General features: G+C 57.4%; 57 protein-coding genes and 5 pseudogenes (1 of these 62 cut by a window edge). 24 read left to right on the top strand and 38 right to left on the bottom strand.

Going from position 1 to position 55755, the window contains the following annotated elements:
* Positions 1–294: the 5' portion of a hypothetical protein gene (locus ACYZT6_RS10930; protein WP_462026895.1), read on the bottom strand. 645 nt of this gene lie to the left of the window's left edge; the window shows 294 of its 939 coding nt (coding positions 1–294); its start codon is at positions 292–294; its stop codon lies off the left edge, out of view.
* Positions 295–527: 233 nt separating this feature from the next.
* On the opposite strand from ACYZT6_RS10930, the gene ACYZT6_RS10925 reads away from it, so the two are divergent.
* From ACYZT6_RS10925 to ACYZT6_RS10915, 3 genes are read left to right on the top strand one after another with little or no spacing between them, the layout of a single operon-like run.
* Entirely contained in the window at positions 528–1367 is an 840-nt protein-coding gene (locus ACYZT6_RS10925) for a zinc metalloprotease (RefSeq protein WP_462026894.1), read from the top strand.
* A gap of 6 nt (positions 1368–1373) precedes the next feature.
* Positions 1374–3515 (top strand): S8/S53 family peptidase, encoded by a 2142-nt coding sequence (locus ACYZT6_RS10920; protein ID WP_462026893.1) that lies wholly within the window; start codon positions 1374–1376, stop codon positions 3513–3515.
* Positions 3502–4725 (top strand): trypsin-like serine peptidase, encoded by a 1224-nt coding sequence (locus ACYZT6_RS10915; RefSeq protein WP_462026892.1) that lies wholly within the window; start codon positions 3502–3504, stop codon positions 4723–4725. The genes ACYZT6_RS10920 and ACYZT6_RS10915 overlap by 14 nt, the downstream gene beginning before the upstream one ends.
* A 658-nt stretch (positions 4726–5383) precedes the next feature.
* Here ACYZT6_RS10915 and ACYZT6_RS10910 read toward each other — a convergent pair.
* From ACYZT6_RS10910 to ACYZT6_RS10890, 5 genes are all read right to left on the bottom strand, one after another.
* Positions 5384–6814, bottom strand: a complete 1431-nt coding sequence (locus tag ACYZT6_RS10910) for an IS1182 family transposase (protein WP_462026891.1) — start codon at positions 6812–6814, stop codon at positions 5384–5386.
* Between the two features lie 606 nt (positions 6815–7420).
* The gene (locus ACYZT6_RS10905) at positions 7421–8242 is read right to left on the bottom strand and encodes a hypothetical protein (RefSeq protein WP_462026890.1); all 822 of its coding nucleotides are present in this window, start codon (positions 8240–8242) and stop codon (positions 7421–7423) included.
* A gap of 335 nt (positions 8243–8577) precedes the next feature.
* On the bottom strand, positions 8578–8709 hold the full coding sequence (locus ACYZT6_RS10900) for a hypothetical protein (RefSeq protein ID WP_258035322.1): 132 nt from the start codon (positions 8707–8709) through the stop codon (positions 8578–8580).
* Positions 8710–8771: 62 nt separating this feature from the next.
* A complete protein-coding gene (locus tag ACYZT6_RS10895; RefSeq protein ID WP_462026889.1) occupies positions 8772–9254 on the bottom strand; it encodes a toll/interleukin-1 receptor domain-containing protein in 483 nt (160 codons plus the stop codon).
* Positions 9255–9998: 744 nt separating this feature from the next.
* Positions 9999–11384 carry an IS4 family transposase gene (locus ACYZT6_RS10890; protein WP_462026673.1) on the bottom strand — a complete coding sequence of 462 codons (1386 nt, stop codon included), beginning with the start codon at positions 11382–11384 and terminating at the stop codon, positions 9999–10001.
* A 162-nt stretch (positions 11385–11546) separates the two neighbouring features.
* Between ACYZT6_RS10890 and ACYZT6_RS10885 the strand changes: the two are divergent.
* Positions 11547–11801 (top strand): annotated as a pseudogene (locus ACYZT6_RS10885) (DUF6124 family protein); the annotation flags it as partial.
* Positions 11802–12272: 471 nt separating this feature from the next.
* On the opposite strand, the gene ACYZT6_RS10880 reads toward ACYZT6_RS10885, so the two are convergent.
* From ACYZT6_RS10880 to ACYZT6_RS10850, 7 genes and pseudogenes are all read right to left on the bottom strand, one after another.
* Entirely contained in the window at positions 12273–13211 is a 939-nt protein-coding gene (locus ACYZT6_RS10880; protein ID WP_462026888.1) for a hypothetical protein, read from the bottom strand.
* 824 nt (positions 13212–14035) lie between these two features.
* Positions 14036–14728, bottom strand: coding sequence for a nucleotidyltransferase domain-containing protein (locus tag ACYZT6_RS10875; RefSeq protein WP_462026887.1), 693 nt, complete (start codon positions 14726–14728; stop codon positions 14036–14038).
* An 8-nt stretch (positions 14729–14736) separates the two neighbouring features.
* Positions 14737–15573, bottom strand: a complete 837-nt coding sequence (locus ACYZT6_RS10870) for a pentapeptide repeat-containing protein (RefSeq protein WP_462026886.1) — start codon at positions 15571–15573, stop codon at positions 14737–14739.
* Positions 15574–16510: 937 nt separating this feature from the next.
* Positions 16511–16918: a hypothetical protein gene (locus ACYZT6_RS10865; RefSeq protein WP_462026885.1), complete on the bottom strand. Its 408-nt coding sequence runs from the start codon at positions 16916–16918 to the stop codon at positions 16511–16513.
* Between the two features lie 121 nt (positions 16919–17039).
* On the bottom strand, positions 17040–17375 hold the full coding sequence (locus ACYZT6_RS10860) for a hypothetical protein (RefSeq protein WP_462029930.1): 336 nt from the start codon (positions 17373–17375) through the stop codon (positions 17040–17042).
* Positions 17376–17585: 210 nt separating this feature from the next.
* Positions 17586–17733, bottom strand: a pseudogene (locus ACYZT6_RS10855) (acyl-CoA dehydrogenase); the annotation flags it as partial.
* On the bottom strand, positions 17730–18590 hold the full coding sequence (locus ACYZT6_RS10850) for an acyl-CoA dehydrogenase family protein (RefSeq protein WP_462026884.1): 861 nt from the start codon (positions 18588–18590) through the stop codon (positions 17730–17732). The pseudogene ACYZT6_RS10855 and the gene ACYZT6_RS10850, both read right to left, overlap by 4 nt.
* Before the next feature lie 496 nt (positions 18591–19086).
* On the opposite strand from ACYZT6_RS10850, the gene ACYZT6_RS10845 reads away from it, so the two are divergent.
* The 3 genes from ACYZT6_RS10845 (at position 19087) to ACYZT6_RS10835 (ending at position 22093) form a co-directional block, all read left to right on the top strand.
* On the top strand, positions 19087–21027 hold the full coding sequence (locus ACYZT6_RS10845; protein ID WP_462026883.1) for an acyltransferase family protein: 1941 nt from the start codon (positions 19087–19089) through the stop codon (positions 21025–21027).
* Positions 21028–21194: 167 nt separating this feature from the next.
* Positions 21195–21383, top strand: coding sequence for a hypothetical protein (locus ACYZT6_RS10840; RefSeq protein WP_462026882.1), 189 nt, complete (start codon positions 21195–21197; stop codon positions 21381–21383).
* 479 nt (positions 21384–21862) lie between these two features.
* Positions 21863–22093 carry a DUF6555 family protein gene (locus ACYZT6_RS10835; RefSeq protein WP_462026881.1) on the top strand — a complete coding sequence of 77 codons (231 nt, stop codon included), beginning with the start codon at positions 21863–21865 and terminating at the stop codon, positions 22091–22093.
* A gap of 17 nt (positions 22094–22110) precedes the next feature.
* Here the strand turns inward: ACYZT6_RS10835 and ACYZT6_RS10830 are convergent, their stop codons facing one another.
* From ACYZT6_RS10830 to ACYZT6_RS10820, 3 genes are all read right to left on the bottom strand, one after another.
* On the bottom strand, positions 22111–22332 hold the full coding sequence (locus tag ACYZT6_RS10830) for a hypothetical protein (protein WP_462026880.1): 222 nt from the start codon (positions 22330–22332) through the stop codon (positions 22111–22113).
* 105 nt (positions 22333–22437) lie between these two features.
* Positions 22438–22773: a hypothetical protein gene (locus tag ACYZT6_RS10825; RefSeq protein WP_462026879.1), complete on the bottom strand. Its 336-nt coding sequence runs from the start codon at positions 22771–22773 to the stop codon at positions 22438–22440.
* A 72-nt stretch (positions 22774–22845) separates the two neighbouring features.
* Positions 22846–23064: a hypothetical protein gene (locus ACYZT6_RS10820; protein WP_462026878.1), complete on the bottom strand. Its 219-nt coding sequence runs from the start codon at positions 23062–23064 to the stop codon at positions 22846–22848.
* 177 nt (positions 23065–23241) lie between these two features.
* On the opposite strand from ACYZT6_RS10820, the gene ACYZT6_RS10815 reads away from it, so the two are divergent.
* Together ACYZT6_RS10815 and osmE are read left to right on the top strand one after the other, a co-directional pair.
* Positions 23242–23481 carry a hypothetical protein gene (locus ACYZT6_RS10815; RefSeq protein WP_462026877.1) on the top strand — a complete coding sequence of 80 codons (240 nt, stop codon included), beginning with the start codon at positions 23242–23244 and terminating at the stop codon, positions 23479–23481.
* Between the two features lie 13 nt (positions 23482–23494).
* Entirely contained in the window at positions 23495–23848 is a 354-nt protein-coding gene (gene osmE, locus ACYZT6_RS10810; protein WP_462026876.1) for an osmotically-inducible lipoprotein OsmE, read from the top strand.
* A 101-nt stretch (positions 23849–23949) separates the two neighbouring features.
* Here osmE and ACYZT6_RS10805 read toward each other — a convergent pair whose 3' ends face one another.
* Positions 23950–24138: a DUF2188 domain-containing protein gene (locus tag ACYZT6_RS10805; protein WP_462026875.1), complete on the bottom strand. Its 189-nt coding sequence runs from the start codon at positions 24136–24138 to the stop codon at positions 23950–23952.
* 211 nt (positions 24139–24349) lie between these two features.
* On the opposite strand from ACYZT6_RS10805, the gene ACYZT6_RS10800 reads away from it, so the two are divergent.
* Entirely contained in the window at positions 24350–24712 is a 363-nt protein-coding gene (locus ACYZT6_RS10800; RefSeq protein ID WP_462026874.1) for an NUDIX hydrolase, read from the top strand.
* A 7-nt stretch (positions 24713–24719) separates the two neighbouring features.
* Here the strand turns inward: ACYZT6_RS10800 and ACYZT6_RS10795 are convergent, their stop codons facing one another.
* The 8 genes from ACYZT6_RS10795 to ACYZT6_RS10760 form a co-directional block, all read right to left on the bottom strand.
* Positions 24720–25493 carry a 1,6-dihydroxycyclohexa-2,4-diene-1-carboxylate dehydrogenase gene (locus ACYZT6_RS10795; protein WP_462026873.1) on the bottom strand — a complete coding sequence of 258 codons (774 nt, stop codon included), beginning with the start codon at positions 25491–25493 and terminating at the stop codon, positions 24720–24722.
* 227 nt (positions 25494–25720) lie between these two features.
* Positions 25721–26734: a benzoate 1,2-dioxygenase electron transfer component BenC gene (gene benC / locus ACYZT6_RS10790; RefSeq protein ID WP_462026872.1), complete on the bottom strand. Its 1014-nt coding sequence runs from the start codon at positions 26732–26734 to the stop codon at positions 25721–25723.
* Between the two features lie 10 nt (positions 26735–26744).
* Complete coding sequence (benB, locus tag ACYZT6_RS10785) at positions 26745–27233, bottom strand: benzoate 1,2-dioxygenase small subunit (RefSeq protein WP_462026871.1); 489 nt, start codon at positions 27231–27233, stop codon at positions 26745–26747.
* Positions 27230–28594, bottom strand: coding sequence for a benzoate 1,2-dioxygenase large subunit (gene benA / locus ACYZT6_RS10780; RefSeq protein ID WP_462026870.1), 1365 nt, complete (start codon positions 28592–28594; stop codon positions 27230–27232). The genes benB and benA overlap by 4 nt, the downstream gene beginning before the upstream one ends.
* Before the next feature lie 277 nt (positions 28595–28871).
* Complete coding sequence (locus tag ACYZT6_RS10775) at positions 28872–29831, bottom strand: AraC family transcriptional regulator (protein WP_462026869.1); 960 nt, start codon at positions 29829–29831, stop codon at positions 28872–28874.
* A 268-nt stretch (positions 29832–30099) separates the two neighbouring features.
* Positions 30100–31029, bottom strand: coding sequence for a catechol 1,2-dioxygenase (catA, locus tag ACYZT6_RS10770; protein ID WP_462026868.1), 930 nt, complete (start codon positions 31027–31029; stop codon positions 30100–30102).
* Positions 31030–31084: 55 nt separating this feature from the next.
* Positions 31085–31375 (bottom strand): muconolactone Delta-isomerase, encoded by a 291-nt coding sequence (gene catC / locus ACYZT6_RS10765; protein ID WP_462026867.1) that lies wholly within the window; start codon positions 31373–31375, stop codon positions 31085–31087.
* Between the two features lie 10 nt (positions 31376–31385).
* Positions 31386–32534, bottom strand: coding sequence for a muconate cycloisomerase family protein (locus tag ACYZT6_RS10760; RefSeq protein ID WP_462029929.1), 1149 nt, complete (start codon positions 32532–32534; stop codon positions 31386–31388).
* A gap of 127 nt (positions 32535–32661) precedes the next feature.
* On the opposite strand from ACYZT6_RS10760, the gene ACYZT6_RS10755 reads away from it, so the two are divergent.
* Positions 32662–33552 (top strand): LysR family transcriptional regulator, encoded by an 891-nt coding sequence (locus ACYZT6_RS10755; RefSeq protein ID WP_462026866.1) that lies wholly within the window; start codon positions 32662–32664, stop codon positions 33550–33552.
* 248 nt (positions 33553–33800) lie between these two features.
* Here ACYZT6_RS10755 and ACYZT6_RS10750 read toward each other — a convergent pair whose 3' ends face one another.
* Complete coding sequence (locus tag ACYZT6_RS10750; protein WP_462026865.1) at positions 33801–34700, bottom strand: polysaccharide deacetylase family protein; 900 nt, start codon at positions 34698–34700, stop codon at positions 33801–33803.
* Between the two features lie 145 nt (positions 34701–34845).
* Entirely contained in the window at positions 34846–35793 is a 948-nt protein-coding gene (locus ACYZT6_RS10745) for an ABC transporter substrate-binding protein (RefSeq protein ID WP_462026864.1), read from the bottom strand.
* Positions 35794–36090: 297 nt separating this feature from the next.
* On the opposite strand from ACYZT6_RS10745, the gene ACYZT6_RS10740 reads away from it, so the two are divergent.
* The 5 genes from ACYZT6_RS10740 (at position 36091) to ACYZT6_RS10720 (ending at position 40049) form a co-directional block, all read left to right on the top strand.
* The gene (locus tag ACYZT6_RS10740; protein ID WP_462026863.1) at positions 36091–37077 is read left to right on the top strand and encodes an aliphatic sulfonate ABC transporter substrate-binding protein; all 987 of its coding nucleotides are present in this window, start codon (positions 36091–36093) and stop codon (positions 37075–37077) included.
* A 143-nt stretch (positions 37078–37220) separates the two neighbouring features.
* Positions 37221–38057 (top strand): ABC transporter permease, encoded by an 837-nt coding sequence (locus tag ACYZT6_RS10735; protein ID WP_462026862.1) that lies wholly within the window; start codon positions 37221–37223, stop codon positions 38055–38057.
* A 3-nt stretch (positions 38058–38060) separates the two neighbouring features.
* The gene (locus tag ACYZT6_RS10730; protein WP_462026860.1) at positions 38061–38774 is read left to right on the top strand and encodes an ABC transporter ATP-binding protein; all 714 of its coding nucleotides are present in this window, start codon (positions 38061–38063) and stop codon (positions 38772–38774) included.
* A gap of 70 nt (positions 38775–38844) precedes the next feature.
* Entirely contained in the window at positions 38845–39525 is a 681-nt protein-coding gene (locus ACYZT6_RS10725; RefSeq protein WP_462026859.1) for an SOS response-associated peptidase, read from the top strand.
* 251 nt (positions 39526–39776) lie between these two features.
* Entirely contained in the window at positions 39777–40049 is a 273-nt protein-coding gene (locus tag ACYZT6_RS10720; protein WP_462026858.1) for a hypothetical protein, read from the top strand.
* A gap of 486 nt (positions 40050–40535) precedes the next feature.
* On the opposite strand, the gene ACYZT6_RS10715 is transcribed toward ACYZT6_RS10720, so the two are convergent.
* Entirely contained in the window at positions 40536–40847 is a 312-nt protein-coding gene (locus tag ACYZT6_RS10715) for an AzlD domain-containing protein (protein WP_462029928.1), read from the bottom strand.
* A complete protein-coding gene (locus tag ACYZT6_RS10710) occupies positions 40847–41545 on the bottom strand; it encodes an AzlC family ABC transporter permease (RefSeq protein ID WP_462026857.1) in 699 nt (232 codons plus the stop codon). Before ACYZT6_RS10710 ends, ACYZT6_RS10715 begins: the two co-directional genes overlap by 1 nt.
* Before the next feature lie 168 nt (positions 41546–41713).
* Here ACYZT6_RS10710 and ACYZT6_RS10705 point away from each other — a divergent pair, with 168 nt between their 5' ends.
* Both ACYZT6_RS10705 and ACYZT6_RS10700 read left to right on the top strand, forming a co-directional pair.
* The gene (locus ACYZT6_RS10705) at positions 41714–42088 is read left to right on the top strand and encodes a DUF2784 domain-containing protein (protein WP_462026856.1); all 375 of its coding nucleotides are present in this window, start codon (positions 41714–41716) and stop codon (positions 42086–42088) included.
* Positions 42089–42109: 21 nt separating this feature from the next.
* On the top strand, positions 42110–43027 hold the full coding sequence (locus ACYZT6_RS10700) for a LysR family transcriptional regulator (protein WP_462026855.1): 918 nt from the start codon (positions 42110–42112) through the stop codon (positions 43025–43027).
* 2 nt (positions 43028–43029) lie between these two features.
* Here the strand turns inward: ACYZT6_RS10700 and ACYZT6_RS10695 are convergent, their stop codons facing one another.
* Together ACYZT6_RS10695 and ACYZT6_RS10690 are read right to left on the bottom strand one after the other, a co-directional pair.
* Positions 43030–44607 carry a sensor domain-containing diguanylate cyclase gene (locus ACYZT6_RS10695; RefSeq protein WP_462026854.1) on the bottom strand — a complete coding sequence of 526 codons (1578 nt, stop codon included), beginning with the start codon at positions 44605–44607 and terminating at the stop codon, positions 43030–43032.
* Positions 44608–44774: 167 nt separating this feature from the next.
* Positions 44775–45302 carry a DUF3087 domain-containing protein gene (locus tag ACYZT6_RS10690; RefSeq protein ID WP_462026853.1) on the bottom strand — a complete coding sequence of 176 codons (528 nt, stop codon included), beginning with the start codon at positions 45300–45302 and terminating at the stop codon, positions 44775–44777.
* 226 nt (positions 45303–45528) lie between these two features.
* On the opposite strand from ACYZT6_RS10690, the gene ppnN reads away from it, so the two are divergent.
* The gene (ppnN, locus tag ACYZT6_RS10685; protein ID WP_462026852.1) at positions 45529–46902 is read left to right on the top strand and encodes a nucleotide 5'-monophosphate nucleosidase PpnN; all 1374 of its coding nucleotides are present in this window, start codon (positions 45529–45531) and stop codon (positions 46900–46902) included.
* A gap of 244 nt (positions 46903–47146) precedes the next feature.
* Here the strand turns inward: ppnN and ACYZT6_RS10680 are convergent, their stop codons facing one another.
* Complete coding sequence (locus ACYZT6_RS10680; protein ID WP_462026851.1) at positions 47147–47392, bottom strand: DUF2790 domain-containing protein; 246 nt, start codon at positions 47390–47392, stop codon at positions 47147–47149.
* Positions 47393–47686: 294 nt separating this feature from the next.
* Here ACYZT6_RS10680 and ACYZT6_RS10675 point away from each other — a divergent pair, with 294 nt between their 5' ends.
* The 5 genes from ACYZT6_RS10675 to ACYZT6_RS10655 all read left to right on the top strand — a co-directional run bounded on the left by ACYZT6_RS10675 (position 47687) and on the right by ACYZT6_RS10655 (position 51770).
* On the top strand, positions 47687–48427 hold the full coding sequence (locus tag ACYZT6_RS10675; RefSeq protein WP_462026850.1) for a response regulator: 741 nt from the start codon (positions 47687–47689) through the stop codon (positions 48425–48427).
* Positions 48424–49737 (top strand): ATP-binding protein, encoded by a 1314-nt coding sequence (locus ACYZT6_RS10670; protein WP_462026849.1) that lies wholly within the window; start codon positions 48424–48426, stop codon positions 49735–49737. The genes ACYZT6_RS10675 and ACYZT6_RS10670 overlap by 4 nt, the downstream gene beginning before the upstream one ends.
* A 329-nt stretch (positions 49738–50066) precedes the next feature.
* Positions 50067–50447 (top strand): hypothetical protein, encoded by a 381-nt coding sequence (locus tag ACYZT6_RS10665; RefSeq protein WP_462026848.1) that lies wholly within the window; start codon positions 50067–50069, stop codon positions 50445–50447.
* A 255-nt stretch (positions 50448–50702) separates the two neighbouring features.
* Positions 50703–51437, top strand: a complete 735-nt coding sequence (locus ACYZT6_RS10660) for a substrate-binding periplasmic protein (protein WP_462026847.1) — start codon at positions 50703–50705, stop codon at positions 51435–51437.
* Between the two features lie 108 nt (positions 51438–51545).
* Complete coding sequence (locus tag ACYZT6_RS10655) at positions 51546–51770, top strand: hypothetical protein (RefSeq protein ID WP_462026846.1); 225 nt, start codon at positions 51546–51548, stop codon at positions 51768–51770.
* A 230-nt stretch (positions 51771–52000) separates the two neighbouring features.
* On the opposite strand, the gene ACYZT6_RS10650 is transcribed toward ACYZT6_RS10655, so the two are convergent.
* The 6 genes and pseudogenes from ACYZT6_RS10650 to ACYZT6_RS10625 all read right to left on the bottom strand — a co-directional run bounded on the left by ACYZT6_RS10650 (position 52001) and on the right by ACYZT6_RS10625 (position 55490).
* Positions 52001–53434: an FAD/NAD(P)-binding protein gene (locus tag ACYZT6_RS10650; RefSeq protein ID WP_462026845.1), complete on the bottom strand. Its 1434-nt coding sequence runs from the start codon at positions 53432–53434 to the stop codon at positions 52001–52003.
* Between the two features lie 23 nt (positions 53435–53457).
* A pseudogene (locus tag ACYZT6_RS10645) lies at positions 53458–53553 on the bottom strand (ABC transporter ATP-binding protein); the annotation flags it as partial.
* A gap of 17 nt (positions 53554–53570) precedes the next feature.
* Positions 53571–53828 (bottom strand): annotated as a pseudogene (locus ACYZT6_RS10640) (AMP-binding protein); the annotation flags it as partial.
* 164 nt (positions 53829–53992) lie between these two features.
* Positions 53993–54734, bottom strand: a pseudogene (locus ACYZT6_RS10635) (LLM class flavin-dependent oxidoreductase); the annotation flags it as partial.
* Complete coding sequence (locus tag ACYZT6_RS10630; RefSeq protein WP_462026844.1) at positions 54617–54892, bottom strand: hypothetical protein; 276 nt, start codon at positions 54890–54892, stop codon at positions 54617–54619. The gene ACYZT6_RS10630 and the pseudogene ACYZT6_RS10635, both read right to left, overlap by 118 nt.
* Positions 54893–55181: 289 nt before the next feature.
* On the bottom strand, positions 55182–55490 hold the full coding sequence (locus tag ACYZT6_RS10625; RefSeq protein ID WP_462026843.1) for a hypothetical protein: 309 nt from the start codon (positions 55488–55490) through the stop codon (positions 55182–55184).
* Positions 55491–55755 lie beyond the last annotated feature (265 nt).

Genomic DNA, 55755 nt, shown 5'->3' with positions numbered 1-55755 from the left:
GGCGGTGTTGCCGATAGCGGTCAACAAAGGTACCAGCACCGCAGCCAGCGCTGGATTCTTATCTGGCACACACAATCGCTTCCATCTGCCATCAACCGGGCGGCCGAACAGTTGCTGCCACGTGGATAGTGTGCTGCTCTCGCTCACCTCGAAAAGCTCCGCCGTCACCGGTACCAGCATGACGCGTTCCTGATCACCGGTTGCCGGATCAAGTTTGGACGTGGTGAACATCGTCCATGTCTGACACCCGCTTAACACCATGCATGAAAAAGCCACCGCCATTGTTTTATGCATTGCGACGCTCCTCTATCTTCCTTGCCGAAGTTGCAATTTGCATGACTGGGTATAGTCCATCTTGCACACCGCTCCACCCCGAGTTCAGCCCGATAATGCCATCATCCGACTAATGGCATTGCGCTGTTAAACCGCCATATCTATACCCACTGTTGAAGTACCCGCCAAAACGGGTATCCATCACCATCATCGTCGGAGGTAGCGCAGTCGACGACCAGACAGAGGGACCTTCCATGCACCGCTGGTTTACCTTGGCGACCTTGTTTTTCGCGGCCTCGGCAACGGCCTCGGCCTTGACCCGGGAAGACATTGAAGCCGCTATCTCGGCACCGTCGTTCGAAGTCGCGTTCAAGCCGTTCCTCGGCAAACTGCCCCAAGTGGTGGTCGCGGAACAGGGTAATGCCATCTACTACATCGTCGAAGGTGACATTCTGCTGGACGAGGAAGGAGTCCAGTCGTACCTGATGTCCCTGCGCCGCGGCCAGGTGCCTGCAAGGGATGGCGAACTACTGGTATTGACCGAACAGGGCAAGAAAGTGATCTGGCCCAAGGGCCAGCGACAGCTGACCTACGCCGTGGACCGAGAAAGCTTTCCCAGCCGAGCGCAATACCAGGTCGTGGTAGACAATATGCGAGCGGCCGCAGAAGACTGGATGTTCTGCCAAGAGTGTGCGATCAGTTTCGTCCACAAGCCCACGTTGGACCCCAAGCCGAAAACCGGCCAGGTAACCTTCATTGTGCGGTATTCAGCCAACGTTGACGGAGCCTTCGCCGTCGGCTTCTTCCCAAACGCAACGCAAGTCTTGCGCTACGTGCATATCACTCCCGCCTACTTCACTACCGATTACGACCGTGTCGGCATCCTGCGGCACGAGTTGGGCCACGTGCTGGGCTATCAACACGAACAGGCGGTTGGGGTACCCGGCTGTGCCCGGGAGGGCAACAACTGGCAGGAGGTATCGCCCTACAATCCCAGGTCGGTCATGCACTACCTGTGTGGCGGTGGCGGGACCAAGAGTCTCGTCTTGCAGAACACTGACAAGGCCGGGCATCGCGCCACCTACGCGGAGTGATTTGCCATGAATCCACTGTGGTTGTTGGGTTTGCCACTTGGCACCGTAATGGCAGCAGAACCTGACCTGCCTCTGGTCCCCCCACCGGATCCCTCCGCATTCGAACAAATGCGCAAGGAAGTCGCCGAGGCGCCCAACAGCCAATCAAATCTGCCCAAGCAGATCGATAGCGGCGTGCTTGTGTCCTTCGAGGGCGGCAACGTAGGACAGTACGTCGCGCAGATCATGCTGGACCTGGGCAAGGAAGGCCGATTGCCGAGTGATCGTTATAAGGTGCAAGCTGGCGACACCCTGTGCGGCCTGCTCGACCAACGTGGCTATCCCCCACCGTGCCCCCCTATGTTGGAAGTGGTTCAGCAACTCAACCCGAATCGACCGGCGACCCAGCCGTTGAGGATCGGAGAGATACTCAACCTACCTGCCCTGGTTACCTGGCCGGCGATCGCCAGCAAACGGGTGGCCGCAGCAGCTCCGTTCACCCGCGACGACTGCACTCCGGCCTCGGATGCCCTGTTCAAATACTGGTCGAACCTGGAGCCGCGGGTCGTCAACTGCATCCCCGCCGCCGCGGAACAGCCACCCAGCTCCGTCGTGCAGTACCGCGCCTACCAGTTCGTCGTGCCGACAGACACCGACGAAACATCGTTGAAAATCCGTGCGCAACTGAAAAACAGTAAAAGCGCCAATGTGTACTTCGATGTGATCCCCCATGCCACGGATAACGGAGCCCAGATTTACGCCGAAAACGCTTTGACAGCGGACGCTTGCTCCAACGGCCTGAGCGATGACAAACCCATCGACTACCTGAACCAGTTCGACTACGACCGCGACGCACTGACGGCCGTGCGCGACAGCATGTACCCTGGCGGTGCGAAACGCGATATCCGGGTCGTGCCGGTGTACCTCATCGATACCCCACTGGATCCGTCCCCCAACCTGTTCCCCGCCTATGTGAAAATAAAACCCACGCAAGCGTTGAGCTGCAAGTGGGCTTCCCCTTTCAGCAATCGCTTCCACGGCACTCACCTGGCCGGCTTGATCGGCAGCCAAGGCTACGGTTTTCGTAGCATCTCCACCAATGCGGCGATTTTCTCCTTCGTCTGGAACAAGGTCAGGGATGACGATCAACTGGACCCGGTCCCAGACCGCAACGTCCAATTGCAACAACAGATCCTTGGCGACGCGGACGCCCCCCGCGGCATGACACGGGCGATCTACGTGGCGGCGACGACGTTCACGTTTAAAACTTTGAGGCCTTTGGGTGAACGCCTGGGTAACCCCGAGTACCGCTGGCAGGAAGCCATCCTCAAGGCAGTCAAGAACTCGCGGTCGTTATTCATCGTCTCCGCTGGACAATCCGCCAAGGAGCAGGAACAACCCAGCGAGCTGATCAACATTTCCAGCAGTGCGCCGCAGAACCTCGGCGATTTGCCCAATGTCATCGTTGTCACGGCGTGTACTACCTGCGGTCGAAACAACGCCCGCCTGATGCCCAACGCCAACTTTGGCAGTGGCCCCAGCCCAATCGTCCAACTCGCCGCGCCGGGCGGGCAATCGATTCCCGGATGGGTGACGGCCGACCGCATCAGCTCGGCCAACGGTACGTCGCAGGCCACGGCGTTGATCGCCAGTGTTGCGGCGGCGATGCGCGGAGCCTGGCCAGAGGCCTATCTCGAGCCTGTGGCAATCAAAGTGCGCTTGCAGGTTACTTCCCGGCCCATGTCACGAAACGCCGACGGCTCTGCCAATCCAGACGAAGCCAAGATTGCCGCCGGGGTCGCCGACCCGGTGCTGGCACTGCTTGATCCCGACCGGCACTGGTTGAAGGAAGGCGGCCAATGGCGAGCTGTGAAGATCCGGAAGATGGAACCGCAATACATCTCGTTCTCCGACGCCAACGGCAAGCGTGACCAAGCCAGCCTCAAGGCCCTAAAGCGCGTCCTGACCTTATCCGATGGTAGCCAGACGGCCTATGCCTATGACCTGCTCGATGGCGTCGGTGAACCCGGAGTGGTACGTCGCATCGGCCCAACTCAAGTGGCCGAAGGCAAGCTGACGCTCTGCGACAGGGACGATCCAATTCCCCTAGCCGATATCCAGGACATCATTTTTTCCCCAAGAGGCATCGAGAAGAATGAATGTCTTTAAACACGCCTTCCTCCTCACCCAGTTGCTGATGGCGGCAGATGTGCTTGCCGATCAATGCAAGACCGCCGAGTCCGTCACCAGCTTTGGCGCCTGGTTCTCCCAGGGGGCACGGCTCACGGCCAGCCAGTCATTCCAGCCCATCAAGGCGCCCGCCGGGCAATGGCCCGTCGACAGCATGAAATTGCGCCTCGAGGTCGCGTCGGGTACCGACCGCCAGTGGCATCTCCTGGTCTATGCCCCCGACTATCGGGTACTCGCAAGCTTTGGCCCGAACGATTTCACTGACAAGGGCCAACTGACGGCATCACGCTGGACCGGACGTTTGTTCCATGATCGGGTTCAGGTCGAACTGGTGACCGCCCGACCCGACTCGGACATCGTCATCAAGATCCCAGCTGGCATCGCCTTGCCGAAAGAAAGCAGCGACCAACGCGTATTTTCCGTACAGACGCCCGGCGTCGTGGGCTGGAACGACCTTTTCCCCAAGAATGGGGCAATGGGCGACATCCTGCCGCGCAAGGCCGGCGCCAAGGTCGGCATGCTTATGACCGCTCAGCAAATACCCGGTGGCGACAGGAGCGCGTGGTGCTGTTCCGCCATAATGATCAGCCCAAACTTAGCATTGACCAACTGGCATTGCGGGGGCGACAACAGCTGGATGCAACCCGCCGATTACTGGGAAGGCAATGTATGCGTCAATGCCACGCTGGATTTGGCTTGGGATGGTGGCACGATCAGACGCCAGTACAACTGCACCCATGTCGAGGCCAAGAGCGAAGCACTGGATTACGCTGTGCTGCGCGTGCAGCCTGTCGTAGGTACCGGCGGTGTGGCCGGCGAGCCGGTGTATGAGCGCCTAGCCAATACTCCTGACGCAAAGCTTGGCGACGCGTTCATCGTCCACCACAGCATGTGTCAGACCAAGCAGGTGAGCGACAAATGCAAGTTCCTCTCCCTCGACCATCCGAACTGGCTCAAGGGCGATGGCCCTCGCGAGATCACCCATGATTGCGATACGGAGCACGGCGCATCCGGGGCGGCGGTCTTCAATGCCCAAGGGCAGATGCTCGCCCTCCACCATTTGGGCTTCCGCCGAGACCCGCAGACCTGTGAGCGGCAGGACAGGGTCAACAAGGCGGTGCCACTGAGCCACATCATCGACGACCTCAAGGACAACACGCCCGAGCTGGCGAATGAGCTGGGACTGTGAGCGTCGGTTAGGCTTGTACGAAAAAGTGCCTGCGCGGCGATCATGCTGCGTTGAAAACAGGCTCGGATGCTCATTGACAGCCAGTTGTTATCGCCAGCATAGGATTGACCCAGTGTGTCAGAATCTCATCAGCGCCAACCATCCAAAGCTGCCATTCAGTTCTGGTCGAATCAAATCGTCGACTTGTCGGCGCTTTGGACCTGCAGACCCAGGGTATTTCGATGGCATGGATTGAGCGACTACTATTTCCACCGAAGGTCTCCTCCCACGCGTGTCTCGCTGCAGCCAGATGGCGGAAGAAAAGAGGCCAGATCAATGACGTACCGTAGTGCGACAGTTTTAATTATCAAAATTCAGTTGACGTGTGTTTTTGCTCATCTTTTTGCACTCAATGGCGGTTACAGTCAACGTCCCTTGGAGGACCGCTATTGGCCGATTCCTGCCAGTCGCGAGGGACTGCAATCGACCTCAAACTGCCGTTCGCGAAAGGCAACAACCGGCCCAGAGTGTGTAAAAACGCGCTGATGCACTGTCGGCGCGCAGCGCTGACGGTTGTTAGCTGAGTAATTGCTCACAACAAGTCCTGCGGATCATCACGAGTGTCTGGGAGCCCCTAGCGCCGCTTCTACCTTGCTGGGTGGCCAAAATACAGACCTCTTCAGGCCGACAGCGCCTTCATTAAACCGCTGGTACCGAGAATTTTCATGACTCGTTTCAAGTTGTAGGCGAGGACGTTCAAGCTCATCTCCGCACTTACCCCGTTCAGCTTTCGTGTCAGGAAATGTGTGGCGCCCATCCATTGTTTGAGTGTCCCGAAGGGATGCTCGACCGTACGCTTGCGGACTCGCATCATGTCCGGCGCGTTGCTCAGCCTGTTCTGCATTTCCTCCAATACGGCTTCATGCTCCCATCGCCGAACTCGCCGTTGCTTGCTCGGTGTGCACTTCGATTTCAGCACGCATCCCTGGCAATTAGAACTCCAGTAACGGTGCAACTTCAGGCCTTTTTCAACGCTGGAAAAGCGCCAGATCAACGCCTCTCCAGCGGGACAAATGTATTCGTTTTTTGCCGCGTCATAGATGAAGGCATCGTTATTGAAACGCCCGTCAGCCTTGGCTCTAGAGGTCATCGGCTTGGGCACATAGGCGGTGATGCCTGCATCGTGACAAGCTAGGATTTGTTCGCTTTTGAAGTAACCTCGGTCAGCCACTACCGACAACGTATCTGACGCCATCGCCTCGCGGGCCTGCTTGGCCATCGAGCTGAGTAGATCGCGGTCGGAACCGACGTTGGTCACCTCATGCGCAACGATCAAATGGTGCTGGGTATCGACTGCTGTCTGCACGTTGTAACCGACGATTCCAGTGCCGCGCGTCATCATGGAACGGGCGTCTGGATCGGTCAGTGAGACCTGTTTATCCGGTGATTCGTTGAGCTGAGTTTCAATGACCTGCAACTCTTTCATCTGAGCTTTGAGCTTGTCGATTCTCTCTTGCAGACGAGCAGCCTTGGGCTGAGCGACCGAGGGTTCTTGCCGATCGGTTTCGTCGAGCGTAGTCAGGTACCGATTGATACTTGATTCAATTTCTTCCATCCGCCGTTTCAGCTTGGCGCTGGTGAAATTGCGGTCGCGGTTATTGACGGCCTTGAATTTACTTCCGTCGATGGCGACCAGATTTTCTTCGAACAGTCCTAGCTGCTGGCACAGCACCACGAACTGGCGGCAGACACCTCGGATGGCCTTGCTATTGTCTTTTCGGAAGTTGGCGATGGTCTTGAAATCGGGCATCAAACGCCCGGTCAGCCACATCAGCTCGACGTTGCGTTGGGCTTCTCGTTCAAGACGCCGGCTCGATGGAATGCGGTTCAGATAGCCGTAGATGTAGATCTTCAGCAGGACCGAGGGATGGTAAGCCGGCCGGCCTGTATCAGCAGGTAAGGCGCCCTCGAAACCTAGTTTGACCAGGTCCAGTTCGTCGACAAAGACGTCGACTACGCGCACCGGATTGGCATCCGTGACGTAATCGTCGAGGCTCGCGGGAAGGAAGGTTTCTTGGCCTCGATGTTCACCTTGGATAAAGCGCTTCATGGGCGATCCCTGCGATGAAATCCTCAGAAATCATAGCAGGGCTAAGAGCGGTGTTCTGTTCAGATATTGATGCGTTTTTCAACCGCCTGTAGTTGCCTTACCGGGTCCCAACCACTCGGCGACGCTTGAGCTTTGCTCCACCAAAGCATTCCTTTAGAGATCCATAATTTCCGCAAATCAGCATGAGCAGATGTTGCGTCATCATAGCCAAACTGCGTACCGCAGGACGGGCACATGCCAAAAGAAGAGCAGCCAACCTCATCGTATGGAGGCTCTTCAAGCCCGGGGTATCCACAAACCGGACAAAGATATGAAACGTTGCTTGCAATCATCCAACCCCCAGATTTCTAGCCTCTAGCCCACGTTGTCGGCGTACCTGCTGATTTCCGGAATCTTATACTGAATCTGAGCAACTGATGTCTGACCTGGGCTGAGTAGGAAAAAACACTAGAGTGGAAGCCACTAACAAGGGTTTTGACACACTCTGGGCCAGAAGCGGACGCTAACGACAACGGTAAGAGTCGCCGGAAGGAGCGCAGTGAGTGGATCTACGTGAGCAGGGGGATACATGCGGGCGAGATCTAGGCGGATAGTTTAAACCACTTGTTAAGCGCTTGTTGTAGGCCATTCTGGGGCTGCCACTTCTAATGTATCTGGATCAATTACTAGGTATTCATTTTTTTCATATGGCAGTAAAGGCCTCCCCCCAAATGCTATCGTTTTAGATTCGCGATTTGGCCAGTATATGTTATATGGCAAGGTATTTAGATGTGTATATACTTTATAGATCTGCGGGCAGCCTCCAATATAAGGCTTGGCGGCATCCCTAATATATTCTATGAGTACTTCAAATGGCTCCATTACCATTCCGACGGCTTGTATTCTATTTCTTTCGCCTAGTATTTCGTAGGCTCTTTCGTTTGCGAGATTTGCATCATCTCCTATGAACGCAAAGTACTTATTTCCGCCGCCCTTTTTTCGGTGCTTAGACGCTTCGCGAAATTGAAACTCATTAGATTGCTCGTGAAAATATACAGTCCATATTTTAAATGACTGTGTTTTGCAGGAGTACCCAGCCAAAATAAAGCTGACTTCTGCTGGGTCGGGTATTTTTTGGCCTACTGGTAGATTTGTAATGCTCTTCCACATGGCATTAAATATTCGCAGGACGTGACCTTTTAGCTCTGTCAGCTCATATGCCCTTGACCGGATTTTAGGGTGCATTCGAACTGCTGTTTGAAGCTGTAGCATTAAGGGATAAGCATTTGCCGTAGATCCTGCAAATGCGATAACGGAATCGCCTCGCCCTAGGTCTAATACTTTCGTGCCAATATCCCATGCTCTTCCGCCACTCAATCGTGAGTCGCTTGCTATATACAGTTCTTTAGTTTTTCCGTAATGCCTAACCCAGGCTGCTACTAGAGTCATTTTCGATTAATTCTCGGTGAGTGCTTTAACTTTAAGCAGACGACGCAGATGGGCTGAAACTTTCCGCACTTGCATCTGATAACTTTCCGTATCCATTCGTAGCTCCTGATTGGTTTGAGTGGCACGCCAGAAGCGCGACATGAGGCAAGGGCGAGAGCGACATGAGTCTTGAGCAAATTACTGACGTACCACCTGCATGTCCATGACACGCTTCTGTTCCATCTCTACCACTCACAAACGGCTGCAATGGGTCGAAATGCGCCGGTCGCCAGCGGCAGCAGTCGGCAAGAAGCGGCCTAATTTACGTGATTCGCCCCCTCTCACTGCTTTTAAGGTCAGTCACCTTTTTTGTGTTTATGTACTTCCAGATCAGGATGTTTGCGTTTGTTTTCTTCAGTAACACGACGGCGCTGGTCCTTTTTGCCGGTGGATTCAGCAATCGGTTTGGGGCCGGGTTTAATACTCATGTGTTCAACTCCTTTGATTGATAATGGGTCTGTTAGTAAAGCCGTACGCGTGGACAGTGAAGCTACGGGGCGACCAACTCGGCAAGCTTGGCCGCGATATCTGAAAACGTATCTTCAGCAGTGCTCAGGCCGCTTCTCGAACCGAGTAGAGGACTGACTTCGCGCAGCGATTCGTATGTGGTGTCGTGAATGATGGGAACCAGCAGATCCCTTGCGAGGAGCGCGGAAAGCTCTTTGTCGGCGATGCCTTCGGCTGCCAGACGGCGCAGCAAAGCGGGGGTCACCAGCACAATTCCTACTCGAGACCTCGCTAATCCCTTATCAATTTCACGCAGTAACGAAGAGCCTAGAAGGACATCTTTCTCGCTGAACCAAACGGAAACGCCGAGCGACTCGAGTACATCATGCAGCTCCTTCGCGGATCCTTTCCGGTCGTCCCAGGCGTGACAAAGAAAGACGTCACGTAGATCAGGTACAGTCGTGCGCCTCTCGACATTTTCGCGTACCGGTGTGAGTGTCCGTACCTCGGCGGAGGTGTAGGCCACAGAGGATCCGGGTTTCGACCAGCGCGGCTTTGCGCTGCTGGATGAACCGCCGCTGCTGCGACCACCCCCACCATGAGACGGGGACGAATAGGATGGTGCGTATGACGAGGATGAATACGATCGCGATCCGTACCCACTATATCCGCTGCCACATGCGGGACACGCTGCTCTTGCGCTTGCCGAACGATGACCATGTACCGGTGCTGTACATCTAGACATGTCGTAAACCTTCCATTTGTAGCTGCTCGCCCAAGAGATGATTAAGCAGCGGCTGTACCGAGCCGTCAGCTTTTGAAAACACCGCAGCCAATCCCTATTGGCTCGAAATCTGCCTGCGCTTCAGAACGTGATTCCAATATGCTGGCGCAAACAATAGCCCATGGCGCGAATTCCGCTAGCAGGCGTAGCGTGAATGTTCGCTAGCGGCTTCCGTTACAAATGCCGTGATGGTCTAGAGCTATCTATCATAGCGAGTAGCTCGACCCAGGTTTCGGGTCTCTGACGTTTAACGGCCCCGCAATCGATGCTGTTGTTCAATCGGCGAACGTCGCCTATGGGTCGGATACTGCCTTTCTGCGACAAGCAGCAATCGGCCAAATGCAGTCATTCGGCGTTTACCAAGGAGGAGGGATTTAGGTCGGCTGGAGGGATAAAATCTGATGCCCGCACCCTTATGGAAAAAGGTGACTGGAAAAAGGGGGCTGATTTATTTCTCAGAAAAAACAAATCAGTCCCGAATGGCACTTACTTAACATGTTTTGCGTGCCCATTTTTCCTGACATCTGCCCTTGCTGACCGACGTGGTTTGGTCAGCAAGGGGTAGGCTTGAGGTCTTCGTTTTATGGCTCGCGGCTCGATACGACCAGGCCGATTCCCGACGCGCCTCTGAGCAATCAACATCAATAAATTCGACAGGCCATCCTCGTCTTCAGGGCTGCCATATTGTCGCAGTGCCAGCCATAGTTGAAGGCTGTGTTTGAAGCTCAGTTCGCGAGGTAGGCAGTCAGCTAACAGAGCCGATTGTGCCATGAGCATTCGGATCAGATTGTGTGCCAACAGATAGACCCATAACTCTTTGACTGCCATGCCTGGGGTCTTGCAGCTTAACTTTCCAAGTCCCAGCGTAGCTTTGAGATTTCGCAAATCCAGCTCGACATGCCATCGTCCCTTGTACAGCGATTTGAGGGCTGTTTTGGGTGTCTGCTTCGGGCAATGCAACGTGGTGACCAAAGTTTTTCCACCAGCCTTCAACTCTCGCACGGTCAGTCTTTCAGGTGCCTGTTCGTAATGCGTTTGACTCATCCACGGCGGTCTCCTTTCAGGTTTTTTCAACTCGATCAGGTGATCTTCCGAACCGATACTTTGACCCAAGCGAAAGTCCGTGCTGCGCCGTCGAGCACCGTATTGTTCGAACACGCCATCGACACCTCTTCGTTGCAACTCGCACAGCAAGAAATAGGTAGCGTAGTAAGCGTCGCCCAATAAAATGTCGCCTGTTTTCAGCGTGTCGAGCATTGATCTGAGCAGCGTTTGCTCATCGCCGCCCTTGCCTCGGAAACGTCCAAGGGCGGCATCTAAGACGGCGCCGCTGGAAAGGCAAACGATGCCAACCACGCGACACAGGGGAAAACCAAGACCGACTTTCTGACCGCGTGACTGCGGATAGGCCCCCTGATTGGCCGCAGTGTCGGGCATGCTGACCGTCGTACCGTCCACCAGGCGTACAGGCCGTCCCATCCAGCGCCACGACGAAGGTGCGTTATCACTTATCGAAGCACCGGTGTGTCTGACCAGCGTGGAAACCATTTCCACAGGCAGGCGCTTGCGGGCTTTACAGTAGGCGCCCGTGCGAGTGCTATTGGGCTTCATGCCGCCACAAAACCGTTTAATGGACAAGTCGTTGACGGCGTTCTGGCAGGAACGGTCGGCACTCATTGCTTGAGCCAGAAACATAGACAGCGTTTCAGTCGGCGGAAACAGGCGCTCCCGATATTCCGGCAATGCAGACTCGACGCGCTGCAACAGTTCGGGCGCAGTGAGCAGGTTGAAAAACGCATAGGCATCACAGTTCGAAGCGTGTCGATGAAAGCGTTGCTGTTGATGCTGGAGAATTTGACGTCTACGATTCACTGGGGCTGTGTCCTTGGTTTGTCGGGGTGTGTTCGCAACTATCACCGTAGACCAAGACCAGCCCTTCTTCATTTTTTGCTTTCAGCTCAATTGGTTAGCTGCTAAGTAAGTGCCATTCGGGACTGATTTATATCTCAGACAATAAATCAGTCCCCTTTACTGCTCACCCCACAACAACGGGTCATGGGTAGCCATCACAAACACGACCCCATGTACCTGGCCAACCCGGCATACGACACCGAATCCCTCCTGGCCAACGCCAGCGAATCATTGGGGTCAGCGAGCGAAATGCTCAACAACTTTGCGGCCACGCTGGAGCCTGCCCATCGCAAGACTGCGATCGGGATTGCGCAGTTGGTGATGTTGAGTGAATTGGCGGTGAACCAGGCGTTGGATCATGTTGAGGTGAAGACCTAAACGTTTGCCCTCTTTGGTGACCGGCTAGTTCAGAGCGACAGAGGGGATAAGCGTTGGCCGGAGCTGCCATGGTGAATGGCAGCTATCGGCCGAGGCTGTGTAGAAACGTTTTTCAGCGCGACAGGTACTCAAAAATGGACTGGAAATCGCGCTTCTACGCGAGATCCACATCTGCTGACGTGCCGATAAATTTCAGATTTAACGTAGACGCGCACACTTCAATTTTGGCGACGCGTTTTTACACACTCTGGGCCAGAAGCGGCCGCTCATGATTGACCGCTTTCGGCCGATTCTGTTGAAAAAGTCGGATTTTTAACACGCCTCAACTCAGGCACGACCGCCATTGGAGAAAGTGATAGCGAAGGCTGAAGTGGTATGCATAATTCGTTGGTGCCCGATTCAACTCCAGGGAGGTCCGCCATTCAAATGAAAAGATCGCACGTTCTTTTCTTTTGAATGACGGGAGTCCCCCTAGGACCCACTGATGTCCGGATCGGGACTAAGCGACGTGTCACCATCCCGCCGTCCAGACTTGGATACCACCGACGACACGAAGCCCGCCATCACGAACACGCATATCAGCAGCTGTGTCGCAATCAGACTACGCACCAACCTTGAATTGCCGACCACATCACCATACGTAGTTGTCGTGGAAATACCGATACTGAAAAAGAGGAAATCCAACCATGAGACGGCGTCTAGGCGTTGTTTGCGCCAGGCCTTGGCAACGTCGATGAGTTCTGTACGCTTCTGACTAAGTAGCTCCCAAGCCTGTTCCCGCTCACGGGCCTGGGCTTGGGTCTTGTCATGCAGTTGATCCATCTGTGCCATAAGCTGGGGATCGCCAAACTGCCCGATGTTGCTGATGAAATAACGGTAAGCCTCGGCCATTTGTTCAGCCTGAACGACCCGCATCTCTGCAAGCTTCACCCTCAGGTTCGCTTCAGCGACACCATAATCCCGTTCTGACGAGCCACGCCCCGAGAACGCCCTCAAGACTCGCTCGGCATCAACAACACTTCGGCTTGCCTCTGCGGTAATGTCCTGCCGATAACGCTCGCCATTTGCCATGGTGATAGTTTGATTGCGCCTGCCGACCTCGGCGAGCTCTGCGCGACCAGAGTCGACTTGCTGGTCCAACGACCTTACCTTGAGGTCGAGTTCGTTGATTACGGCTTTGATGCCTGCCAGCTTTGCACTGATCTCACTCAAGTTAGGAGCACTAGTCGTGGCGTGAGTATCCATCTCCTGCCAAGCCAGCAACGGAATATCCGACAGTGGGTCCAGGTTCAGTTCACTGTTAATGATAAAACTGTCTGGCCGGGCGCCCCAGATGCAGTAGTACACCCCACTGAACAGCAATACGATTGCGAGATAGCTGAACAGCCATACGTTTATTTTCTTGAACACTGCCGACGATTGCCTCCGAACCATTTGAATTTAGACGAGCGAAGCATTTTCTAGGACGCGCATGATAAGTCTTGTGGGCGGCTAGCGCCTGCAATGATAGATGAAAACACTTTTCGTCCCTTTTCGTCCCTTTTCGTCCTCGAGAAGATTCGGGACGGATCACGAACTTACGGGGCGGATTTATTTCCCCGACTTTAAATGACCGTTTCTGGTCGGTTTCAGCCCTGCTCGAAATGCAGCATCCGGCCCGGCCAGGAGCGGTAAATGGCATATATCTATGTGCGCTACCCGAGCCATCCTCCGGCCCCTACGTAAATCCAGCCGCTTGCTCGCCCTTTAGTCTTAGTGTGGGCCGCTCACGCAGCCCAAACTACGTAATGAAGGTCTACGTAGCTAACCAAGGTAAATCGCGCTTCCGTCGCTGATTCCACAGACAGCTCTCGAAACTCTCAGTTTTCGACGTATTTTTCTTGTTTTTACATAGCCTGCGTCTTAATCGGCCGATTTCTACCTAGCATTGTAGGCAGGCCTCACGAAGTTGGATAAGCAAACCAGATATAGGAAGACGTTGTTGTGCCTCATCGTCGAAGACAATTCGACTCTGGTCAGCTTCAGACTTGCACCTCGCGGAGACCCGATGAAGAAGGAAGCAAATAGCCTCAAGATTGTGTACTGGCCTTTCAACCGCAGCACATCGCTTTTGCCATTGCTGGATAGCCTCAGTGGTCAAACCATGTAGTTCGGCGACGCTTAAAAAGCTGCCGTTGACTATAGCGAGCACGTTGCGTTCAGTTTGGACTCGTGAAAAGAAGGAGCCAAAGCGGTCAGCAGAAGGAGTTCTCACGTGCAACCTCAATTATGTTCTGTGTCCATGTGTATGCTGATTGAATACCCTCCACTAGCTTTTCAATAGCAATAGGAGGTGCAGGTAATCCGCGTTGTGACGCATGGCGAGCGTTAATAAGTGTTTGGTAGAAATTTTTGCTGCACGGCGGCGCTAGCTGAAGTTGCGCCGACACGTCAAATGGAGCAAATCGGCTAAAGCAAGGAAGCCCTAGGACGGACGAGCTCAATGACATACCAACATTGCGAAGAGAAACATAAGCAATACCCGCTTCGTACACTGGAGAATTACTTCCAAGTATGATGGATTGCTCCGCAGACTTGAGTAAATCGCTGAAGTTTATCGCATCGACTAAACCTCCAACATAAGGTGCAGGAGATGGGAAGGTGTGCAGATAGTCTTGGCGATTTTCCCACCCGGGTATAGGACGTGCCTCTAGATGCAAATGCCAAGCGAATAAGTGGCCTTCTTTGAACATGCGCTCTAAGTGGTCACACGAATACTCCGCGAAGGTGCAATGCATGGACATCGCGGAGGAAACTTGCTCCCTTGCATCTGCCTGTAACCGGCTGTCGAGCATTTTGTCGTAAACCAGCAGCACGTCGGTGTCGCTCATACAGTCTTGGTCACCACGCGCAACCGAACCGAAAAGGTAAGCTTTAAAATTATTCATCTTTCACCCTATCTTCTGGCTATGTGTTTATACAGCACAGGTATAGCTAAGCCTATAGATACATAGCGCAAGGTCACTGCGAGTGAAGATGTGATAGGGCTGGCTGAAACCTCAGAAGCACTTACACTTGGGAGATCAACATACAGTGACGACAGAAAATACAAGCTCTTAAAATATTGGTTAAATAACGCGCCAATAGATACGGCGTCCAGATCTGCGACTTGACCTGCAGCGTGAAAAAAACTAAATACAATCAAAAAAAAACCGGTCGACAATGCTAGCCGAAATAGTGATTCTCCATGCCCCCAAATATATCGTTCTGCTAAAAGGCGAACTTGGTGGAATCGCGCGGCTAATCGCTGGCGCATTGAGTATTTTTGATAATAGCCAGTGCCTGCGTTTGCGATGCCACGCCAATGTTCAATCTCAGTGCGAGCTTCATGGTATACGACATCTGCTTCCCACTTCGTATCACCGACGCTGTGAGCATTTGCTCTTAAGTTATGCAGCATTTCCCAGCGTACGTTCGGATAGCCTGGAAGGTTAGCCAAAAGTTGCGGTACTGGTAATATGCAACGGTGGAAATCAACATAACGGAAGTCGCAGTTCTCAAAAGTCGCAGAGCGAAAAACCGATTCTCGGATGCGTGCGCCGATGAATTTACAGTTGATAAAAATCGCCTTATGGAAGTAGCCACGCTCGATGATGCTATAAGAGAACGTGCAGTCAGTATAAGTGACTTCCTTACCCTCAATGTCGCGTAAGTAACGCCCAGAAAAGTCTAGACGCGATAAGGTTCGTGCCGAGCCGGCACCGAGATCATCCCGAGTTATGAGGCTTTCCATGATTACGCCGTAAGTAATAGGTCTGAGATATCACTGCACGCCCAATATAGCAGTGCTTTAAGCGGCACTGATGGCAAAATTGGCACTCCCAACGTGAAGCGCGATGAGGATAGGAGAATAATGTAGCGGGCGGCGTCAACAGCCTAACCAAAATTACGACGGCGACCGTCTGAATCTGGCTGATTTCCACCGGTCGCGACCGCTAGTAATGGGCGGTATCTCTGCGTAGCTAATCTATGACCGCCGGCTTCTGGCCGTTTGCTGCCAGCCACGACCACCCAGGTTAGCCCCAAAAATCCCATTGTCGCTTCTACGAAGCACAACCTCTCGTACAAGTATGAAATTTAGGAGCGATCAACAGCCCTTCCAAAATGCCGAGAAGCCAGCCAAATTCGTTTCCGCAAAGGAATCCCCGCCCCTTGATTCCAAAGGCTTCCAGAGCTTCAACGAATACTGCCAAGCGGAAACGAATTTTACTTAAGTCGCTGAAATATAAGGCTTAATCTTCGGTCTTGAAAACCGTCGACTGTAACAGGTCCATGAGTTCGAATCCCATCGCCTCCGCCATCTTATGTACGACAAAGCCCTGATTATTCAGGGCTTTGTCGTTTCTGGGGTTTGACAAAATCCTACAGCCCATACTTCAGCCCATACCTTGGATTAATCATCGATTTTCGACGAGCTGCTAGTATTTAACCCCCCATCGCTGGCAACCAGTGCGGTAGCAAGGACAGAAACCTTTACGTATCGATCTGGTATGAACGCGAAAACATGTGGGCGCTCGGCTTAACAAATAAGACGCATTCGAAAACGCCGCTCAATGAGCGCGGCGTTTTCGATTGTGTGGTCGGCTGGAAACGAAGGCAGCAATCGACCCATAGGAGAGGTTTAAACCAGAGATGACAGATCCGTCTGGGCCGGGTGATTGCTCGTGAATCTAAGCGTCCGATCGTTTTTTTGCCCGCCCGATGGCTGTGGTCATATGCGGTACAGCGTAGGCCTTGTACCAACAATTCATCCCTGCGATCGCTTTCTGAGCTGGTGCCGTGTCGGCTGCTCCGACCAATTCCGCACAAGCCTGTGCCATTGAGACAAGAATGCGGGCTGCTTCGGGAACGTAGGGAAGGTCATTTCCAGCTTCATGACGCTCACGAATAATCTGGTAGCGAATGTTCTCCGGGAGCGTCCAGGCACTGATTAAAAACTCCTGAACAGTGTAATCGACGCCTTTGATTTCCACCGTCGCGGAGCGATGTTCCTCATTGAATCCTGCCGTTTCGATCTGCTCACAGCTATCGATAACAGTGTTCATCATTTCTCGAATTTGTTGCCAATCAGTTTTCATTCGAACTCCTTTTCAATCTTGTCTTTCAGCAGGATAGTTTGAGTGTGTTGCTGTGGGCAGTTGATGGCTGCCAAAGGCAAAAAAAAGCCCGCTCCGTGGCGGGCTTCGTAATCGGCTTTTCCTATGGCGCGCGGCCAAAACTCTTGCGGAATTCGTCCTCCAGCTTTCGACAAATTTCTGCGATTACGCTTTTACCGGACGCCGGGCCGGAGTAGCTGTCTACTTCCTGGCGGCATAGTTCGACGGCATCTTGGGCCTGCTTTCTTTCCTTGTCTTCCGGCGCGTCACTGACATAAAGGCCGTAAACCAAGTACGAGGTGACGGCAATAATGATTCCAACGAGAACCTTGCTGACAGGGCCCATTCTCTTTTCTGACGATAGTGAGCCCCCACCTGGAACCGGTATTTTCTGCCTGAGGTCGGATTGACAGTGTTTGCATAAAATGGCTTCAGCCATGATGGCTTCCGCGCAATAGGGGCAACTCTTTTTTCCAGCCTCCACAGATGAAACTCCTTTTTCAAAACAAGATTCTATCATTGGGCCTGAGGGACGGAGAGGGGCGTCTCTGTTTTCCACTAAGAGAGGATCTTCTGGGAGCGTTATGTCACACAAGCCGAAAATCGCTCCCAGTGGGTCTGGCAAAACAAAATCCGATGCTGAATGAGTGCTTCTGGCCGATTGGGGAAACATATGTTCATCACCCGGGCCACCGCGAAAACGCAGGTGCTCGAATTCACCGCACAGGTTTGGCGCTCAACCAGCCGGCCACTTCCTGACGGAAGCACTCGTCTTGCTCACTGAAACTGATTTTCATGGCTGCTCTCCAAGAATCACTGCGGCAATCCGCTCGCGATGCCAGGCAGGTAGTCCGGGAAAGCTTTCGCTGGCACGGGCGCGCTTGAAGTAAAGGTGCGGGTCGTATTCCCAAGTGAAACCGAAGCCGCCGTGCAACTGGATCGACTCGGACGCGCAATGGAAATAAGTTTCAGCGCACTGCGCCTTGGCCAGCGCCGCCGCCAGCGGCAGCTCGGCGGCCACCTGCGGGTCGCCTTCAGGATCGAGGACTTCCTGGCCCACGCAAGCCGCGTAATAACTGGCCGAACGTGCGCATTCGACCTGCTGCATCATGTCGGCGGCACGGTGTTTGAGCGCCTGGAAACTGGCAATGGGTCGACCGAACTGCTGGCGTTCCTGCATATAGGCAACGCTCAGGTCGAGCACCTGCTGCGCGCCACCGGTCTGTTCGGCAGCCAAACCGATGCAAGCCAGTTGCAGGACCCGCTCCAGGTGCGGCCAGCCCGCACCGAACTCACCGAGCAGGCAGTCAGCGCTGAGGTACAGACTCTTGAGCTGAACCCGTGCCTGACGACGGGTCTGGTCCATGGTTGGCAACATTTGACGCAACAGCGCTGGTGTGGCCATGCAGGCGGTGGCGAAGAACGGCGAACACAGCAAGCGCCGGCACATCTGTTCCAGCAAAATAGACAGTTCGACAAAGCCCAGACCCAGGCCGCAGTACGCTTCGGGAATATGAATCGCCGGCCAGCACATTTCGCGACACAGGCGCTGCCAGAGCGTCTCGTCAAAACCTCGCTCGCTGACCATCGCCGCTCGCACGGCGGTAGAATCCGAGACATCGGCGAGGAAGCCCTCTGCCGATGCGCGGATCATTTACTGTTCGTCGCTGAACGCAAACTCCCTCGCGGCGCCTTCTGCTCGTTTGGCGGGGCACGCATGAGGCGACACCCCCTTGGCCCTCGAGTTTGATGACAGCGGCACACAACAGAATCGTCAGCCCTGCCTAGTCCGAATGGGCGATGCCGAGGCCGGTCCGCCGAAGGAATGGAATGAGCTGCGTCGCACCGCAAAGTTCAGGCCATTCGCGACCGACACCTCGCGGAAGTCTTTGACCACATTGCAGAAGTCGATATCGCTTGGCGTGTTGTCGTTCAGGGTCCAGCTCCCTTTCAGTGATGAATCAGAACGACACCTTCGCAGGCTCCCAGGCGTCTTGGAATCGACGCAGTTATTTCGCATTTCAATTTTGCTTACCGTCAAATTTCCAACTACAAATGATATGTGAGGTGGGTTATGTCCAAATCTTGACAGTGGTCGTCATGGGCCGGACGTCCGACAGATAGAAACAGCGTTAGGGATGGTCAGGCACATGGCACAGGGCAAGTACCGCTCGGACATCGATGGGCTGCGGGCTGTGGCGGTGATAGCGGTGCTTCTGCATCACCTCAACACCAACCTGCTGCCAGGGGGGTTCGTTGGCGTTGACATCTTCTTCGTCATCTCCGGCTTTTTGATCACCTCCCAGGTTTATTCCGAGGTCAAGCGCAACGCTTTTTCGCTGAAGGGTTTTTATCAACGGCGCATCAATCGCATTGTTCCTGCGTTGGTAACGGTATTGCTGGCGACTGTGACCATCGGAGCCTTTATCCTTTCACCGGTCGACCTGATCCGGCTCAACGTCAGCGCACTGCTCTCTTTGATGGGTGTCTCCAACATCTATATCTGGGTCAAGTACGGCAACTACTTCGCCGCTGACGCCAGTGAGGCCCCCCTGCTGCATACCTGGTCATTGGGTATTGAAGAGCAGTTCTATCTGCTCTGGCCGCTGTTCATTGTGTTGCTCTATCGCTTCGCGCCGCGTTACGTGCTGCCGGTATTGGCCATTGGCGTGGTTGTCGCGGTCGGCGCTTCAGAATACGCGGCAGGCGTCTTTGCGACAGCCGCCTACTATCTGTTGCCTACGCGCTTTTTCGAATTGATGCTGGGCGGGTTGCTGGGCATCTATCTGCATCAACCGCGCATCATCGGGAAGCTGAAGGCTCATGGCATTGCTCTGGCGGGTTTGCTGCTGATCGGTTATTCGCTGTTTGCCTTGAACCCCACCTCGACCTTCCCCGGGATCAACGCCCTGACCCCTTGCCTGGGGGCCGCGTTGTTGATCCTGGCCGGCAGCGGCGACACGCGCTCGCGTTTGCTCACCAGCCGGCCAATGGTGTTTATCGGTTTGATTTCCTATTCGCTGTATTTATGGCACTGGCCATTAATTGCCTACCTGAGTTACCTGGAAATCCCCATCGATTTGCCTGTCGGGGCGACGCTGATTGCAGTCTCGGTCATCCTCGCGTGGCTGTCCTGGCGTTATGTCGAGGTGCCCTTTCGACGCAACGGGGCGACGTGGCACTTTTCCCGGGTCTTCACCCGTCGATTCGCCTTTCCGGCATTGGGCCTGGCCGCGTTGGCGGTGCTGAGCGTGCAATTCAACGGCTTCCCGCAACGTTTCAGCCCTGATGTTGCGCAACTCGAAGCGATGACCCTGCAAAAGCCGAGCGAGATTCGCAAAGGGTGCCACGTCACCAATGCCCTGTACGGCACAGCACCTAATGACGCGTGTCGCCTGGGGGTCAAAAAAGAACAGCTGGACGGCATCATGATCGGCGATTCGTTTGCCAATCACTTTACCGGCATGGTCGATCTGCTGGCCAAACCCAACAACCTCTCGATCATGGACTACACCATGGACTCGTGCCCGCCGATCCTCGGGTACACCGTCGACATGAACGCGGTCTACGCCGCCCATTGTGCAAAACGCAACGAACGGGCGTTCGGCCTGATCGAGCAGAACCATTACCGCTACGTGGTGCTGGCGGCGATCTGGCCCAGGGACGCGATTGCCAAAGACATGGTCGAAGCGAGTATCAAGCGTGTGGCGGAGCACAGCGAAGAGGTCATCGTCATCCTGAGGAATCAGCACATCGAAAAAGCCGCCAGTTGCCCGATCCGCCACTTGATGTTCGGTACCGACCACAGTTGCTCGGTCGCCCAAAGCGCCAGGGCGCCCTATTGGACTGATATAAGTGCGAAGTACCCGAAGGTGCACTTTATCGACCCCAATCAAGTGATATGCCCGGCGGGCGTGTGCAGCCCGATTATCAAGGGCCAGCTGCTGTACCTGGATGATTCGCACTTGAATGAAGTGGGTTCGCGTTTTATCGGCCGCACGTTATTGGACCGAGGCTACTCGTTGCTGCACGACCCGGTGGCCACCCCACGTACTGCCGGGACGAAGTTTGATGCCACCGTTCACCTGTAAGGCAAGTTTGTAACAGTCGGGATCGTCCACTTCTGGCGATACCGCCACGCGTCAGCAGGTGCACCATTGCAGTGCAATTTATTGGCGTAAAGCCGCTTCCTCGACTAGGGTTTCTACCGAATCGAACGGCGCTGATTCTGCAATAGGCGCCTGATCAAGGAGGATAGATGACGTCCATTAGAATAGTCGAACAAACCTATCGCGCCTGGTCCAGCCCTATCCTGCTGGAACTCAAGGAGAGAGAGCATCAGCTGGACCCTGTTTCCCGCCAGGCACTACAGAATGTCCTGGTAGAACGGAGGCTGATAGACACTGGCAACCCTTCTGGCAACGAACGGCGCCACCCAAACTCCTGAGCGCTTCCCGTTGGTGCCCCAAGGCAAACCCGGTCTGTTCATCGGATACTTCAATCGCGCCCTTGCGGTGGTGGCCAGTAGCCGCTATCCATTAAGGTGAATTCGGAAGGAGTACGCGAAGATGATTTCAAGATTCGTTGTCGTCCCTGCAATTCCCACGGAAACGGGATCAACGCGCAACGGAACGCGCTTCTACTGCAAAACCGCCCCCATAGGGTTCAACCTCTACGACAATGAAGAAAAGCGCAGGCTCCCAACCACTTACCCGACACGAGTAGAGGCCGAGCAAGAATGTTCGCAGCTCAATACTGAGTGCCTCCAATGCATGCTGACTGAGCGCCCTGCTTGAACGCGCCATGAGCGCGTGCATGCCGACTGAATGAAAAACTTCGCGTTTCGCTGAAGCTGATAAAAGTCCGAAAACAGAGGGAACTGGCACTACGCCATCAATGTCGTAGTGGCAGCACCTGGAGATTCGGATGACCCGCCCTCGATATTTTCAAATCACATATGGCTACAAGAAGACTCGGCATATTTTTATTCAGCCCGACTCCCACATGACTGAGGTAGACGCTTGGTACTACGCCTGCCTGCATTCAGGGATCGGGCTTTCGTATGGGGACAATCACGATCAACAAAATTTCGATGCGCTGCGCAGCCATGCACAGGAGAATGGCGTGCTGCAGGTTGTTTGGGAGGAGTTACCGTAATGACGGTGTGCGGCCTCTTACGTGCCGCCGCCCACGCCCTCTATCGCTTTTGCAAATGCAGTACCCGCCTCCTTCACCAACATGCGCCACTCCACGCCGTTGATCAGCCCGGTACGCTCCATTTCATCAGCCGCCTTGAGCAACTCGTCGTACTGCTCTTCACAATCCATGCGAATTTCCGGCTCGTTGAGGAGCTTGTACCAGGCAGCCAGCGCTTGTTTCTTTTGATCATCATTCATCGCCAAACTCCCAAGGACAGTTTTCACTTGGAAGTTTTCCAGCGAACAACCGTTCCTCGGTTCCGACATACGGCGCTTACAAACGAAGTTCACATAAAGTGAGTTTTACAAGCAGCTGCGAACCGCTTTACGCATCGCGTCCGACTTGGCCCACGGCGGCCCCTGATACAGCGAAACCCGACTGCCGTCCTTGTATTTCACGATGTCCAGAATCTCGTCAGCCGTAATGATGCTTGGCGCGTTGATCCGGTAGCCATTGGAAATTGCAGTCTGAGTCGTTCTGGAAACTTCCTGCTGCCAGAGCGGTAAAAGACACCCGGCGTATTCTTTGGGCGTCTTGCCACTGTACTTGCTGACGTTAGGCTCACCTGGAACCAGGGATGCCGGCAATGAACAACCCGCCAGCATCGCCATCGCTACTCCCCCAATCAACATCCGCATGACGCTTCCTTATCCTGAAAAACGGGAAATGTAGCGCGTAGCGGTCCAGACATCCATCTATAGAATCGCCCCTCAAGGAGCTGCGTTGTGATCGCCGTGCTCTGGATAGGACCTTTCGTTCAAATACGCCATCCATCGCTCATACGCCTCATGCTGCCATTGAGTGACCCGCTCCCACTCCGGACCGCTCAACTGATGAGCCGAAATCAGATTCATCATCTCCGTGGTTGCTGCATCCAGATCAACAATCAGTGCTTGCGCATGGAATCTGAAATCATCGGTATTGGTCATTTTAAGTTGCCTCGCCCTAGCGAAAATTCGCCACTTCAGTACGACATCACGCCTGTCCGTTCGGGCCCATCCTCCCGACAAGCGGCGTACTTTCCAACCATTGAGCGCCCGTTGAACAAGCGCCCCGCCGGCTAATCGGACTACTCTTTCGGTTAGGGGTATTTGCAGGAGGTCATCATGTGGCTTAACGAAGATGAAAATGAACTTCGACGTGACCTGCAAGGCGTTGCGTCGGACTTGAGGTGGTCGGCAGTGGAACTCTTGCGCATCGCAGAGCAACTACGCCAGGCCGGTAATGATGTGGATGCGCAAGCTGCCATGAAATTGTGCGACCTGTTTCAAGGCGATGAACAGCGACTGGCGGGCTATGCCGAAGAAGTGAAAGCCAAGGTCATCAGTCGGACGAAAGCTCACTGACGGGAGCGATGTCATGAACAAGCCTCTATTCGCGCTGGTCGTTGTGCTGGCGGCGACCGGTGGCTGCAGCACTGATTCACACATTTATCGTGATCAGCCGCTGGTCGCAAAAGTCGATACCGGCATGAACAAGGATCAGGTTCAGCAGATTGGTGGTCAGCCTTTATCGATATCGGAGCGCACGGTGGTGCCTGGCACTTGCTTTGACTACAAGTTGACCCAGGCCGGCCAACAAAAGCCGTACAACATCAGCTTCGATGGCAGGGGCCAGGTCGACCACAAAAGCTTCATGACGTGCGCGCAATGGAGTCACGCACAACAGAAAGCAAGGGAGCCCTCTCGCAGTGCGGGTGGCGGAGGTTATTAGCCAACGTGGCGTACCGGACCGCAATATCGCGTTTAAAATCCTCCTGGCCGTGGTTTGACGACAAAAAAAAGCCCCGGCATTCCAGGGCTTCAAACTCACGCTCATTCTGATTTCTGACTTCGCCGAGATGCTCTGCAGGCAGGCAACGCAGCCGCGTAGGCCAGTGCTTCCTCTCTGCTGCCAAAGGCACCGAGCCGGTCGCCTTTGGTGCAAACCCGCCAGGGGCCATTGTTTACGCTGAGTACGTCATAACCGTTCATGTGCATTCTATTCAGCATCGGAACGCTCATAGTCACCTCCTCTTCGGCAGTGATAAGCCACGATTGACTTGGCTACCTTACACCCGACCTTTGCCCTGGTGCCGACCAGACGTCGCGCCAGGTTTTCGACATCCTTTCGCACTTTCTGCCGCCCCCCTTACTCCAATTATTGAACCAGAGGCTCCGGCCTGAATATTGCATTTTTGTGACTGTTTGATGACAAGCGGCGGTTTAGTAACACATGAAAGTACGGGCAACAGTCATTTGCGAGCAGGATCGGCATGTTCTCCTGGTGCGCAAACCCAGGTGTCGCTGGACCTTGCCCGGGGGAAAAGTCGAGCGTGGTGAAACCGCTGCGGGTGCGGCCATGCGCGAACTTCAGGAGGAAACAGGGCTGGGAGTCGACGGCTTGCTGTACTTGATGGAACTGGAAACGGGCGGCACCCGACACCATGTTTATGAGGCGTCAGTGCTCAACTCGGACGAGGCCCGGCCACAAAATGAAATTTTCGATTGCATGTGGTATCCGCTGGACGCGGTCCAAAACCTGAACACAAGCGACGCCACGCTCAAGATTGTCAGAGCCTTTCAGCGTCGCTTGTAAGTTTGCGTCAGCCCTGGTCGCCGCCGCCCACCGGCATGATCATGCCGGTGATGTACGACGCTTCGTCGCTGGCCAGAAACAGAATAGCGCCCGCCTGCTCATCCAGCGTGCCGTAGCGTTTCATCAAACTGCTGTCGAGTGTCTGGTCGACAATCTGCTGGTACCAGACCTTTTCTTCGGCGCTTTGCTCTGTGCTGTTACGCGGGATGACCCGCGGCGGTGCTTCCGTGCCGCCGGGCGCGGTGGCATTGACCCGAACCCCGCGACCGGCGGTTTCAAACGCCAGGCAAGCGGTCAGCGCATTGACGCCGCCCTTCGCCGCGCCGTACGGCACACGATTGATGCTGCGGGTGGCGATGGACGAAACGTTGACGATGGCGCCGCTGCCTTGACCCAGCATGTACGGCAGCGCGGCATGGCAGCACCACAAGGTCGGAAAGAGCGAACGACGGACTTCCGCTTCGATCTGCTGTTCTTCATAGTGCTCGAAAGGCTTGGCCCAAATCGTGCCGCCCACGTTGTTGACCAGCACATCCAGACGCCCAAAGCGCTCGACGGCGGTACGTATCACGCGGCTGCACTCGCTGTATTGCTCAAGGTCGGCGGTCAGGGCCAGCACCTGGCTGCCCTGCCCCAATTGTTGCTGCACCTCGAACACCAGATCCGAGCGATCAACCAGAATCAACCGCGCACCCTCGGCGGCCATGCGTTCGGCCACCCGCCGACCGATGCCTTGCGCCGCGCCAGTGATCAGCGCGACTTTTTCGTGAAATCTGTTCATGTGTACCTCAAGACGAAAATCAATTTCGCGGGAACGGCTATCTCTGTAGCAGCTGCCGAGCCTGCGAGGCTGCGTTCGGCTCGGTCCGCGCTCGGGCGAAGCAGTCGTGAGATCAGTGAATGCGGTGCATCAGGAAGACTGTGCACTCAAGTATTACGACTGCTGCGCAGCCGAACGCAGCCTCGCAGGCTCGGCAGCTGCTACAGAGACGGTGTCGTTGCTGATAATTACGCCGCGCTGGCGGCGAATTTCTCGTAGTAGAAGTTCGTCGGCGCGACGCCTTGTTCGCGGATGAACTGACTGACCGCTTCGACCATTGGCGGCGGGCCGCACAGGTAGACGTCGACGTCGCCATCGTTCAAATGCCGTGGCTCGATGTGCTGGGTGACGTAGCCCTTGAGCGGATGCTGGCTGTCGGGGTTGGCGACGCAGGCACTGAAGCTGAAATTCGGGATTCGCGCGGCAAACGCTTCGAGCCTGTCCAGCTCCACCAAGTCAAAATCGTTGGTCACGCCGTAGATCAAATGCAGCGGATGTTCACTGCCCTGCTCGGTGATTTTTTCCAGCATCGCGGTGAACGGCGCCAGGCCTGTACCGCCGGCCAGCAGCAACAATGGACGGCGAATGTCACGCAGATAGAAACTGCCCAACGGCCCGGCCAGACTCATGCTGTCGCCAGCCTTGGCCATACCGGTGAGGAAGCTGCTCATCAAGCCGCCAGGCACGTTGCGGATCAGGAAACTGACTTCGCCATCCCGCTGCAGCGAGCTGAAGGAATAAGCGCGGGTCTGCTCGCTGCCGGGAATCCCGAGGTTCACGTACTGGCCCGGCAGGAACGCCAGTTTGCTCAGCGCCTCCCCCTTGATCGACAGCGCGATGGTGCTATCGGACAACTGCCGCACGGCGCTGATGGTGGCGTCGTAACTGGCCTGCTGGGTACGGCAAGCCTGCGATGAAGTCGGTACCCGCACCACGCAATCGCTCTGGGCGCGCATCTGGCAAGTCAGGACAAAACCCTGTTCGGCTTCGTCCGCCGTGAGCGCGTCTTCGATGTATTCCTCGCCCAAGTCATAACGACCGGCCTCGGCGAAACACTTGCAGGTGCCGCACGCACCGTCACGGCAATCCAGCGGAATGTTGATGCCTTGGCGATACGCAGCATCGGCCACGGTTTCGCCCACATTGGCGTCGATGAACCGAGTGACGCCGTCTTCGAAATTGAATGCTATGGAATGAGTCATGACGGCCGCCTCAGAGGTGGTAGACATCGATGACCTGGCGAACGTAATCGTTCTTCAGGATCACTTTCTTGGCCTTGATCAACGGGTTTTCGCCGCGCACATCAAGGGTGTAGAAACTGCTGCCGAAATAGCTGTCGACGGTCTTGTAGCGAAAGCTCAGGGTGTGCCAGTTGAAGCGCACCTTGCACAGGCCGTCGGCTTGCTCAAGCAGCTCGATATTGCTGATGTTGTGCGAGGTCCGGGTGTCCGGAACGCTGGCGCTGGAACGCTCGGTCTTGATGCGGAAGATGCGGTCTTCCAGGCCGGTGCGGTTGCCGTACCAGATCAGCGAGATTTCGCGCTGCGGGTCTTCGGTCAACTCGTCGTTGTCGTCCCAGGACGGCATCCAGAACGACGCATCGGCGGCGTACAGTTCCAGCCAGTCATCCCATTGCTTGTCATCGAGGAAGCGCGCTTCGCGGTAGAGGAAATCGCGCACGGCGTCATAAGTGATGGTCATTGCACGGCCTCCACAGCGATCAATCCGGACTGTTCGGAGGCCAAGGCCTTGAGCATGGTTTGCTGCCAATACTTGTGTTGCAGCACGAACAGGCCTTCGTCTTCGGTGCGCACGCCGCTGAGCAGCGGATGCAGGTCAATTTCCTTGGCCGCCTCATCGGCGCCCTCGACCCAGTGCTCGGCACCGCGGGACATGTCATTCCACGTCGTGACGCTGCCCTGATAGCTGGTCTGGCACGAGCGAAACTCTTCCAGATCATCCGGGGTGGCCATGCCGCTGACGTTGAAGAAATCCTCGTACTGACGAATCCGGCTCGAACGGGCGTGGTCGCTTTCGCCTTTGGGGGCGATGCAATAAATGGTGATTTCCGTGCGGTCGACCGAGATCGGCCGAGCGATGCGGATCTGCGAGCTGAACTGGTCCATCAAGTACACGTTCGGGTACAGGCACAGGTTGCGCGAGTTCTCGATCATCCAGTCGGCACGGGCCTTGCCAAAATCCTGGGCCAGTTCGTCGCGGCGCTCATAGAGCGGACGATCCTCGGGGTTGGACCAGCGGGTCCAGAGCAGCATGTGGCCCTTGTCGAACGAGTAGAAACCGCCACCCTGTTTGGCCCAGGTCCCGGCGCTCATGGTCGGGTTGCTATCGCCCGCTTCACGCTGTTTGCGCTGGTTCTGGGTGGCGGCGTAGTTCCAGTGCACGGAGCTGACGTGGTAACCGTCGGCGCCGTTTTCGGCGGTGAGTTTCCAGTTGCCTTCGTAGATGTAGCTCGAGGAACCGCGCAGCACTTCGAGGCCATCGACGGACTGGTCGACGATCATGTCGATGATCTTGGCCGACTCGCCCAGGTGTTCAACCAGCGGCACGACATCGGCCTTCAGGCTGCCGAACAGGAAGCCGCGATAGGATTCGAAACGCGAGACTTTGGTCAGGTCGTGGGAGCCTTCACAGTTGAAGCTCGCCGGGTAACCCGCAGCGGCCGGGTCTTTGACTTTGAGCAACTTGCCGGAGTTATTGAAGGTCCAGCCGTGGAACGGACAGGTGTAGGAGCTCTTGTTGCCGGTCTTGTGCCGGCACAGCGTCGCGCCGCGGTGGCTGCAGGCGTTGATGAAGGCGTTGAGCACACCTTCCTTGTTGCGCGCGATGAAGATCGACTGACGCCCCATGGTGGTGGTGTAGAAATCGTTGATATTGGGGATCTGGCTTTCGTGCGCTAGGTACAGCCAGTTGCCTTCGAAGATGTGCTGCATCTCCAGATCGAACAGCCGTGGATCAGTGAACATCTCGCGCTTGCAGCGGTAGATGCCTTTTTCTTTGTCATCTTCAAGCAGGGAGTGAAGGTATTCGGGTCGCAGGGACATGGCCGCCGCCTCCATTGTTTTTATTCAGGCAGGGCCATGCTAGGACGGGGGAATGGGGCGGACTATCCGATGGGTGCAGACGTGTATCCGATTACTGCAAACAACCCACGTCCCTGTAGCAGCTGTCGAGCCTGCGAGGCTGCGTTCGGCGACGCAGTCGTCGTGAAATCAGCCCCCGTGGCGTATCAGGAAAAACGCGCTCACAGGTTTTACGACGACTTCGTCGCCGAACGCAGCCTCTCGTTGCTCGGCAGCTGCTACAGGGAGGTTGTGGGAGTCAGTCGCGGCGTTTGAGGGTGTCGGACGGCAATTCGCCGAACTGTTTGCGGTAGTTGTCGGAGAACCGTCCCAAGTGCAGGAACCCGTAATCCATGGCCACTTCCGTGACGTTGCGCACGTTGCAGGTCGGGTCGCTCAGGCACAGGTTGATGCGTTCGAGTTTCTTCTGCCGGATGTAGTTTTTCGGCGATGTGCCGGCGTTGCGTTCGAACAAGCCGTACAGCGAACGCAGGCTCATGCTGGCCTGGCGCGCCAGTTCTTCGCTGTCGATGTCTTGCTTGAGGTTGTGCGCGATGTAATCGGCAATCGCCTCGAACGTCGCCGACGACGAGCCAAGGCTGCTGCGGATGACGTTGGTTTTCATCAGGCTGAGCATCTTGCTGACGATGATCTGCGCGTAGTGCTCCTGCACCCTGGGGACCTGCTCGGTGGCTTCGGCTTCCTGGCAAATCATCGCCAGCAGGCCGACGAAACCTTCCAACTGATCGAGCTGATAACGGTTCTCCAGAAACCGCACGCCCTGCCCCGGATAGCGCCAGCGTTGCTCCTCGCACACCGATTCAAACAGCCGGGTGGGCACTTTGAGGATGAATTTTTCGCAATCGTCGGAGTAAGTCAGGTCCACCGGATCGTCGGGGTTGATCAGCAGCAACTCACCCGGCGCAAAGTAATGTTCCTGACCGTGACCACGCCACAGGCAGTTGCCACGCAACAGCACTTGCAGGTGATAGATCGTTTCCAGCGCGCCGGAGGTCACCCGCACGCTGGCGCCGTAGCTGATGCGGCACAGGTCGAGGCTGGCGAATTTGCGATGATCGAGGCTGGCTAGCGGACGGCCGACCCTGGGCATCAGGATGCAATGGTTGCCGACGTGCTGATTGACGTAACCCGACACCGCGTAAGGGTCGGCATGGTCGAATATTCTGCTGCGCTGACTCAATAGTTGCGCGTGCATCATCGGGTCACTCTCGTTGTTGTTATAGGTTACTTCAGGTCATTCTAAGGCAGTGCTCGCAACGGTGTGTCATTGGACTGACCTGTGGAATGTTCTGGCCCCTTCGCGAGCAGGCTCGCTCCCACATTTGACCGCGTTAGCCCTGAAGAAACTCGGTCAACTGTAGGAGCGAGCCTGCTCGCGATAGGCCATCAGCCTCAACATCAACGTTGACTGACACTCCGCTTCGCGAGCAGGCCCACTCCTACAAAGGTTCGGCTATTCGAGGGTATCAATCCTCGAGCGCACGAACCCGTTCATGCCGTTGCTGCTCTTCAGGCTGCGCGGAGGTCTGCAAAGTGAAATCGAAGTCGATCTCGGCAAACCGCCCGCTGACACCATGCTCCGCCGCACGCTGAGGATCATCGCTGAAGGTGATGTGCGCGATCAGCTCGTCGCGGGTGGCGTAGGCGAAATCGTCATGCAGGTATTGGTCACCGTCGAGGTTGATCTGGGTGGTCAGGTGACGATGGTCCGGCGCGGAGATGAAGAAGTGAATGTGCGCCGGGCGCTGGCCATGCCGGCCCAGTTGATCGAGCAATTGCTGGGTCGGACCGTCCGGCGGGCAACCGTAGCCCGACGGCACGATGCTACGGAAACGATAGCGACCCTCGGCATCGGTGACGATGCGGCGGCGCAGGTTGAACTCCGATTGCGTGGTATCGAAATAGGAATACGTGCCGCCCGTGTTGGCGTGCCAGACATCCACCACCGCACCGGCCAGCGGTTCGCCAGCGGTGTTGCGCACCTGGCCCTGCATGAACAGGACCACGCCCGGATCGACGCCATCATCCAGTCGTGCCTCACCCTCAGACAGTGGCGCACCCGCCACATACAGCGGGCCTTCGATGGTCCGTGGCGTACCGCCCGCCTTTCCCGCCTGCTCGTCTTCGGCGTCCATCAGCAAGTCCAGGTAATGTTCCAGACCCAGCCCTGCGACCAACAAACCGGCTTCCTGACGCGCGCCCAGCACGTTGAGGTAGTTGACGGCTGTCCAGAATTCTTCCGGGGTCACGGCCAGGTCTTCGATGATGTTCACCGAATCACGCAGAATGCGGTAGACCAGGGCTTTGATTCGCGGGTCGCCGGCGTCGTTGAGCAAGCCGCTGGCGTCTTCGAGAAACTTCTGGGCGCTGGCAGTGTGGGAAATCTTGACGTTCATTTTGGGTGGTTCCTCATCTTGTAATTATTAGCGTAGCGAACTGAACAGGCTGGGTTCAGCGGTCATCCTCGCGAATGGAAGAAGGATGCCGGCACATCCCGTCGACCTCGATCGTCATGTACGGAAACAGCGGCAATTGCATCAGCAGGTCGTGCAGCTCCAGAACGCTGTCGACGTCGAAAACGCTGTAATTGGCATAGTGCCCGGCGATGCGCCACAGGTGACGCCACTTGCCTTGCTCTTGCAGGCGCTGGGCCAGGGCCTTTTCATCGGTCTTGAGCTGGGTGGCGAGCTCCGGATTGATGTCGACCGGCAGATTCACGGTCATTTTTACGTGGAATAGCATGATGCTCTCCTCAGGCTTGATGAACGGAAGTGGATGTTTTGTCACGACGGAAAAACGCCAGGCGTTCTTCGTCCAGGCTCAGGCCAAGGCCCGGGGTCTGCGGGACATGCAGCGCAAAATCGCGATAGACCAGCGGCTCACTGAGCAGGTCTTCAGTCAGCAGCAACGGGCCGAACAGCTCGGTGTCCCAGGCCAGTTTATTCAGGGTGATAAAGGCATGGGCCGAGGCCAGCGTGCCGATCCCACCTTCAAGCATAGTGCCGCCATACAAACCGATACCGGCGGCCTCGGCGATGGCGGCAGTGCGCAACACGGCGCGTGGTCCGCCGTTCTTCGCGATCTTCAGGGCGAACACCGAAGCGGCCCCTTCGCGCGCCAGATTGAAGGCGTCTTCCACGCACTCGATGGACTCATCGGCCATGATCGGCGCCGGGCTCATGGCATTCAGGCGCGCCATGCCGGCGCGGTTGTTGCGCGAGATTGGCTGTTCGATCAGGTCGATGCCGTTGCTGCCCAGTATCCGGCAGGCGCGCAGTGCGACCGCTTCGTCCCAGGCCTGATTGACATCGACCCGAACACTGGCGCGGTCGCCCAGGGCTTTCTTGATGGCGATGACGTGGGCCAGGTCGCGATTGACTTCGCCGGCACCGATTTTCAGTTTGAAGATCCGGTGGCGACGCAGGTCGAGCATTTCTTCCGCTTCGGCGATGTCCTTGTCGGTGTCACCGCTGGCCAGGGTCCACGCCACTGGCAGCGCATCACGAACACGACCGCCCAACAACTCGCTGACCGGCAGTCCAAGGCGTTTGCCCTGGGCATCCAGCAACGCGGTTTCGATACCTGACTTGGCGAAGGTGTTGCCGCGAATGCTGCGCTCCAGGCGCAACATCGCCGCATTGATGTTGCCGCTGTCCTCACCGATCAGCAGCGGTGCGAAGTGTTTGTCGATGTTGGTCTTGATGCTGTCCGGGCTTTCGTTGCCATAGGCCAGGCCACCGATGGTGGTGGACTCGCCGATCCCTTCAATGCCATCGGCGCAGCGCACGCGGATGATCACCAGAGTCTGGTTCTGCATGGTGTGCATGGCCAGTTTGTGCGGGCGAATGGTCGGCAGATCGACGATGATCGTCTCGATCGATTCAATGGCTGTTGCACGCATGTCGATACCCGTCAGGTTCTTGAAGTTCTGAATTGGATTCTCGTACGGCTTTTTGCCCACGGCCAATATAGAATTGGTCTGGCTCGATACCTTAAAGGTATTCAACTGATCAATGCCTGGAGGCACCATGGAACTGCGTCACCTGCGGTATTTTCAGGTGTTGGCTCAAACCCTCAACTTCACCCGCGCCGCCGAACTGCTGCACATTGCCCAGCCGCCCCTCAGCCGGCAGATCCAGCAGCTGGAAGATGAACTCGGGGTGATATTGCTGGAGCGCGGCCGTCCGCTGAAGCTGACCGACGCCGGGCGTTTCTTCCATGAGCATTCCACCGCCCTGCTCGAACAACTGGCCAAGGTGTGCGACAACACGAAACGGATCGGCCTTGGGGAAAAGACCTGGCTGGGCATCGGCTTTGCGCCATCGACGCTGTATGGCGTGCTGCCGGAACTGATTCGCCGCTTGCGCAGTGGCGAGCCCCTGGAGCTTGAACTCGGGCTGTCGGAAATGACCACGTTGCAACAGGTGCAGGCGCTCAAGGCCGGGCGCATCGACATCGGTTTCGGGCGGATTCGCATTGACGACCCGGCGATCATTCAGACGGTATTGACCGAAGACCGGCTGGTCGCCGCCCTGCCCGCCGGCCATCCGCTGCTCGCCGGGCCGATCAGTCTGAGCCAACTGGCCAAGGAACCTTTTGTGTTGTACCCCGGCAATCCGCGCCCCAGCTACGCCGATCATGTGATTGCACTGTTCGAGTCCTATGGCGTGAGCATCCACGTGGCGCAATGGACCAACGAACTGCAAACAGCAATCGGACTGGTGGGGGCCGGGATCGGGGTCACGCTGGTGCCCGCTTCGGTGCAGTTGCTGCACCGCGACGACATTGGTTTCACCCCGCTGCTGGAAGACAACGCGACCTCACCGATCATTCTCAGCCGGCGCGTGGGCGACGTGACGCCGGGGTTGAATCATTGTTTGAAGATGATTGATGAACTGTTGCCCCGGAACCAGCCATAACGCGATTTTTGTAGCAGCTGGCGAAGCCTGCGTTCGGCTGCGCAGCAGTCGTAAAATCAGAGACCGCGTTGTTTCAGGTAAACCGTGTATGCCAGTTTTACGACTGCTGCGCAGCCGAACGCAGGCTTCGCCAGCTGCTACATGGATCCACTTCAGCCGGCGAGCGTGGATGCTCGAGCGGTATCGCTTTCGCCACCGCTACGACAGCGCCACCACACTCTGTGTTGGCTGCTCATTTCGCTCAGTTTTCAATGCGAATCCCCATCCCACAGCCAGTTCCAGATCCCCGGCAACTTCTCTGCCTCTGAACCGCTGCTGACGGTGCGCGCCAGAGCCGCCCGTCGCAGCGCTGCGGTGTCGTCATAAAACGGCTTCTGCGCCACCGTCACACCGGTGGCACGGGCACTGTCGAGGAGTATTTGCAGGTATTCGCGGGCATGCCGGGCGGTATAGCGATTCAGGTCGTGAAAGGTCACCACCACCGGAACTACACCGTCCACCGTCGGCAACTCGCCCAGTGCAATGCGTTCACGCACTTCGGACAATTGCCGCAGCATGTTGGCCCGCCGTCGGGGGCTGGCGTTGAAGCCCCAGATTTTGCCGTCGTTGGCGCTCAGGTCGGTCAGCAACAGGTGCATGCCGTGGCGCTGGTAGGCGGCGAACACACGTTTGTCGTAACTCCAGAACGGCGGGCGCACCAAGGTGGGCGGCGCGCCAGTGATCGCGGCGATGTCGGCACTGCCTTTGCTCAGCGACTGTTCCAGCTCTTGCGGGCTCAGCGAGCGGTGATTGGTGTGCGAGTGGGTCGCCGTGTGGAACCCCAGCACATGCCCTCCAGCCTGTTCCCGGTGCATGACCCCGCGCCCGATGTCGCTGTCGCCGGCCCGAGGTGCGCCGGTCTGAACGAAGAACACCGCTTTGATCCCCGGTTGCACCGGGTTCTGCGCGAGGCTGTCGAGCACCGTCATGCTCGGGTTCCAGAAACTCGACGCGCTGGGACCGTCGTCGAAGGTCAACAGGAAGCGGATCGGTGGCTGCTCGCGCAGGCGCTGTTCGGTCTGCGGGGTCAGTTCGATCGGTGAGGCGATGCAGCCAACCAGCCCGACGGCGAGGACGAGCGCAGAGAGAACCTTGAACAGCTGTTTCATGGTTTGCCTTGGGCCAGACCGTTACGGTCATCACGTTAACGGCAAAAACCCTTCGCCCATTCATCCATTGTCGGCCCGCAGGTGGCTGCAGGCCGAAGTTGGATCAGGGTACACAGTGTTTGGTTCCAGCGCTCACCCTCATGGATTACTGCGCCAGCGACTGCTGGAACGAGCTGTCGATAATTGGTGCGGTCGCCAATGCCGCCGGCAGCGCCTTGACCTTGAACAGGAAGTCCGCGGTGCTCTGCAGATCCTTGGCAGCCTGCGCATCTACCGGGCCGACGGTCATGTGGGCCTGACGCAGCCAATGGCGCGACACGTTCTGGTCGAGGTTGGCCTTCTTAGCCCAGAGATCGGCGTACTCGTCAGTGTGGTTGTCGACCCAGGCCCGGGCTTTTTTCAGGCGCACCAGGAAGTCGGCAATGGCTTCGCGCTTGCTCTCGATCGACGGTGTCGAGGCGGCAATGGCGCTCAGGCCGGGCATGAGGTTTTTCGCCGTGAGAATCGGCCGGGCGCCGGAGAACAGAATCTGTTGGGAAATGTACGGTTCCCACACCGGGAACGCGTCAATGCTGCCTTGCGGCAACGCGGCGGCCGCGTCGATCGGCATCAGTTTGATGAAGTCGACGTAGTCTTCCGGCAGATCGGCTTTTTCCAAGGCGCGCAGGGTCAGTTGCTGGCTCCAGGCACCGGGCCAGTAAGCGACTTTCTTGCCCTTCAGATCGGCAATGGTTTTGACCGGTGAATCCTTGGGCACCAACAGGGCAATGGTGTCGGGGTTCTGCCGCGACACACCGATCAACTTCACCGGCGCCTGTTTGGCCGCCAGGAACAGGAAGCCGGAATCACCGAGAAAGCCCACATCCAGAGCACCCGTGTTCAGCGCTTCCGCCAGCGGCGCGGCGGCCTGAAAATGTTTCCAGTCGACGGTATAGGGCGCCCCTTCCAGCACTCCCGACGCCTCCACCGAGGCGCGAACGTTGTAGTAGTTCTGATCCCCGACGTGCAACACGACGGGTTCTGCGGCATGGCTCAGTGGCGCGGCAAACACTGCGCTGGTCAACAGACCGCGCACAAATCGGGAAATGTTCATCGAAGGCTCCAGGAACGTTATTCGTATAGACCCTAACGCTCTTACAGCTTCGATTATAAATTCGATTTATGCATAAGCTCATGACCAGGAAAAGTTGCTGTTCGCCCAGCAACAGCGACTCAACAGACTGTTTTCACCGGTACAGCCAATTCCCTCACCCTCGCCGCCACAACCCCCGAAAAGCCTGCAAGTGCGCGACATGGCACAGAGCCTGCAATATTCCTTTTATGCAGGAAGCATTCGTTAAAACTAAATTTTTGGACATAAGAATCTCGTCGCCTTGCCCGGAGCTGTCCCATGAAACCGACCTTCCGCTTTCCAAACGTCAGGTATCTGCTGAGCGCCTGCGCCCTGGCCCTGAGCCTGCAACCCGTGGCGCAAGCAGCCGAAACCGCACCGGCCGAAGTGCACCTGGATTACGCCTATTACTCGCCGGTGAGCCTAGTGCTCAAGCACTTTGGTTTCCTCGAAAAGGCCTTGCCGCAGACCAAGGTCAGCTGGGTGTTGAGCCAGGGCAGCAACCGCTCGCTGGAATACCTCAACAGTGGCGGCGTCGACTTTGCGTCATCCGCCAGCCTGGCCGCCGTGCTCAGCCGCGCCAACGGCAGCCCGATCAAATCGGTCTACGTCTACAGCCGCGCCGAATGGACCGCGCTAGTGGTGCGCAAGGATTCGCCGTACAAAACCGTGGCCGACCTGAAGGGCAAAAAAATCGCCGCCACCAAAGGCACCGACCCGTACCTGTTCACCTTGCGCAGCCTGCAACAGGCGGGCCTGAGCAAGGACGATGTCGAGCTGGTGCATTTGCAGCATCCGGACGGTCGCACCGCGCTGGAAAAAGGTGACGTCGACGCCTGGGCCGGCCTTGATCCGCACATGGCGGCCAGCGAAGTCCAGGCCGGTTCGCGCCTGCTTTATCGCAACACTCACTTCAACAGCTACGGCGTGGTCAGCGTCACCGAGACCTATGCCAAAGAACATCCGCAGACCATCGAAACCGTCCTGAGCGCCTATGAAAAGGCCCGTGACTGGGCGGTGAAAAACCCTGACGAACTGGCGAAGTTGCTCGCGACCGAATCCGGTCTGCCGCTGGAAGTGGCCAAGCTGCAGCTGTCGCGCACCGACCTGAGCAGCCCGCAATTGACCGCCAAAGATGTGATCGCCTCCAAGGCCGCCGCGCCGATCCTGGTCTCTGAAGAACTGGTTCGCCGTGGGGTGAATGTCGACCAGGTGATCGATCAGTTGATCGACACTGGCTTCAAGGAAACCGTGGCCCGTCAGTAACAATAAAAGCTCGCAGCCTCGTTTCACTCGACAGCTGCTACAAGGAACGCATATTTCCGTGTAGCAGCTGTCGAGTGAAACGAGGCTGCGAGCTCTTGATTTTGCCCGCGCCCGTCGCGGATTTGTCGTGACTGGAGAAACTCATGACCAGCAAAAGCAAAGACCTGCCCGCCCCCCTGACATTGCCTGCACCCGGAGGCCTGAGCAACGCCTGGAAACTGCGCCTCAAGGGCCTGGCGCTGCCGGTACTCATCGTGCTGGTGCTGGAAGTCGTCGTGCGCATCGGCTGGCTGCCGTCCTATCAAATGCCGGCCCCGAGCGAGGTCGCGGTGACCCTCAGTGACCTGGCCGAGGGCGCGTTGTGGAAACACATCAGCGCCAGTCTGCTGCGGGTGCTGCTGGGTTTCGCCATTGGCGCCAGCCTGGCCCTGGTGTTCGCCGCGTGGGTGGGTTTGAGCCGCGAAGCCGAAGCGTATCTGGAACCGACGTTCGCCGGTTTGCGCTCGATTCCGAGCCTGGCCTGGGTGCCGCTGTTGCTGCTGTGGCTGGGCATCGACGAGACCTCGAAAATCGTCCTGATCGCCATCGGCGCGTTCTTCCCTGTGTACCTCAATGGCGTCGCGGCGATCCGCGACATCGACCGTAAACTGGTGGAAGTCGGGCAAATATACGGCTTCAGCCGCCGGCGTCTGGTGCGGCGGATTCTGTTGCCCGCCGCCCTGCCCGGCCTGTTCACCGGATTGCGCAGCGGCATGAGCCTGGCCTGGATGTTTCTGGTGGCCGCCGAGCTGATCGCCGCCACCAAAGGCCTGGGCTATTTGCTCAGTGACGGGCGCGAGACTTCACGCCCGGACATCGTCCTGGCCGCCATCATCGTATTGGCGCTGCTGGGCAAACTCAGCGACGGCATTCTCGCCGGTCTGGAGAAACGCTTCCTGGCCTGGCGCGACACCTTCAACGGCCAAAGCGCAGAGGATTGAGCCATGACCGAACACCTGCTGGACATTCGCGTCGAGCGCAAGACCTTCGCCGCCGTTACGGTCCTCAACAACATCCATCTGCAACTGCAGCCCAGGGAAACCGTCAGCCTGCTGGGCCCCAGCGGCTGCGGCAAAAGCACTTTGCTGCGGATCGTCGCCGGCCTGGAAAAGGACTTCCAGGGTGAGCTGCGCAACAACGCCGGGGAAGTCGCGTTCGTGTTTCAGGAACCCCGTCTGATGCCCTGGCTGACGGTTGAGCAAAACATTGGTTTCAGCGCCGACCACCACTACGACAAAGCCTGGGTCGCGCAATTGATCGAAGAAGTCGGCCTCGGCGGCTTCGCTCAGGCGCTGCCAAAAGCCTTGTCCGGCGGCATGGCGCAACGGGTGGCCATCGCCCGCGGCCTCTACTCGCGGCCGCAGGTTTTGTTGCTCGATGAGCCGTTCAGCGCAGTGGACGCTTTCACGCGGATGAAACTCCAGGACCTGCTGCTGCAACTGGCCGAGCGTCACGCCATCGCCTTGCTGCTGGTGACACATGACGTCGATGAAGCGCTGTACCTCAGCGATCGCGTGTTGGTGATGGACAATCGCCCGAGCAGCATTCGCCAGGAACTGGCCGTGGAGCTGCCCCATCCTCGCGACCGACGGGACCCGGTGCTCGCGCAGCTGAAGGCGTTGTCGTTGACCGAGTTGCAGCGCGCGCATGTAATTTGATGGATCTGCGTGAAACCTTCACCGGCAAGCCGTGCTCCTACACTGAAAGCTCCAGCCGGAGGATTAACCGATGTGTGGACGACTGTCGCAGTACCGGGGTATTCACGACTTTGTCGCGGTGTTGAGCATTCCCGACGCGCTGATCAACCAGGTCGGTGTTGAACCGCTGGCCCGCTACAACGCCGCGCCCACCACCCAGCTCGCGCTGCTGCACCTTGAGCCCGATGGATTGCACGCCGATTCGGTGCGCTGGGGATGGCGTCCGCACTGGGCAAAGGATCGCGCGGCGCCGATCAACGCCCGGGTCGAGAAAGTGGCGCACGGCCCGTTCTTCCGGGCGATCTGGCCGCACCGTGCGATTGTACCGATCGACAATTGGTTCGAATGGGTCGATGCCGGCGATTCGACGAGACAGCCTTGGCTCATTCGTCGACGAGATCGGGGGCCGATCTGTTGCGCGGCAATCGGCCAGTTTGCCCACGGGGGAAGCGAGCCGCGCAGTGACGACGGTTTCGTGATCATCACGGCGGACAGCGCCGGCGGCATGCTCGACATTCATGACCGGCGGCCGGTTGTGTTATCTGCAGAACTGGCCCGCGAATGGCTGGACCCGGCCACGCCCAAAGAGCGCGCCGAGCAGATGGTGCTTTTGCAGGGTGAAGACAGCGAAGTGTTCGAGTGGTACAGGGTCGATAAAGCGGTGGGAAATGTCAGGAATCAGGGTGCGATGTTGATAGATAAGCTTATTTAAAGTGGATCCATTCCTGGACCCAAATAAGCGCACGACACGAACGTTACACAGACTGTTTCATAGTAGAAACACTTGTCGATGTGCGGCCAAACGACGCATTAACCGCTTGTCCGACAATCGAATCATCGTACATACATTTAGTACCACTACAGCTAGCATGCGCGCCGCATTTCCCCCGGCAGTACTCAGTTGACCAAAGAGTCAATAACTAAGGAAATCCCTAAATCTAACAAGCCTTGCAGAGAACTAAGTTGCGCGACGATCTTGTAATTAATCAAGTCAGCGGTCTGGAGTGCGTGTACCTGTCGCTGACAGAACGCTACCAACTTGACTGTTTTATCGGGCAATACATAAAGACCCGAAACCTGCGTTCCATCCCCAATATCGACGACATCCTGCGTTCAACCCTCGCAACCTACTCCGGCAAACCGCCGGTCATGGTCAACGAGCTGAATGCCTGGATCGACAAGACGTTGGGCTATCGGGCCTCCCACCCGGATTTTCCGCCTCTGGAAGATCTTTGAGGTGATGCACGGTTCAGCTCAACACTGAACGAACCGGACATCGTTGCACTCTGAACAAGAGGCCCATCAAGGCCTCTTTTTCAGCTCTGATTATTTGCACAAGGATTGCACCGCAGACTTTCCGAATGCCCTGTTCGACGACTGATCCAAAGCCCTTGCGGACTTTCTATTCACTTTAACCGCGGTGCTTCAGGCACACCCTCGCCACAGTTTTGTCACTGATTGAAAATAAGTGAACAGCGTTTCGCATGACTGCGAGGCTGCAGATCGATCAAGGCTTCAGCGGACGCTCTTGATCTCGGTCTGATAGCTCTTGACTGTCGTCATGCTTCCAGGTCTGCGTTGAACGCCTCTGCCGCTCAAGCTCTTCCTCGGTGGGTTCATCCTCGTCTTCACCCAGGTCCGCACGTTTAGGATCGTTGGCCATACTTACCTCGCTTCCAGATGGAATCCTCTTTAAGCGTAGAACAATTTCCAAAGCGCGACTCACAGCCACCAGCGCAGCAAAAAGAAAAACCCCATGCTCAACAACATGCTGAGCAAAGTATTGCGGGTGTACAGCACCAAGCCCACCGCCACCAGCGAACTGATCAGGTACGGATTGTCCCACTGTAAATTCAGCTGTTTTTCCGGCATGAATACGATCGGCCCGCAGATCGCGGTCAACATCCCCGGCACGGCAAAACCGAGGAACTGCCGGGCGTTGCTGCTCAAGCGTAGCGGCAGCCTGGGTTCGAGGAATACGTAGCGGTTCAGAAAGACGAGCACGCCCATCCCGACAATCACAGCCCAGACCATCATGTGCGGCCCCCATAGAGTTTGTTGCAGACAAAGCCTGCGGTCATACCCAGCAACCCCGACAACACCAGTGCCGAACCCCATTGCCAGTAGCTGAACAACACCGAACAAAACAGCGACACCGCGACGCACACCACCGTCGGAACGTTGCGCACCACCGGGGTGATCAGGGCAATAAAGGTCGCGGCGATGGAGAAGTCCAGCCCCAGGTGTTCGAGGCCGGGAATGCTGCTGCCCAGCACGATGCCGGCCAGTGTGAACAGGTTCCAGGCGATGTAAAACGTCAGGCCGACGCCCAAGGCGTACCAGCGATTGAACTGCTGTTTGTCATGCTGGCTGGTCAGGGCGAACAGTTCGTCGGTGAGCAGAAAACCCAGCCCCACGCGCCAGCGACCCGGCAGCGGTGAAATCACCGAACGCAGGCTCATCCCGTACAGCAAATGCTGGGAGGTCAGTAACAGCGTGGTCAGCAGGATCGAAAAGATCCCGGCGCCGCCCTTGAGCATGCCGATGGCGACCAGTTGCGCGGCACCGGCAAACACAATGCTCGACAAGCCCTGACCTTGCAGCGGCGTGAGGTTGGCCTCGATGGCCATGGACCCGGCCAACAGTCCCCAAGGCGCAGTCGCCAGAGACAACGGCATGATCGCCACGGCGCCGCGAAGAAAGGCACTGCGCGGCATGAGTGAGTTCGACATAACGCTCTACAACCAGGGAAAGTCGCCAGACTGTGCCAGCAGTTGCGTTCGCTGGCTTGAACAATCTTGCGCATTTGCGCGCAACGTTCGCCGAATGGCGCTGAAGCGCTGTAAATGAAGAGAACCGAGTACCATGGAGCCATTCGCATAACGCGTCAGGGAGTCGACATGCTTTACCGAATTGCCGCCGATGGGCTGGTGCTGTTTCATCTGATGTTCATTCTGTTCGTGCTGTTCGGCGGGCTGCTGGTGCTCAAATGGCGCCCCCTGATCTGGTGGCACCTGCCTGCGGCTGCGTGGGGCGTGACCGTGGAGGTCTTCCACCTCACGTGCCCGCTGACGCAATGGGAAAACCTCATGCGCGAGGCCGCCGGGCAAACCGGCTACGGCGGTGGTTTCATCGAGCATTATGTTTGGCCGGTCATCTACCCCGCCGGGCTGACACCGACGATTCAACTGGCACTGGGCAGCGTGGTGCTGGCAATCAACGTTGTGGTCTATCTTCGACTGATCAGGCTGTGGAAGTTACGCCGGGCCGCCTGAAACACCCGCCGAGGATAGAAAATGCTGTCGATTGAAGACCTGACGTTGCTCCAAGCCATTCGCGAAACCGGCAGCCTGTCGCGGGCCGCCGCTCACTTGGGGAAAGCGCCGTCAACGGTTTCCTACGCGGCGCGGCAACTGGAAGAACGCTTCGACGCCTTGTTGTTCGACCGGCGTCGCTATCGCTTGCAGCTGACCCCGGCGGGTGAGTTGCTGGTGAACGAGGCGGCGCGACTGATGCAAGACGTCTCGCGGCTGACCCAGCGGGTGCAACAAGTGGCAAATGGCTGGGAGAGCCGGTTGTGGATCGTCACCGACGAACTGCTCGAGTTCGAAGCGTTGATACCGGTGATTCACGAGTTCGATGCGCTGGAGTCCGGCGTACCGCTGCGCATCACTCACGAAGTGCTCAAAGGCGTGTGGGAAGCCCTGCGTGAAGGCCGCGCAGACTTGATCATCGGCGCCACCAATGAACCGCCGGCCATCCCCACCCTGCGCTGGATGCAATTGGGGGAAATGGAGTGGGTGTTCGCGGTCTCGCCCAAACACCCGCTGGCCAAGGCCAGGGAACCGATTTCACGGGCGATGGTTGCGCAGCACCGGGCGATTGTCGTGGCCGATTCGTCCAGGGTTTCCGAGGGCAGCACGTATGGCGTCTCAGGCGGCCAACCGGTCCTCGCCGTGCCGACCATGCGCGCAAAGATTCTCGCCCAGTGCGATGGCCTCGGTGTGGGCTGGTTGCCCAGGCATCGGGTCGGCGCATTACTGAGGAGCGGCACATTGGTGGAAAAGCGGATGGCCGATCCGCGCGAGCCGAACATTCTGTACGCCGGCTGGCGCGGCGATCATGACGGTCGTGCACTGGGCTGGTGGCTGGAAAAACTCAAGCAATCGTACCTGTCCGCAAAACTGGTCCAGGGCAGCGACCGCTTCGTTTGAATTCAGTTTGCAATGACACTCATGTTCCGCCCACTGGCCTTGGCCACATACAAGGCCTTGTCCGCCGCGCTGACCAAATCGTTGGGCTGATCCTGTGAAGCCGGGTTGTAGGCGCAAACCCCCACACTGACGGTCACCGTACCCTCCGGGCACTCGCTGTGTTCGATCCCCGCCTGCTGTACCGCGCGGCGGATTTTTTCCGCGACCAGAAACGCCCCCACATAGTCGGTGCCGGGCAACACCACCGTAAATTCCTCGCCGCCATAGCGGGCGGCCAAGTCGCCCGGGCGTTTGATGTTGTCCTTGATGATTGCGCTGATTTTGCGCAAGCACTCATCGCCCGCCACATGCCCGTAACGATCGTTGAAACTCTTGAAGTGATCGACATCGATCATCAGCATGGCGAGGTGAGTCAGGGTGCGCCGGGCACGGCCCATTTCCGCGAGGATGAACAGATCGAACTGACGTCGGTTGGAAAGCCCGGTCAGTGCGTCTTCGAGCGCCAGCAATTCCAGGCTGCGGTTGACCTCGATGAGCTTTTCCTGAGCATCAAGCAACACGCTCTGAATGTGATTCTGCTGTTTCATGAAGCGAATGAGGCGATAACCGAGCCCTCCCAGAAACACCAGCAGCAACAGCACGATGACAGCGCTGAGGATTGACTCTTCGCGCCAGCCGGCCAGCACGTCATTCTTGTCGAGAGCGGCGAAGACGATCAGCGGATAGCCATCGACCCGTCGAAACCCCACCACTCGCTCGACACCATCCACATATGACTTGACGGTGGCCGTGCCGGAATTGCCCTTGGGCAACAATTGCGTAAACAGCGGTCCCTTGGCGACGCTGCTGCCGACTTCTGCTTCATTGAAGGGCCGGCGAACGACGATGGTGGCGTCGTCGGCGATCAGGTTGATCACGCCGTTTTTGCCCATGTCGATGCTGTCGTAGAGCCCGAGAAAATGGCTGAGATAGATCGAAGCCAGCGCGACACCGGCGAAGCTGCCATCCGGATGATTGATCCGACGTGACACGGTCATGATCCATTCGCTGGTCGATCGACTCTTGATCGACGGGCCGATATGGGGGCCGCGGTCAGGATGATCACGGTGGTAGATGAAATACTCGCGGTCGGAATTGTTTGCACCGGGCACATCCGCGCCGTTGGAATTGGCGACCCACCGCCCTTGTTCGTCGAATACGAACAAGCCATGGAGCTGGCTCAGCTCACTGCGCTGGGCGCTGAGCAAGCGTCGCAACCTGGGTAGCTGCGCAGCAGCCACACCCTCGTTTTCGAGGCGGTCCACCAGGGTAAACAGCAGCGTATCGGCCTGTTTGATCGACGCCTGCGCTTGCGATGCCAAGGTCTGGGCAAGGTTGGACATTGCCACTTCTTTGTCATGCAAATGGTATTGGCGCGAGTTCCAGACTTCCCAGATGACAATGGCCGTCATGGACAGGCACACCGCCACCAGCAGGACAACCGCGTAACGGACCCTGAGTCTGGACTCGATCGGCTCGGGCTCCCAAGGCGCGATGGGCCGGGTGTGTTCAATTCGGTCGTTGATGGACGGATGCCCCATGACGCTCCCTGAATCGTTATGACATGGCGAATTTTCCCGTTCGCCCTTTTTGCGCCATCCAGCCGTGTCAGACACTCGGATGGCAATGCCCCATCAGAAACAAGATAGGCGATTTTGCTAGCGTTGTGATGGGTTTGTGTGAGGGTGACGATGCCACCCCACGGATATTACTTCGGCGCCTGCTTCACCGCTTCAAGCCAGGCGGGATTCAATTGCGTCTGTTCGGTAACGAGGCCCAGCGCTTCCATCCGCGCCCTGTGTTCTTCCATTTCGCGGCTCAATTGGCCATGGTCGCTGGAGTTGCCGTCCAGTTCGTGCATCTGGCTCAACCCCAGATGGTAGAAACGCAGCAGCTTCATGGCCGTCGGGTCACCCGCCTCCACCGCCGCCGTTACCTGATGCATCACATTGGTGATGCTCATCAGGCTGCGTTTGAGCTGCCAGCCGTACACCGCCGGCGCCATCCAGGCCTGAGACCAGAACGTGCCTCGCATCAGCGCCGCCATCAGCAGCACCGCGACAAACACGCCGCCGACGTTGAACCGCAGATTGTCGCCCCCGGGCTCGCCAAACAATGCCACCGCCACAGTGGACAGCAGCATCGCCAACGCGAGGAATATCAGCGCAATAATCACCGTGCTGCGCCGTGTCTGCTTTCGAAAGAGTTCGGCGTTCATCGGCTGGATTTCGAACATCGTGACGGGGTTCCTTGCATCAATGGTAAAAGGCTCGGAGAGCGAAAAGACTGCGGGGCATTATCGCCCCTGCGCAGGATTTAGCTATGCTGGGCGTCTCTTCATCTTTTCATCGTCAATCGGGGAACATGGCGATACAGCGCAGTTCGTGCCATCTTCTTTCATGGATACACACTATTCGGGTGCCATTTGCCTGTATGAATGACATCGTTTTAAGGATCATTGAATGACCCAACGACATGTAATCAACGCCTCCGTCAGCCCTAAAGGCAGCCTGGAAACCCTTTCTCAACGTGAAGTACAGCAACTTAGCGAAGCCGGATCCGGCAGCACCTACACCTTATTCCGCCAGTGCGCCCTGGCTATCCTCAATACCGGCGCCCATGTTGATAACGCCAAGACTATCCTCGAAGCCTACAAGGACTTCGAAATCCGCATTCACCAACAGGACCGCGGCGTCCGCCTCGAACTGCTGAACGCCCCCGCCGACGCCTTCGTCGATGGCGAAATGATCGCCAGCACCCGTGAAATGCTGTTCAGTGCCCTGCGCGACATCGTCTACACCGAAAACGAACTCGACGCCCAGCGCATCGACCTGAGCACGTCCCAGGGCATCAGCGACTACGTCTTCCACCTGCTGCGCAACGCCCGCACCCTGCGCCCCGGCGTCGAGCCGAAGATTGTGGTGTGCTGGGGTGGCCACTCGATCAACACCGAAGAATACAAATACACCAAGAAAGTCGGCCACGAACTGGGCCTGCGCAGCCTCGACATCTGCACCGGCTGCGGCCCCGGCGTGATGAAAGGCCCGATGAAAGGCGCGACCATCGCCCACGCCAAACAACGCATCCACGGCGGCCGTTACCTGGGCTTGACCGAGCCCGGCATCATCGCCGCCGAAGCGCCGAACCCGATCGTCAACGAACTGGTGATCCTGCCAGACATCGAGAAACGCCTGGAAGCCTTCGTACGCGTGGGCCACGGCATCATCATCTTCCCCGGCGGCGCCGGCACCGCCGAAGAGTTCCTGTACCTGCTCGGCATCCTGATGCACCCGGACAACGCTGGCCTGCCCTTCCCGGTCATCCTCACCGGGCCGAAACATGCCGCACCGTATCTGGAACAACTGGACGCGTTCGTCGGCGCGACGCTGGGTGACGCCGCAAAACAACACTACGAAATCATCATCGACGACCCGGCTGAAGTCGCGCGCCAGATGACTCAAGGCCTCAAAGCGGTCAAACAGTTCCGCCGCGAGCGCAACGACGCGTTCCATTTCAACTGGCTGCTGAAAATCGACGAAGGCTTCCAGCGCCCGTTCGACCCGACCCACGAAAACATGGCCAACCTGAAACTCAGCCGCGACCTCCCCGCCCACGAACTGGCCGCCAACCTGCGCCGCGCGTTCTCCGGCATCGTCGCCGGCAACGTCAAAGACAAGGGCATCCGCCTGATCGAAGAACACGGGCCTTACCAGATCCGTGGCGATGCGGCGGTCATGCATCCGCTGGACCAACTGCTTAAAGCCTTTGTCGCACAGCACCGGATGAAACTGCCCGGTGGCGCGGCTTATGTGCCGTGTTATCAGGTGGTTGCGTGATAAACGGCGCCTGACCAGCACCCAATCCACTGGGGGGGGGCGAGCCTGCTCGCGTTGGCGGTGAGTCATCCAGCATCGATGTTGATTGACAGGCCCTCATCGCGAGCAGGCTCGCTCCCACAATGGTTCGGTGTGCACCGGCAAGTGATTGGCCGGCTGTCAGGCCGCCATCGCGAGCAGGCTCACTCCCACAGTTGGACGGGGTACATCTGGGGGAACCTGGTCGGCCCGAAGGCCGCCAAGGTCAACCGCCCTGATTCCCGCACGCCGCAAACTTACTGTAATCCAGCACCTTCTGTGTACCGCTGGAATCCAGATACGTCATCCGCGCATTCACAATCCCGCAATTTGCCCCGCCGTCTTCTACAGTAGAAATCACCTTCTTGATATCCAGGTGGGTACCGTGCGCCTGAACATCCGCATGGGCCGAAAACGCCGAAACGTTCAAGACAGCAAAGAAGCCAGCGGCAACCAATTTGTTCCAGTTCATGATGATGTCCTCTAAGTCGATGGGTAGTGGGAACGAGGCAAGTCGTCCTGTCTCGATAGAACCCATTTAACCGGCCCGAGGTATCCGCCATGTGTCGAAAAACCGCGACTATTAAGGCGTAAGGTGTCACACAGGGCACCCGATACAGTTCGATACACCCGCCCCTGCAAAAAGCCGACTTGTATACCCATGTATCAAAGTCACCACCAGATACAGTGAGATACAAAGGCCGGCAGGCAGGTGCGGTGCGGCTCCCTAGAATGCGCGACGTGCGAATAACAAGAGGGTTGAGCAATGGAACACGTGAACCACATTTTGATCGTCGACGACGATCGCGAGATCCGCGAACTGGTCGGTAATTACCTGAAGAAGAACGGCCTGCGCACCACAGTGGTCGCCGATGGCCGGCAGATGCGCAGCTTTCTCGACGCCAACACCGTGGACCTGATCGTGCTCGACATCATGATGCCCGGCGACGACGGCCTGCTGCTGTGCCGCGAACTGCGTTCGGGCAAGCACAAGGCCACGCCAATCCTGATGCTCACCGCACGCAACGACGAAACCGACCGCATCCTCGGCCTGGAAATGGGCGCCGACGACTACCTGACCAAGCCGTTCGCCGCCCGCGAATTGCTGGCGCGAATCAACGCCGTGCTGCGCCGCACCCGGATGCTGCCGCCCAACCTGCTCATCACCGAAAGCGGCCGGTTGCTGGGTTTCGGCCGCTGGCGCCTGGACACCACCGCCCGCCACTTGCTGGACGAAGACGACACGCTGGTTGCACTCAGTGGCGCCGAATATCGCTTGCTCAGGGTTTTCCTCGATCACCCGCAGCGCGTGCTCAGTCGTGACCAATTGCTCAACCTCACCCAGGGCCGCGACGCCGACCTGTTCGACCGTTCCATCGACTTGCTGGTGAGCCGTCTGCGCCAACGGCTGATGGATGATTCCCGGGAGTCGACCTACATCAAAACCGTGCGCAGCGAAGGCTACGTCTTCTCCTACCCCGTGGAATTGCTCGGCGCAGAATCATGAAACTCTCCCTGCATTGGCCGCGTACGCTGGCGTCGCGGCTGTCGCTGATTTTCCTGGCAGGCCTGATCGTCGCCCACGGCCTTTCCTTCGGCGTGCAGTTCTACGAACGTTATCGCAGTGCCGAGGCGATGCTGCTGGGCAACCTGGAAAACGACGTGTCAATCGCGGTCTCGATCCTCGACCGCTTGCCGGCCGCCGAACGCGCCGACTGGGTGCCACGCTTCGAGCGCCGAACCTATCGCTACTCGCTGGGCGAAGGCCTGCCAGGCACGCCGATCGACCTCAAGGATGCCCACGACGCGGTGCAGTCCATCCAGGATGCTGTCGGCGAGCAATATGCCCTGGCGTTCACTCGCATTGAAGACGCAAAGCAGCATTTCCAGGCACACCTGAAACTCGCCGACGGCGGCCCGCTCACCATCGATGTCCGGCCGTCGGTGATGCCGCTGTCCTCATGGTTACCGATGGTATTGCTGGTGCAGCTGACCCTTTTATTGATCTGCACCTGGCTGGCGGTGAGAGTCGCCATCCGCCCCCTCACCCGCCTCGCTCAGGCAGTGGACACCCTGGACCCCAACACCCACGCGGTGCACCTGGACGAAAAAGGCCCGACCGAAGTCGCCCATGCCGCTCGGGCGTTTAATGCCATGCAGGCACGCATTGCCGCCTACCTGAAAGAGCGCATGCAACTGCTGGCGGCGATTTCCCATGACCTGCAAACCCCGATCACCCGTATGAAACTGCGGGCCGAATTCATGGATGATTCCAGCGAGAAAGAAAAACTCTCGAACGACCTCAGCGAAATCGAGCACCTGGTGCGCGAAGGCGTGGCCTATGCCCGCAGTGTTCACGGTTCCACTGAAGCCAGTTGCCGAATCAATCTGGATTCGTTCCTCAACAGCCTGGTCTACGACTATCAGGACATGGGCAAGGCGGTGGAGTTGAATGGTGAAAAGGCCGGGGTCATCGACACTCGCCCCCATGCCCTGCGCCGGGTGCTGGTCAACCTGACGGATAACGCGCTGAAGTTCGCCGGTGCCGCCGAGTTGCACGTGGTATCGAAGGCCGACGGCAGTCATTCCATCAAGGTGCTGGACCGCGGGCCGGGGATCGCCGAAGAGGAACTGGCGCAAGTCTTGATGCCGTTCTATCGCGTCGAGAATTCGCGCAACCGCAATACCGGCGGCACCGGCCTGGGCCTGGCCATCGCGCAGCAACTGGCGCTGGCCATCGGCGGTTCCCTGACCCTGAGCAACCGCGAAGGCGGCGGTTTGTGCGCCGAACTCACCCTCAGCCCCCACAACCACTGATCCCCGTAGCAGCTGCCGAGCAGCGCGAGGCTGCGTTCGGCTGCGCAGCAGTCGCAGTCCAGTGAATGTGGTTTGCCTGATGCAACGCGGTTGTCGGTTTTACGACTGCTTCGCAGCCGAACGCAGCCTCGCGCTGCTCGGCAGCTGCTACAGAACGTAGAAAGGCGAGGGTTTTGTATCCGTCTGTATATGAACCCCGAACCGATACGTAGAAGCCGATTTCAGCGCGTTCGAGCACACATCACCGATACACCCGGGCGTTTAACTGAGTCCACCAGATAGCAACAGCTACTGACCCACTCAAACTTAAGCGCACGGAGAATCACACCATGTTCAACTTCTCGAAAGTCTCGTCCCTGGCACTCGGTCTGGCACTGGTTGGGGGTCTCGGCCTGTCGAACCTGGCATCGGCCAGCACCTCAAGCGCTGCGTCCCACAGCCCGATCCAGCAACTGCTGGTGGAAGGTGGTTCGGACCGGCTGCAACAGAATCGCGTCGCTGAATATGGCTCTGAAAACCTGCAAAAGAATCGTGTGGCTGAAGGTGGCTCCGATCGACTGATCGAGAACCGTGTGGCTGAAGGCGGCGCGGATCGTCTGCAAGAACTGCGTGAACGTGTCGCGCTGATCAGCCCGAAGAATGCCGTACAAGGCGGTGTGGTTGTCGCGGAAAACCGCCCTGAGTTCGGTTCTAAATATCAGCGCTACTGATCAATCTCTACAAACCGGCGGAGATCAACTGTAGGAGCGAGCCTGCTCGCGATGGCGGTGTGTCATTCAACAATGATGTTGACTGGCAGGGCCTCATCGCGAGCAGGCTCACTCCCACAGTTATTTAGTGTTTTGCCTGCCACCTTTTGTACACGCTCATAAATCCTGAAATCTGACGCAATAGTCCGACAATTTCTCGGGACAGTTGCATAAGCGCGTACTAAGATTTGCACCTCATTCAATCAAGGACGATTCATGAAGCGCATTGCCGTTTGCCTGCTGTCTTTCCTGACATTCACTGCGGTGGCGGCCGATCTGAACCTGCTCACCGACAACCATCCGCCCCTGCATTTCCAGCAAGGCAACCAACTGGTGGGGTTTGGCGTGGATGTGGTGCAGGCACTGGCCGAAAGCGCCGGCGACAAGGTGCATTTCCAACAAGTCCCTTTGCTGCGCGCCTTGCGTATCGCCACCACCGAGCCGGCCACCGGCGTGTTTACCGTGTTGCGCACCGCCGAGCGCGATGGCCAGTACCAGTGGGTCGGTCCGTTGATGGAAGTGGAAACGGCGCTCTACTCAGCCAATGCCACCCAGCAACCGGTGCGCAGTTTGCAGGAAGCCGGCAGCCTGGACCGCATCGTTGTCCCGCGAAAATGGCTGGTCTACAGCTACTTGCAGAAGCAGGGTTTGAACAATCTATACGGCGTGGAAACGCCTGAACAAATGATGCGCCTGGCGCACCTGGGCCGTACCCGTTTCGTGGTGGCGGACACCCTCTCCGCTCCCACCCTGGCGCGGGAAGAAGGCCTGGCGCCCAGTCAGTTGCATTACCAAATGCCGCTGATGAAGCAAGGCACCTACATCGCGTTTTCTCCGCTCACCGATGCTCGTCAGGTGGCGCGCTGGCAGCAGGCGCTGGAAGAGATGAGCCGCGACGGACGCCTCGAACAGCTCAAGCAGCGTTGGCTCAACGACAACCCACCCCGCTGACGGTCGATCAACGCGCTCGATAACAACTATGCGCAAGGGTGTTTTTTCATCGCAACGCTCCAGCACTACAGTGGGCACATCTTCTCCCCACCCTACTGGAGCAACATCATGAAAAGCATCATCGGTCTTGGTTTCGCCCTGTCGGTACTTGGCGCTACATCCGCCATCGCCGCCCCACACACCACTTCGCAAGTTGTTGCCGCGGCTACAGTCAGCCAACCGGCTACGTTGAACGTGAACACTGTCGGCGTTGATCACAAAGACAGCCAGGCAAGCAAACTCTACGTCGCTGAAAACCGCCCTGAGTTTGGTTCGAAGTATCAGCGTTATTGATCAACGGCTGTGCGCTGCTTGAAACAAGAAACCCCGGGTAGATCCGATCTACCCGGGGTTTCTTCGTATCAGGTGTCCACCGATCCCTGTAGCAGTTGTCGAGTGAAACGAGGCAGCGTTCGGCTGCGAAGCAGTCGTAAAACCTGCGACCGCGTTGTATCTGAAACACCGCATTGCCTGATTCACGACTGCTGCGCAGCCGAACGCAGCCTCGCGCTGCTCGACAGCTGCTACAAAAACCGGGTCAGGCGTTCGGCCAGGGCTTTGGCCTGGCTCGCCACGTCGGTGACGGCCGTGCTTTCCCACCACATGCCCCGCAACGGTGGGCCCATGGCGAACAGTCGTTGGGCGACCTGTCCGTCGGCATCCAGCACTGCGCCATCAACCGCCGCCGCAATCCCTAACGCCAACGGTCCAGGGCGAATCAGCCCGCGAGCCAGCAGTTGTTGTGGCAGCGGTCGGGCCACCCGGCGCCAGTCGTATTCGATACCACTGGAGTTGATCAACGCCGCGCCGCTGACAACCGTGGTTTCAACCTCACCACGACGGCGGATGCGGATGCTCACCTGCCCCTCAACCGTCGATTTCAGCCCTTTGAACGACGCCGCCTGAATCCGCAACCGCCCTGCCTTGTGCAGCCGTGCCACCAGTTCGGCACTCAAGGGAGGCGAGCGGTGGTGATGACTCTCCCACCAGGGCCGCACATGCCGCACAAACTGCCGACGCTGCACGTCCGTCGCCTGATTCCACAACCGGCCAATATGCGCCCGCACGGTGTCGAGCGGCGACTGCCAGTCGATCCCTTGAGCGATGGCGTCCCGGCAATGCCGGCGCAGTTCGCGCACCAACTGTCGAGGCGTGCGAATGCTCGGGTCCTCGGCGAGAAAATCCACCCAGGCCGGCGGTTGCCGGCGCACGTGCGGCAGCAAGCCGTGACGGGAAAACACATCGATCGGCCCGCGATGGCCGGCCTGCTCCAGCGACACCACGGCATCGACCATAGTCAGGCCCGAACCGATGATCAACACCGTCGACTGAGGGTCTAACCGGCGCATGGCCGCGACATCCCACGGATCGAGCGCTGCAGCATTCAAGCCGCTGGACTCGGTTTGCGGCGTGCGCGCGGCGGGAAACATCCCCGTGGCCAGCACCGCGTACGCGCCGTGCAAGCATTGCCCGTCATTCAGGGTCAGCAGCACCGAATCGCACCGGGCTTGCAGATCAACCACTTCGGCCTGCACATGCTCGACCGTTGAACCATTCACCGCGCCCACCGATTGCGCCTCCGTCAGACGCTGCTGCACGTACACACCGAAAAGCCCCCGTGGCGGGAACAATTCGCTGACCGGCACATGCTGCTCATCCGACTCGGGCCAGCCACCGGCCGCGATGTGCTCGGTCAGCCATTGGGTCAGGTCATCGACGTTGTCCGGGTCGACGCTCATGCGTGCGGCATTGCCGTTGAGCGTGTGGCCCAACTCGACCGCGCTGTACGCCTCGCCCCGGCCGAGTTCGGCGCGCGGTTCGACCACCAGCAACGAACGCTTGCCAGGCAATCGCAACAACTGCGCCGCCAGCATCGCCCCGCTGAGGCCGCCGCCGACGATCAGGATGTCCGCGTGGAGGATGGTGTCGGGCGCCTGTCCGCGCTGGGTTTGAGTCATGGCGTTCTCAATGGTCAATGGTTCATCTCGAAAATCTCCTGGACGATAATAGGCGCCAAACCCCTGGAGCGGTCATCAAGAGGTACCGAAGTAGAACGCGTCACCTTTGCCCGACCCAGTCACAGAGACGTCGACGCCAAGTGCCTTGAGGGGCCAGGCGACTGTCAATTTCAGTGGCTAGCCGTTGCAGGCGTTCGGCAGACAGCCGCTCGACATCGCGCAAGACGTCGATCCAGCGCCAGACACACCACTGACCGTGGCGCTTGTGCCGCAACGTCGGCTGCAACGGACTGACCTGCGCCCAGTGGCGCATCTGCTCCAAAGCCTTGGGCACATCGATCCGCCACTGGGCGGTGTCCGCGACTGGCGGACGTTTGAGTTCATGCACGCTCATGGGTTTGACCTCCTGTTCATGGGCTGTGGCGAGGGGGCTTGTCGGAATGCCGCATCACCCCGTTCAGCTGCGTAGCAGTCGCAAAACCTGATCTCACGGTGTTGAGTGAAAAAAGCCAAGGCCGCTTCGCAACCCAACGGGGGCAAGCCCCCTCGCCACAGGGCCTATGCAGACACCACTTTCTTCTCCTGCTGCCGCAACCCCGCCAGATCCCGATACCCCGCACCCGGATGAATCTCCGGCAATCGCGGCCCTGCCCCGAACAACTTCTCGCGCAAGGTCCCTGGCGCGTATTCGGTCTTGTACACCCCCCGCTTCTGCAATTCCGGCACCGGCAACTCCACGGCGTCGATGAAAGTTTCGTGGGTCAATGCATAAGCCAGGTTGAAACCGTCCACATCGGTCTCCTCAACCCACTCCTGCAGCAGATCGGCAACGGTTTCGGGGCTGCCAACAAACAACGGCCCGAACCCGCCGATGCCGACCCAATCGGCCAATTCGTTAGGCGTCCAGACCTTGTTCGGATCAGCCGTCGAGAACGCTTCCACCGCCGATTGAATCGCGTTGGTGTGCACATGCTTGAGCGGCTCATCCGGTTTGAACTGGCTGAAATCGATCCCGGTCCAGCCGCAAATCAACGCCATTGCCCCTTCGTAACTGACCCCGAACTTCGCCTTCGCCTTGGCGTCAGTCTCGCCGACGGTCACGGTTTGCAGGTTGAAGATCAGGATCTTCGACGGGTCGCCTCCGGCCTCGGCGGCGACGACGAATGTCGGCCACGGTATTCTTCAGCAGCACTTTCGACGGCGCCGCGACAAACACGCACTCGGCATGTTCGGCAGCGAACTGCTTGCCGCGACTCGATGCGCCAGCCTGATAGAGCGCCGGGGTGCGTTGCGGCGAAGGCCGTCGAACTTGCCACGCTCAAGGATCTTCGCCAGGTCGGTCCAGTATTCGAGGTCCTTGTACTGCCACGAGCGGTCCCGCGGATGCGCCCACAATCCCGGCGACTGATGGCCGACGCCGTTCATGTCGAAGGCGTTGATACGGATTTCACGAGGCATGGGGGCGCACTCCTGAAACCACGTAGAACTTAAAAAACAAAGAACCTCGGATGGCGCTAGTATTCATGATGATTTTCGGACTCCGGTTGGATATAGAGTCCTAATGCATGAGCCGGGCCAAATACCAAACTGAAGAATTTTCGCAGACAAAACTGAAAATTGCAGAGACACAGCCTCCTCAATCCGAGCAAGCTGTGAAAACACTGTTTGTGGTGCAACACTTGAACCCAAGTGCTCGCCCTGTTTAGAAGCCTAAAGAGAAGAGCACTTGTTTCTACCTTTTATACGTTTAGCTAAGATCAACTTCTACTTCATTAGACTCTTGTTTTTCCGCGAACTCGAAACGGGCAACGGCATAAAACTTCGGCTTTTTCCCCCAGAGGGGTTTCACGTCTTCCGCTAAAACAGTACAGGTAGTCGGCGAGCCATCCGAGTCAAACAGTTTGAAGCTGTAAAAATCAGCACCCGGCAGCCTATATCTTAGCGCTAGCTCAATAAAGTCGCCGGCGCCAATTTCAGCTACTGCTGTAAACCCATTTTTAAAACCCCCATCTTTCGGCATTATTTCCAACCCGAAACTCGATTTATTTGAAGACATACACAACTCCCTTGCTCTTCTAGAATTAATTTGATATGACGCGCGCTCAAACCACTCACTGCGCCGTGGCTACGCACAGAATCTATATAAGATTGTTTTCAAGCGAAGATCTACTGTCAGAAGTAACAGGTCCGATAGAAAATCCGACGAATGGCAAGATGGGTAAACTACAAAATCACGACCTTGTCTGCCATTGCGACAGTAATCAGGTCGGGTACAGGAAATTCTTATCGTCTTGCTGGCGACCATAAAATGCTGGTCACAC

Source organism: Pseudomonas sp. RT6P73 (assembly GCF_054897715.1).
This window is presented reverse-complemented; position numbering and strand designations above follow the sequence as displayed.

Coding starts and splice junctions, on each gene's coding strand:
- ACYZT6_RS10925 (WP_462026894.1), top strand. CDS start 528: ATGCACCGCTGGTTTACCTTGGCGACCTTGTTTTTCGCGGCCTCGGCA.
- ACYZT6_RS10920 (WP_462026893.1), top strand. CDS start 1,374: ATGAATCCACTGTGGTTGTTGGGTTTGCCACTTGGCACCGTAATGGCA.
- ACYZT6_RS10915 (WP_462026892.1), top strand. CDS start 3,502: ATGAATGTCTTTAAACACGCCTTCCTCCTCACCCAGTTGCTGATGGCG.
- ACYZT6_RS10910 (WP_462026891.1), bottom strand. CDS start 6,814: ATGAAGCGCTTTATCCAAGGTGAACATCGAGGCCAAGAAACCTTCCTT.
- ACYZT6_RS10905 (WP_462026890.1), bottom strand. CDS start 8,242: ATGACTCTAGTAGCAGCCTGGGTTAGGCATTACGGAAAAACTAAAGAA.
- ACYZT6_RS10900 (WP_258035322.1), bottom strand. CDS start 8,709: ATGAGTATTAAACCCGGCCCCAAACCGATTGCTGAATCCACCGGCAAA.
- ACYZT6_RS10875 (WP_462026887.1), bottom strand. CDS start 14,728: ATGAATAATTTTAAAGCTTACCTTTTCGGTTCGGTTGCGCGTGGTGAC.
- ACYZT6_RS10870 (WP_462026886.1), bottom strand. CDS start 15,573: ATGGAAAGCCTCATAACTCGGGATGATCTCGGTGCCGGCTCGGCACGA.
- ACYZT6_RS10865 (WP_462026885.1), bottom strand. CDS start 16,918: ATGAAAACTGATTGGCAACAAATTCGAGAAATGATGAACACTGTTATC.
- ACYZT6_RS10860 (WP_462029930.1), bottom strand. CDS start 17,375: ATGGCTGAAGCCATTTTATGCAAACACTGTCAATCCGACCTCAGGCAG.
- ACYZT6_RS10850 (WP_462026884.1), bottom strand. CDS start 18,590: ATGATCCGCGCATCGGCAGAGGGCTTCCTCGCCGATGTCTCGGATTCT.
- ACYZT6_RS10845 (WP_462026883.1), top strand. CDS start 19,087: ATGGCACAGGGCAAGTACCGCTCGGACATCGATGGGCTGCGGGCTGTG.
- ACYZT6_RS10840 (WP_462026882.1), top strand. CDS start 21,195: ATGACGTCCATTAGAATAGTCGAACAAACCTATCGCGCCTGGTCCAGC.
- ACYZT6_RS10835 (WP_462026881.1), top strand. CDS start 21,863: ATGACCCGCCCTCGATATTTTCAAATCACATATGGCTACAAGAAGACT.
- ACYZT6_RS10830 (WP_462026880.1), bottom strand. CDS start 22,332: ATGAATGATGATCAAAAGAAACAAGCGCTGGCTGCCTGGTACAAGCTC.
- ACYZT6_RS10825 (WP_462026879.1), bottom strand. CDS start 22,773: ATGCGGATGTTGATTGGGGGAGTAGCGATGGCGATGCTGGCGGGTTGT.
- ACYZT6_RS10820 (WP_462026878.1), bottom strand. CDS start 23,064: ATGACCAATACCGATGATTTCAGATTCCATGCGCAAGCACTGATTGTT.
- ACYZT6_RS10815 (WP_462026877.1), top strand. CDS start 23,242: ATGTGGCTTAACGAAGATGAAAATGAACTTCGACGTGACCTGCAAGGC.
- osmE (WP_462026876.1), top strand. CDS start 23,495: ATGAACAAGCCTCTATTCGCGCTGGTCGTTGTGCTGGCGGCGACCGGT.
- ACYZT6_RS10805 (WP_462026875.1), bottom strand. CDS start 24,138: ATGAGCGTTCCGATGCTGAATAGAATGCACATGAACGGTTATGACGTA.
- ACYZT6_RS10800 (WP_462026874.1), top strand. CDS start 24,350: ATGAAAGTACGGGCAACAGTCATTTGCGAGCAGGATCGGCATGTTCTC.
- ACYZT6_RS10795 (WP_462026873.1), bottom strand. CDS start 25,493: ATGAACAGATTTCACGAAAAAGTCGCGCTGATCACTGGCGCGGCGCAA.
- benC (WP_462026872.1), bottom strand. CDS start 26,734: ATGACTCATTCCATAGCATTCAATTTCGAAGACGGCGTCACTCGGTTC.
- benB (WP_462026871.1), bottom strand. CDS start 27,233: ATGACCATCACTTATGACGCCGTGCGCGATTTCCTCTACCGCGAAGCG.
- benA (WP_462026870.1), bottom strand. CDS start 28,594: ATGTCCCTGCGACCCGAATACCTTCACTCCCTGCTTGAAGATGACAAA.
- ACYZT6_RS10775 (WP_462026869.1), bottom strand. CDS start 29,831: ATGATGCACGCGCAACTATTGAGTCAGCGCAGCAGAATATTCGACCAT.
- catA (WP_462026868.1), bottom strand. CDS start 31,029: ATGAACGTCAAGATTTCCCACACTGCCAGCGCCCAGAAGTTTCTCGAA.
- catC (WP_462026867.1), bottom strand. CDS start 31,375: ATGCTATTCCACGTAAAAATGACCGTGAATCTGCCGGTCGACATCAAT.
- ACYZT6_RS10760 (WP_462029929.1), bottom strand. CDS start 32,534: ATGCGTGCAACAGCCATTGAATCGATCGAGACGATCATCGTCGATCTG.
- ACYZT6_RS10755 (WP_462026866.1), top strand. CDS start 32,662: ATGGAACTGCGTCACCTGCGGTATTTTCAGGTGTTGGCTCAAACCCTC.
- ACYZT6_RS10750 (WP_462026865.1), bottom strand. CDS start 34,700: ATGAAACAGCTGTTCAAGGTTCTCTCTGCGCTCGTCCTCGCCGTCGGG.
- ACYZT6_RS10745 (WP_462026864.1), bottom strand. CDS start 35,793: ATGAACATTTCCCGATTTGTGCGCGGTCTGTTGACCAGCGCAGTGTTT.
- ACYZT6_RS10740 (WP_462026863.1), top strand. CDS start 36,091: ATGAAACCGACCTTCCGCTTTCCAAACGTCAGGTATCTGCTGAGCGCC.
- ACYZT6_RS10735 (WP_462026862.1), top strand. CDS start 37,221: ATGACCAGCAAAAGCAAAGACCTGCCCGCCCCCCTGACATTGCCTGCA.
- ACYZT6_RS10730 (WP_462026860.1), top strand. CDS start 38,061: ATGACCGAACACCTGCTGGACATTCGCGTCGAGCGCAAGACCTTCGCC.
- ACYZT6_RS10725 (WP_462026859.1), top strand. CDS start 38,845: ATGTGTGGACGACTGTCGCAGTACCGGGGTATTCACGACTTTGTCGCG.
- ACYZT6_RS10715 (WP_462029928.1), bottom strand. CDS start 40,847: ATGGTCTGGGCTGTGATTGTCGGGATGGGCGTGCTCGTCTTTCTGAAC.
- ACYZT6_RS10710 (WP_462026857.1), bottom strand. CDS start 41,545: ATGTCGAACTCACTCATGCCGCGCAGTGCCTTTCTTCGCGGCGCCGTG.
- ACYZT6_RS10705 (WP_462026856.1), top strand. CDS start 41,714: ATGCTTTACCGAATTGCCGCCGATGGGCTGGTGCTGTTTCATCTGATG.
- ACYZT6_RS10700 (WP_462026855.1), top strand. CDS start 42,110: ATGCTGTCGATTGAAGACCTGACGTTGCTCCAAGCCATTCGCGAAACC.
- ACYZT6_RS10695 (WP_462026854.1), bottom strand. CDS start 44,607: ATGGGGCATCCGTCCATCAACGACCGAATTGAACACACCCGGCCCATC.
- ACYZT6_RS10690 (WP_462026853.1), bottom strand. CDS start 45,302: ATGTTCGAAATCCAGCCGATGAACGCCGAACTCTTTCGAAAGCAGACA.
- ppnN (WP_462026852.1), top strand. CDS start 45,529: ATGACCCAACGACATGTAATCAACGCCTCCGTCAGCCCTAAAGGCAGC.
- ACYZT6_RS10680 (WP_462026851.1), bottom strand. CDS start 47,392: ATGAACTGGAACAAATTGGTTGCCGCTGGCTTCTTTGCTGTCTTGAAC.
- ACYZT6_RS10675 (WP_462026850.1), top strand. CDS start 47,687: ATGGAACACGTGAACCACATTTTGATCGTCGACGACGATCGCGAGATC.
- ACYZT6_RS10670 (WP_462026849.1), top strand. CDS start 48,424: ATGAAACTCTCCCTGCATTGGCCGCGTACGCTGGCGTCGCGGCTGTCG.
- ACYZT6_RS10665 (WP_462026848.1), top strand. CDS start 50,067: ATGTTCAACTTCTCGAAAGTCTCGTCCCTGGCACTCGGTCTGGCACTG.
- ACYZT6_RS10660 (WP_462026847.1), top strand. CDS start 50,703: ATGAAGCGCATTGCCGTTTGCCTGCTGTCTTTCCTGACATTCACTGCG.
- ACYZT6_RS10655 (WP_462026846.1), top strand. CDS start 51,546: ATGAAAAGCATCATCGGTCTTGGTTTCGCCCTGTCGGTACTTGGCGCT.
- ACYZT6_RS10650 (WP_462026845.1), bottom strand. CDS start 53,434: ATGACTCAAACCCAGCGCGGACAGGCGCCCGACACCATCCTCCACGCG.
- ACYZT6_RS10630 (WP_462026844.1), bottom strand. CDS start 54,892: ATGCCTCGTGAAATCCGTATCAACGCCTTCGACATGAACGGCGTCGGC.
- ACYZT6_RS10625 (WP_462026843.1), bottom strand. CDS start 55,490: ATGTCTTCAAATAAATCGAGTTTCGGGTTGGAAATAATGCCGAAAGAT.